Genomic DNA, 57,671 nt, shown 5'->3' on the forward strand with positions numbered 1-57,671 from the left:
CTCGTTCAACTCATGATAGTGCGTAGCAAACAAGGTCTTGGGCGATGCGTGTGAGCCATGCAGGTATTCCACGATACTCCAGGCAATGGAAATACCATCGTAAGTAGACGTACCGCGACCGATCTCATCGAGCAGTATGAGGCTGCGGGAGGAAATATTATTGATGATGCTGGCCGTTTCATTCATCTCTACCATGAAGGTAGATTCGCCGCCGCTCAGGTTATCGCTGGCGCCTACGCGGGTGAATATCTTATCGGTCAGCGGAACGCGCGCGCTGTTGGCTGGCACAAAACTGCCCATATGCGCCATCAGTGTAATGAGCGCTGTTTGGCGGAGTATGGCGCTTTTACCGCTCATATTCGGACCTGTCAATATAATGATCTGGCAGTCCGCCGGATCCAGCAAAATATCATTGGCAATATAAGGCTCGCCAGGCGGCAGGTTGCGCTCAATAACAGGGTGACGGCTCTCCTTTAGTTCAAGTGAAAGCCCTTCATGTACTTCCGGTTTTTTATAATTGAACTGGAGGGCATTCTCTGCAAAACAACAGAGGCAATCGAGCACTGCCAGCACATGACCATTGATCTGTATCGGCGAGATATAAGCTTGCAGCTCAGATACCAATGCATCGTACAATTCCAGTTCAATGGAAAGTATCTTTTCTTCGGCGCCGGTGATCTTCTCTTCGTATTCTTTTAGTTCAGGGGTGATATAACGTTCTGCATTGGCCAGCGTTTGCTTGCGTATCCAATCGCCCGGCACTTTGTTCTTGTGTGAATTCGTTACTTCCAGGTAATAACCGAATACATTGTTGAAGCTGATCTTCAAAGAGCTGATGCCCGTTTTTTCCGCTTCGCGCTGTTGTATATTCACGAGGTATTCTTTGCCGCCGCTGGCAATCTGCCGCAGTTTATCCAACTCTTCGTGTACGCCTTCTTTGATCACGCCGCCTTTATTCGCGGCAACCGGCGGTGTATCGGGCAGTCTTTGCAGAATAATATCTACAATCGCCTCACAGGCATTGAGCATAGAGGCTAATTGTTGCAGGTAATGGTTTGTTGCCGCTGCACACCATGATTTGATGAGCGCCACCTGTTGCAATCCTTTGGCCAGGTGCATCACTTCGCGCGGGTTGATCTTCTTCAAAGGAATCTTGCTCACCAGGCGTTCAATATCGCCACATATTTTAATGGCCTGCACCAGTTCTTTGCGCAATTCCGGTTGTAGGATGAGGAATTCAACAGCGTCTAATCTTTCCTGGATTTTTCCTATGTCTTTCAAAGGGAACAACATCCACCTGCGCAGCAGGCGCGCGCCCATGGGACTCGCCGTTTGATCCAATACTTTCAACAAACTGTTGCCCTGTTCCGTACCGGTATTCAATAATTCCAGGTTGCGGATGGTGAACCGGTCCATCCACAGGAAATCATCTCTTTCAATTCGTTGCACCGCAGTAATATGCTGTAGGTTGGGATGTTCTGTTTCTTTGAGATAATACAGAATGGCGCCGGCGGCAACAATACCGGCCGGCATATTTTCAATGCCGTATCCTTTCAGTGAATGGGTATGGAAATGTTTGAGCAGGCTCTCTGTAGCAAAAGCTTCATCAAAGATCCAGCTCTCCATTGTATACGTATAGAAGCGGGTGCCGTAGTTTTCTTTGAAATGTTTCTGGTAGCTCCGCTGGAAGATCACTTCAGCCGGCCGGAGGCTCTGCAATAGTTTATCGATGTATTCCTGGTTTCCTTCGGCAACAAAAAATTCGCCGGTGGATATATCAAGGAAAGCAGCGCCACTGTTGGCCTGGTCGGTAAAATGAATAGCAGCTAAAAAATTGTTGCTGTTCTGCTCCAGCAGTTTGTCGTTCGTGGCTACGCCGGGCGTAACCATTTCCGTAACGCCGCGCTTGACAATGCCTTTGACCGATTTGGGATCTTCTAACTGGTCGCAGATCGCTACACGGTGGCCGGCTTTTACCAGCTTGTGCAGGTAGGTATCCAGTGCATGATGCGGGAACCCGGCCAGTTCGCTCGAAGCAGCTGCACCATTATTTCTTTTGGTGAGCGTAATGCCCAATACTTTCGAGGCAATGATGGCATCTTCTCCAAACGTCTCGTAAAAATCACCCACCCGGAATAACAATACGGCATCAGGATATCGTTGTTTGATGGCCCTGTGTTGCTGCATCAGCGGGGTATCGGCGGCAGATTTAGACATGGCAACAAATATAGGGGAATCATCCCTATACATTTTATGAACAGCAGGGGTTACCTTTGTGCCATGCGCAAACTGAGTATGGACGAATTGGGGCGAAAAACGGTAGATGAATTCAAGCAGTCGGCCAAGAACCCCATCCTGATCGTACTGGACAATATCCGCAGCATGCACAATGTGGGCAGCGTATTCAGAACGGCCGATGCTTTCCTGGCCGAAGGAATATGTCTTTGCGGATATACACCCCAACCTCCGCACCGCGATATACATAAAACAGCATTGGGCGCTACCGAAACGGTGGACTGGATCTATTTTCCCCATACCATCGATGCCGTACGGCAACTCAAAGCGCAGGGATACCGTATTTATGGTATAGAGCAAACAACGGGAAGCATTTCATTGGAACAATTTTCCATTACAGGAGATAAAACAGCGCTTGTATTTGGTAACGAAGTGGAAGGAGTGGACCAGGAAGTGTTGCAATTATGCGATGGTTGCATTGAAATACCCCAGTTGGGCATGAAACATTCATTGAATATATCAGTAGCGGCGGGCATTGTCCTTTGGGAAATGGTGCGCGCTTCCATTCATCATACGTAATTTTAATCATGGCTACCGTTAAAAACTACCTGAGTTTAGTCAAGTTCTCGCACACCATTTTTGCATTGCCCTTCGCCATGATCGGTTTCTTTCTAGGCGTGCACCAGGCATCGAATGCTTCGCACCTCGCCATCAAATTCCTGCTGGTGCTGGTATGTATGGTTACGGCGCGCAGCGCGGCCATGGCATTCAACCGTTATCTCGACAGGAGCTTCGATGCAAAAAACCCGCGCACTGCCATACGGGAAATACCACAGGGCATCATTTCACCCGATCATGCACTTCGTTTTGTGATCATCAATTGCCTGTTGTTTGTGACCGCGTGCTGGTTGATCAATACGGTTTGTTTATACCTGGCACCCATTGCATTATTTGTTATTTTATTTTACAGTTATACCAAACGGTTCACACCCCTTTGCCACCTGGTATTGGGACTGGGACTTTCATTGGCGCCCATCGGAGCCTACCTGGCCGTCACCGGCTCATTCAGCCTGTTACCCATCCTGTTCTCATTGGCAGTAATTTTTTGGGTAAGCGGGTTCGATATCATTTATGCTTTGCAGGATGTGGACTTCGACCGTTCGCAACACCTCTATTCCATTCCTGCGGCGCTGGGTAAAGCCAGGGCATTACGTGTTTCTGAATTATTGCACCTGCTCAGTGCAGCGTGCGTAATCATGGCAGGCTTCAGCGGTGAATTTCATTGGTTATACTGGATAGGGATATTGGTATTTGCAGGCATGCTCATTTACCAACATTCCATTGTTAAGCCGAACGATCTGCGCCGGATGAATATCGCTTTCATGACCGCCAACGGCATTGCCAGTGTTATCTTCGGTCTCCTGGTAATACTGGATATCTTTCTATTATCTAACAACTAACATCTCAAATGCCACGCATCCTCTGTATAGATTATGGCGGTAAACGAACCGGGATCGCAGTAACCGATCCTTTGAAGATCATTGCAAGCGGATTGACCACCGTGGATACCAAAGAGCTGATCCCATTTCTGAAAAAATACATGCAAACAGAAACAGTGGAGTTGATTTTGATTGGCGAGCCACTGGATTTAAACGACCAGGAAACCCATGCAACCCCACTGGTGCGTGCTGCTATACAAAAGTTAAAAAAAGAGTTTCCCACCATCCCCATACAAACGGTTGACGAGCGCTTTACCTCCAAAATGGCTTCCAGGGCCATGGTTGAAATGGGCATGAAAAAGAAAGACCGGCAGAACAAAAAACTGGTAGACGAAATCGCGGCTACCATCATGTTGCAGGAGTATTTACAGCATTCCGGCACAGGTTTTGAGTTCTGACTTACTCTTTTTTAGTTTTTTGCCGGTATTTTTGCGCTCATTACTCATTAAAACCAAGCAGATCGATGATTCTTCCAATTGTGGCTTATGGCGCTGCGGTGCTAAGGAAAGTGGGAGCGGATATTACGCCTGATTACCCCAGGCTGGAACAATTAATAGCCGATATGTGGGAAACCATGTATGCGAGCAATGGCGTTGGACTGGCGGCTCCGCAGATCAATAAAGATATTCGTTTGTTCGTGATGGACAGCGCGCAGATATTCGAACACCTCGAAGAAGAAGAAAAAAAACAATACAGCGATGCCCCCGGTATCAAAAAGGTATTCATCAACGCGCATATCAAGGAACTCAATGGACATGAATGGGCGTACAACGAAGGATGCCTGAGCATTCCCAATATCAGGGAAGATATCAGCAGGCCGGCAGAAGTGGTGCTGGAGTATATGGATGAACAATTCCAACAACACAAAGAAACCTTTACAGGCCTTTCCGCCCGCATCATTTTACACGAATACGACCATATCGATGGCAGACTTTTTATCGACTACCTGAAACCTTTGAAGAAAAAAATGCTGCACGGCAAGCTGACCGATATCAGCAAGGGAAAAACCAAAGTGGATTATAAAATGATATTCATCAAATGATGAAGTACTGCAGCTTTTTGTTGATATTGGTTTGCTTTCATTCGGCAGCGCAGGATACCTCCATACTGATCGATAAGCAACGGGTTACCCTCGCCGAAGTGGTGGTGCGGAATAATTTCGATTACAAAAAGCTGCTGGCCCAGATCAAGGAAGATACCACATTCTACAAGGCCTTTCGCAACCTGCGCATACTCGGGTTCAGTTCTTACAACGATATCAAGATGCTGGATAAGAAAGGCGCTGTAAAAGCCTCTCTGAACAGCAAAACAAGACAGAACAGGGCCAATGGCTGCCGTACGATGGACGTGCTGGAAGAACAGACAACAGGAGATTTTTACGACAGCAAACGGAATTATAATTACATGACTGCGGAATTGTATGCAGGGCTGTTCTTTACCAAAGGAACCGTTTGCGGAGAGAATAATATTGTAAAAGGACATATCCTGAACACCAGCGGAAAATCGGGGATAGAAAAACACAAAGAGCAGTTGAAAATGCTGTTCTTCAACCCCGGAAAAAAAATACCCGGCATTCCTTTTATCGGCAACAAGCTGGACCTCTACGATGAGAGCGCGCACGAGCTCTACGATTACCGGTTGGATATTGTTGAATACCACGGTACGCTGGCTTATGAATTTTCCATCAAACCAAAAGAAGACCTGGGTTTCTTAAAGAACGACCGCATTGTGGTTGACCAGATGGATACCTGGTTCGACCAGAAAACACTGGAAGTATTGGGACGTAATTATTCCCTGAGCTACAAAGCAGGTGTGTACGATTTCGACGTGAGCATGGAAGTGGAAATGACCAAATTCGAAGGGCTCACAGTTCCAAGTGTATTGCGTTACAAAGGCAACTGGGATGTCATTTTCAAAAAAAGAGAACGCGCCCAGTTCACAGCTACCTTGTTTGACTTCAAAAAGTAAGGGCTGCAATCGCTTGCAACCCTTAACCCCCTGACTATTAAAAACGAAAGCGTTGGTTATAATGAATTGAGGTATTGAAGTATCTCGGTGAGGTTCTTCTGTACCGGTGGATCAATCACGTAATGTGTTACTGTGCCTACATCGTTGATGTTTTTGGTGCCCAGGTAAAGATCCGTTCCAATGCGTGATATAGATACCAGTGTAATCTTGCTTCCGATGGGTATACGCCATGTCGCGAAGGACCTCGAATCAAAATCATCTTTCAGTCTCACTACTGTTTTCTGGTTGGCGAATACAGCGAATACAACGGTATTTCTATTGGTGAAGTTGGGTGGCAGCACAGCAGTGATCTTGGTGCTCGGAAGTGTACTATCTGTGTACCTGCACGCACTGATCCATCGCAGGTTCTTGGAAACCAATTCGTATCCTGTTACAATGGAAGTGTTGGTGCTGTTGGGTTTCGACCAGGTCTTGATCCAGGTAGTATCGAGATCGCGCAACCAGGTATGCATGGTATCAATATTACCCAGTGTAAGATAAGGGATGGTTTCAGCAGCATAGAATACCTGCATGTTGGGTTTGGGATCCTGTGTATCACTGAAGCGTATGGTGATGGTAGCGCCGGGTAAGAGTTTTAATTCATGACCATTTTGCGTTACGCGGATAAAGATACCGCCGCCTGTCTCCAGCAGGTAACCATTGCTGACAGTAGGTTTGAAGAATTTGATGAAATCGCCTTTGGTTTTCAGACGGAAGAATTCAATCCGTACGGGACCAGAACATACATTGCTTCCACCTCCTCCGCCACTGCCACCGCTTCCACCACCGGCATAAGTAAAGGAACTGCCGGGAATTACAATGGAGAGGCTGTCGCCGTAACTCAGTGTATCTGTTTTAGAACAGTCGAAAGAATCAACTGTGAGATTGGGGAACATCAGCTGAGCCAACTCGTTGAGCGTAGCACTGCCGGTTGCATTTTTCATCCAGGCTGTATCGTTCAGCGGATGATTGGGATAAAGGATTAGATTGCTTGACAATTCTTTTTTACAAGCTGTAAAGAACAGGAGCGCAATACATCCGATGGTTATAGTCTTTTTCATAGTTAATGTTATTACTACATCCTAGATACAGGTAGTGTTTCGCGCGTTGCCTGCTATCTTCTATTTAAATTATATCTTAATCCGATGGCCAATCCGCCAACGTGAAATTTCTGATTATAGGCGGCCTGATCGGTGGTGATGTTCGACAAATTATACCTGAAATAAGGTTCGAAAAATAACTGGCTGTTTTCACCCAATCGTTTCATGAAACTGATGCTGGTGTACAATCCCATGCCGATATTACTTTTATATATAGCTGTGCTTGCTTTGTCGATAGGAACGGTGGCGAGTGATTTATCGAGCACCACACCCTGGTACCAGGAAGAGAGATTGAATATCACGCCTGCATTTATACCCACCCTGAAATCATCTTCATCCCTGCCAAACTGGTAACCAATTGTTACTGGTACATCGATGGTACGGAAATGATTGGTTACAGTATTATTGCGGTAACCGATCTGGCGCAACACGCTGGTATCGTTGACTATTACGGTATCGCCCGGCCCCCTAATGATTTGACGTTGTGTAACTACTGTGGTTGTTTTGATTTCGTTTTCACTACGGTAAGCGAATTGTTGATTGATCTGTCCGTATTGCAAACCTGCTTTCAACACAAAGTTATCGCTGAATGGTTTCACCAACCGCACACCTACACTGAAGCCGGGTTGTGAACTTTCGCTGCTGTCTTTACGCTGCATGTATTGCGGGGTAGCCGATACATTCTGCTCGGATTTAAACGCGAGGTCGGGTGAAGCATAGTATTCAACATACCAATCAGGATTCACATATCTTCCGCCATTCGCAGTAGGACAAATCAGCAAATTGGGAACGCGCCTGGTATGAGCGGCTGCATTCATCAATTCAAGATTTTTCAATTCTTTCATATCATACAACAAACTGTTCCTGTCTGAAGAAAGAGGAGCGGCTGCCAGCAGGTTGAAACGGCTGTCTGCTGATGCTGACTGGATGGGAGCTGCTTGTTCTTGTGATGCAGGATGACTATTATAATTGATATCAGCAGCCTGTGCATTTTTGTAAGTAGTACTGCCGGGTGTTATCTGTGCAGATAATGCAAGTTCATTATTGTTGTTCGATTCGTTGTTGGGTGTATGATTATTATTAAGAAGTGTATTATTTTGAACGATAGCGTTTGGATTTTGCGTGGAATTATTATTAGAAGCTGATTCATTGCCAGCAACGGTTTGCTCCTGTGCGTGTTGCTTATCTTGTGTTGTGATTGCAGATGGCTGCTGTGATACCAGTTGTTGGTTCGGTATACCTGAATGATCTGTGCCAGCTGTATTATTATTGAAATACAGGTATCCTCCAACAGCGAAAGCCCCCAGGAGGGCCAGCGCAATCATGTACCTGCCAAGGGTGTTGATCCGGGGCAGGACGAAACCTTTACGGTCGTCTTTTTCATCGGGCTTGATCTTTTCCCAAAGACCCGGCGGCACAGGAGCAGAATGGTCTTTGAGCTTTGCCCTGATGAATTGATCAAATTGGTTATCGCTCATGTTATACAGCAATTTTTTGTAGTTGTAATATTTGTTGTTGCAGCATCTTCCGGGCCTTTACCAATTGGCTGCGGCTGGTGCCGGGTTGTATGTTCAGCATTTCTGCTATTTCTTCATGACTGTATCCTTCCACCACATTCAGGTTAAAAACCATCCGGTAACCTTCTGGCAACTGACCAATCAATTTTAAAAGATCTTCTTCACCCAAATGGCTATAGGTGCTGGGATCCATCTTGGGTGCATCGTTGCTGTGGTCATCGATCTCTTTGAAACGGATCTTCTTTTTTTCCAAATGCCTGATAGCCGTATTCACCACAATACGCCTGATCCAGCCCTCAAATGAACCTTCCGATTTGAACTGTTCGATGTATTTGAATACTTTGATGAAAGCGTCCTGCAGCATGTCTTCGGCTTCCATGGTATCGTTGGCATAACGCAGGCATACGCTCATCATCTTACCGGCATACCTTTCAAACAGTATATGCTGGCAACCGGTATGTTGCTTGATACATCCCTTGATAAGTTCAGATTCTGTCACCTGCAGGTTGGTTTAGGATTGACTTCTTGCTAAAGATACCCGTTGAGGAGGGTTCGTTGCCTGCGAGAAATTAAAAAAAATAAAAAGTTAAAACACGGAATTTTAAAAAAATGTTGATTTCCATCGCTTTACATAGCGGATGATTATTTTATGCTAGTAAAAACTGATCATGTATATAGTCAACCACGCTCGCCAGGCTATTGGTTTCCTGGTAAACGGCCAGCTGCCTGTCGGCCCCGGTACCCTGTTCAAATATGGTGTGGATATGATTGATGGCATGCCGGGAACCCAGGTCATCCACCACATCATCTACAAAATCCATGAGTTCGTAAATGAGGGCGCGGGTATTTACTTCGGTCTCCTTGCCAAAATCGATCAGGGCGCCATCAATGCCATAGCGACTGGCCCTCCATTTATTTTCATTGATCACCGAACGCTGGTACATCATGAAATTGAGGTTCTGGCTGCGCAGCTTGTATATTTTGGCGCAAATGGCCTGGAACAGGGCGGCAATGGAAATGGTCTCATTTACGGTCAGCGGCACATCGCAGATACGGAATTCCACAGTATTGAAGAATGGATGCACGCGCAGGTCCCACCAGATCTTTTTGGCATTGTCGATGCAATTGGTCTTGATGAGCAGGTTCACATAATTCTCGTAAGCTTCAATGCTTTCAAAAAAATCAGGTATGCCCGTACGCGGAAACTTATCGAATACCTTGGTGCGGAAAGATTTATAACCGGTAAGCCTGCCTTCCCAGAAAGGCGAGTTGGTACTGAGTGCGTACACATGCGGCAAAAAATACCGGGCGGTATTGGCAATATGCATGGCCATCCGGCGGTCTTCCATGCCTACATGCACATGCAATCCGAAAATGAGGTTACTGCGGGCTGCTTCCTGCAGCTCATTCACGATCTCGTTGTAACGGGCGTGGTCGGTGATGAGCTGGTGTTCCCAGTGACTGAAAGGATGTGTGCCCGAAGCGCCCACCCATAAACCGAGATCACCTGCAATCTGTGCAATCGTTCCCCGGAGGGTGGCCACGTCTTTGAAAGCTTCGTCGATATTGCGGCAGATATCGGTACCCACTTCCACTACAGCCTGGTGCATTTCGGCCTTCACTTTGTCTTTGATGATTTTCTGACCCTCCAGCACGATCTTTTGTTCATGGCTTTTCAGCTCACGTGTATGCGGATCGAGCACCATGTATTCTTCTTCCACGCCCAGTGTAAAGTGCGAGTAATTCATATCTCCCATCGTCTAAATCAGTTTTTGTTTGGCGCTGCTTCTTTTTACATATTCTCCCCAGGTAAGGTTATCGATGCCGGGTGTTACAGACAGCGCTTTTTCTATGGCATAATTGGCTGCGGTTTCCACCACCCATTCAAAATTATCTGCTCCTACGCTTTTCAGATCGGCATCGGGAGCGGGGTTGCAGAAGTCAATGGCATAAGGAACGCCATCACGCAGCGCCAGTTCCACCGTGTTGAAATCATAACCCAGGTATTGGTTGATGCGCAATACGATCGATTCCATTTCTTTCAGCTTTTCTGCCGAAGGAGCAAAATCGGCCACATAACGCAGGTGGTGCGGGTTACGGGGTTCGTATGGCATGATGCGTACGTATTTACCGCCTATGCAATAGCAGCGATAATATTCTTCGAAAATAATTTCTTCCTGTAACAACATCACGAGCTGACCGGTCTCGCTATGTTTTTCAAAAAAATCATCCATGCTGGTGAGCTTGTAAACATTCTTCCAGCCACCGCCGGCAAAGGGTTTCATATAAGCGGGGAAACCTACATAATGGAAAATGCTTTCCCAGTCGAGCGGGTAAGCCAGGTTGCTGAACGATTGATCAGAAGTATCGGCCGGCAACTCGCGAGAAGGTAGGATAACCGTTTTGGGAACCGGCACATTGATCTGTGTGGCTAAACAATTATTGAAAAATTTTTCATCGGCACTCCACCAGAAGGGATTGTTGATAACGGCTGTTCCACAGAGCGCTGCATTTTTGAGGAAGGCCCGGTAAAAAGGCACGTCCTGGCTGATGCGGTCCACGATCACTGCGTAATCGGTTGCCACACCCTGCATCACTTTGTCTATCCGAACAGGTTCTGCGCTGATGCCTTCCACGTGCTTGGCGTTGATGCGCTCAACAAAAGCCATGGGAAAGCTTCTTTCCTGTCCGAATAGAATGCCGATCTTTTTCATGTTGGAGATTTTGAGGTTGGATTTGCTTTCAAGGTAGGTTTTTTTTGGATTGTTCGATCATTAGCCAGCTTATTTCAAAAAGGCTTATCAGACCATTTTCCCGGCGTCGGGAAAATGGTCTGATAAGCCTCGGCATACAATATACTTGCTTTGAAAAATCAGGTATTTCCCGTAAATCTGTTCGTGACTTCCTGGATATATTTAGATTTGAAAGTTCAACCTGTAAAAATAACGGATGAAACAGGAGATTATATCGCAATTGCATAACGAGTTTGAATCCGCTGCGAACACAACCGAAGACGTAGAGTTTTGGTTTGCGAGGGATATTCAACGATTATTAGGATATTCAAAATGGGACAATTTCATCAAAGTAGTTGATAAAGCAAAAGTGGCTTGTTCTACAGCCAAACATCAATTGCCTGACCATTTTCTTGACGTCAGGAAAATGGTCGACCTCGGTTCGGGAGCCCAAAGAGAAATAGAGGATATCATGCTCACGCGATATGCCTGTTATCTCATTGCTCAGAATGGCGATCCACGCAAAGATGAGATTGCATTTGCGATGAATTATTTTGCAGTACAAACAAGAAAACAGGAACTGCTTGAACAACGTTTGAAAGAATGGGAACGATTACAGGCAAGAGAAAAGTTAACTATTTCAGAAAAGGAGTTGTCTAAGTTGATATTTCAAAAAGGAATTGATAGAACAGGTTTTGCAAAAATTAAAAGCAAAGGAGATCAGGCTTTATTTGGTGGTAAAACCACACTCGATATGAAAACGGCGTTAGGTGTTCCTGATAATAGGCCATTGGCAGATTTCTTACCAACCATCACTATTAAGGCCAAAGACTTTGCCAATGAACTGACAAACGTAAATATCCGGAAAAATGACCTGTCAATGGAGCCCGTTATTACACAAGAGCATGTAAAAAACAATAAAGATGTGAGGGGTTTGTTGCTAAAAAGCGGAATAAAGCCTGAAAAATTGCCAATAGAAAAAGACATCAAGGAAATCAAAAAGAAAGTAAAATCTGAAGATAAAAAAATGCTGAAAGAAACTAAAACATTAAAGAAGAAATAGCTATATGCAAGCAACGAATATTGAATCTAGTCCTTTACAACTTGTATCAACTGAGCAGAAAATCCTGTATTCTGACTATCTGGAACGAGAGGTACAAATAGATGTGTACATTCCTGGTAAGATAGAATCTGCCGAACAATTAAGCCTGTTGTTGATCAATGATGGGCAAGACCTTCATAAAATAGCCTTTGATGAGTTACTAGATAAAATGATCACAGGTAATGAGATATCTCCGTTGGTATGTGTAGGTATCTGTTGTGGACCGGAAAGAAAAATGGAATATGGAACAGCGTATGCAGCTGACTATCAGGGAAGAGGTGCACGTGCAGGGCTTTATACCAAATTTATTTTTGAAGAATTATTACCGTATATACGCAAAACATACCAGGCCCCTTCATTCAGGGATAAATCCTTTGCCGGGTTTTCACTGGGGGCGCTCAGCGCGCTCGATATCGTGTGGAACCATGCCAGCGAGTTCAGCAGGGTAGGCGTGTTCAGCGGCTCATTGTGGTGGCGGCGTAAAGGGTATGAAGAAGGATATGATGATGAAAAAGACCGCCTCATGCACCTGCAGGTACGCAAAGGTGATTTTTATCCATGGTTGCAGTTCTTTATTGAATGTGGTACGGACGATGAAACGGAAGACCGTAACAAGAACGGTGTGATAGATTCCATCGATGATGCACTCGATCTCATTGTTGAATTAAAAGCCAAAGGATATACCGATCAGCACATTCACTATATGGAACTCAAAGAAGGTACACATGACGTGGAAAGTTGGGCAAAAGCCTGGCCTGAGTTCCTCAAATGGGGATGGGCTAAATAAAAAAGCCTCCTGATTAATCAGGAAGCTTTTTTTATACTACAGATAATATTAACGTCTCGGAGATGAAGAACGAGAAGATTGATCATTGAATAAGTACCTGATTCCAATCTGGCCCTGCCATCTTGAGAAGGCACCGAAACTATCCTGGAAACTGTTCACATAAGGTATCTGATTGGCAGCATCCTGGTACAGGAAAGAATAGCGAGGCTTACCTGCATTCGGATCTCCTGCAGGAGCAATGCCTTCAAACTTCAGGAAAGAAGTGCTGTTGAAGGTTTTAGCAATACCCCAGTTCTTGTTCAGGAAATTACCTACGTTGATAATGTCAAAGCTTAAACGCAAAGTATGTTTATTCTTCAGGTAAAAGTCCTGTGTTATGTTCAAATCAAGGTGTTTGAACCAGGGCAATACCACGGCATTCCTTTCCGCTATTTGTCCGCGATGTGAGCTCATATAAGGATCCTGCTGGATGAAGGCATTCAACTGGTTCCACATCTGTGCCGCTGTACGTGTATCAGTGATGGTACCGCCACCAGTATTAACGGGTACCAGTACAATGTCTGACTTGTCTTTCGGAATATAGATCAATGAGCTGTTGCCACCTGTGTTGGCATTGATCAGGTCTCCCTGGTAAGTATAAGAACCTGCACCATTGGGGGCGGCTTCAAATACAAGACCTACTGAAGTAGCAAAGTTTTTTGCATATTCTTTACGATAAGAAGCATAAGCAATCACGCGGTGAGGCTGGTAGAAGTTAGCATAACCAATCTCATCACTGTTGGGATCACCTTTTACAGGCCTGTCGCGCCAGTTACTGGCGGCAATAGATCCACCATCATTGATGGATTTAGATTGGCTGTAAGTATAGGCTACACTGGCGTTGAAGTTGCGCAATGTTTTTTCGAGTCTTGCCGTAACCATATAAGAATAACCTTTATTAGAATTCTTCATGAGTATGGCATTGGAAATATTAGGGTTGGTAACAGAAGCGCCGCCTGCACCATTCCAGATTTTGCTGGAATCGTAACGGATCCTGTTATCAGAGCCTACCAATGGCGTACCGGTAGAAGGCAGGTTTACATTCTGGAAATAAACAGCGTTCACTTCTTTTGAATAATTGTATTCAACAGTAGCTACCAGGTTGCCAGGCAGTTTCTGGTCAACCGCGAAGCTGAGCTTCATGACCTGCGGGTACTTGAAATTGGGATCTGTGAACACCAGGTTGTAAGAAGTATTAGCAGCTCCTGCAGCGGGTCTGTAAGCATTGATATCAGGACTAAATACATAAGGTTTGCCGGTTGCAGGGTTCTTTGAGTTGTTGTATGAACCGAACTGTACACCGTTGTTGCTAGCCTGGTTGCTGATCCACACAAAAGGAGGAGGGCCGCTGAACCAACCAAAACCGCCACGCACCTGTGTTTTATGATCGCCGAATACATCCCAGTTGAATCCAAAGCGAGGTGATACCAACAGATTACTACCAGGCTTCTGGCCTACATCGTAATGGTTGCCATTGCGGAATGCCAGTTGCGAAGCATAAGGGTTCGCATCGAATTTATTCTGGAACACAGGCAGGTCGAAACGGAAACCACCGGTAACAGTTAAGTTGTTTCTGATGCGCCATTTATCCTGGATAAAAGCACCCCATTCTGTAGCGCCGATATTGGCAAAGGGGAAAGAACCGTCTTTTGTCAGGGAATATTGTACTGCATAGCTCTTTGCATTGGCGGTACCATTCATGGCACTGCTATAGAAATCAGAGAGTGTATTGAACTGGTAAGCACCTTCATAGTTGGGTGCAAAACCATTTTTGAAGTTCTTCACATAATTCTGTGTTCCCAATGTGATCTCGTGTTTACCTGCATACATAGTAACAATATCAGAGAACTGGAACACATTTGTGTTGAGCACGTTATTATAAGTAAAGGGTTCATAACCGAAAGCGGTATAGCTCTGTCCCTGGCCGTTCAGGATATCCACAAGAGGAAAGTCGCCGCCGGCAAGGCTTGCGCGGTAATCCCTCAATGCAGTGTAACCTACCTGCAATTTATTAGAGAGTTTATTGCTGAAGCTGGTATTCAGTTCAGCAATTACAATATTGAAGTTGTTGTTGATACGGTAGCCACTGCCGCTGAAAGGCAGACCGGTATTGCTGGGCTGTCTGCCGCCATTCGGAGCCCCACTGTTGCTTGCTGAAATATCTTTATAAGATTTCAGGTAGTTATACTTCAGCGTGAAAGTACTCTTCCTGCTGACATTCCAGTCGAGCCTTACAGTTAACTTATCGCTGTAAGTATCATAATTATAACCCTGGTAGAAGCCCGGATTATAGTTGTATTTCTGCATCAGGAAGTTTTTCAGCGCGTCGAGCGTATCAGCAACTGCCTGAGAAATAACACCTGGGATGGCTGTTTGTCCGGGTTTATTGGCAACATAAGTAGTTGCAGGCTGACTGATTCTTTCCTGTTCACCGCTCACGAAAATGAACAACTTGTTCTTGATGATGGGGGCTCCGATAGAAGCACCTCTTAAATTGTAAGTGAAACTGGGTTTAGTAACAGTATTGGTTCTTACATTATAACCCTGCAAACCCGGGCTTCTGAGATAAGTATAAACAGAAGCTTTTACTTCATTGGTACCACTGCGTGTAACAGAGTTCACACCAGCGCCGGAGAAACCACCTTGTCTTACATCGTAAGGGGCAATGTTTACCTGTATCTGCTCAATGGCATCGAGGCTGATAGGCTGTGAGCTGGTTTGGCCACCCAAAACACCAGACAATCCAAATGCATTGTTGAAATTAGCGCCATCAACAGTAATATTATTATATTGATTGCTGCGTCCTCCAAAACTGAGACCATTGGATGAAGGGGTGAGTTTTGTAAAATCTTGTAAGCTACGGTTGATGGTAGGTAGTTTTTCAATTTGAGCACGGCTCACCACTTCCTGGCTACCAGTTCTGTTGGTATTGAAAACCTTGTCCTGCCTGCCGGTAGCGGTTACCACTACTTCAGTAAGCGTCTTGGTATCGGTCTTCAAACTGAAATCAGCTTTGAATTCCTGACCCAGTACCAAAAACACATTTTCCTGTTTTTGTTCTTTCTGGCCGAGATAGCTCACGGTAATAGTATAAGGGCCTCCTACTTTAAGGTTAGGCAGGTTATACCGGCCGTCTTTACGACTGGTAGTAACATATTTTGTACCTGAAGGGAGGTGCAACGCTGTAATCACGGCGCCGCTGAGTTGACCATTCTCGCTGGTAATAATGCCTTGAATGTCTGAAGTAGTTTCCTGTGCTCTTGCAACCAGTATGCCTGAACATACGGCTATGAGCAGAGCGAACACGGAACGCATGGTTCTTCTCATAAATTGTTAAAGTTTAGTTTGATTTGCAAAAATATCTGCATGGGTACCTATGGAGCTTAATTTTACATTAAATGATTGTTACCGATGATGAAAACTGTTAATAACTTATTATAGACAGTTTATTCGAAAAAGCAACTATTCCAAAGAAAAATGCCCTTCAAATTTTTGAAAGGCATTTTTCTTTGGAAGAAATTTAGAAGATGTATCGCAGTCCCAGTTGTAATCCCCAGGTACTGGCACTGGAAAGTGCATTGGTCCAGGGCTGTGTTACCAGTTGACCGTTCTGTTGCTGCAGGTTGAAAGTAGGCTGTCCTGTGGTAGCATCATAGCCTTTAAAGACCAAAGGATTAGCAGCAGTTAACACCTGCCTTACACCCCATTTGCTGTTGATAAGGTTACCGGCATTCAGGATATCGGCACTGATTTGAATGGTTTGTCTCCTTTTTCCGGCAATGATGAACAGGTCTTGCAGCACCTTAACATCAACGCGGGACAGCCAGGGCAGGTAAGCCTCATTACGACCTGCATAGCTGCCTATGTTCTGGCGCAGGTAAGGTGTATTCTGCACAAACTGTGACCATGCAGCCGCTTGTTCAGCCACTGTACGTGCAGGGTTGGAACCGCTGGCAGCCTGGTTTACAAATAACACATTAGGGGTGATGTACATCAGATCGGTAGAATTATTACCATCATTGTTCAGGTCACCATTATATACATAACTGTAGTTATTCTGCTTGGCCAATTCTCCAAACAATGAAATGGTGGTAGCCGCATGGTTCAGGTATTCAAAACGGTAAGAAAGTGTACCGATGAAACGATGCGGGGTTACATAAGCCGAGTTGGATATTTCCAGGCTGTTTTGTGTACCAACTGTGGGATTGCTGTTCCATACAGAAGTGGCCTGGCTTCCGGGATTGGAAGTGACTTCAGATGCATAGCTGAGCGTATAAGCCAATGAACCGAAGAACCCTTTGGTGGCTGTCCTTGCGATCTGGAAAGTAGCAGATCCGCTGGAACCCATGGTGGTATTTTCGAGCACAATAGCAGAACCGATATTGCTGTAAAGCTTGCGATCGGCGCTGGTTGCATAACGGGGCCTGTTATCGGCGCCGGCCAGTGTTGCATTCGGCGCTTTTTGGTTGGCATTGCGCATCACCACTGCATTGATGTCTTTTGTATACAAGAGATCCATGCTCACCATCCAGCCATCACCCAGCTTCCTGTCGAAGCCCAGGTTGCTCCTCCATACCTGTGGAAATTTGAAATTGGGATCGATCAACACCAGGTTGGCTCCGTTGGGTAAAGTGCCGGGCACACTGGAGAAACTGCTCTTATAAGCATCGGGGTTCGGGTTGAACAGGAAGTTCTGCAGTTGCGCTGCATTGGTAACCGATACACCCGCCTGGTACATAAAACTGTTGGAAGGCATATTGGTAAGATAAACAAATGGAATGCGTCCGGTGAAAACGCCTGTACCACCACGAACCACCAGGTTCTCTTCATCTATCTTGTAACGGAAACCTACGCGGGGCGACCAGTACAGGCTGCTCTTGGGCCACATACCGGTACTGTAATTGGTAGGATTGCCGTTTTTGTCGGGGAATGAGATGGCCGTAACATTGGGGTTCTCCAGGGGTTGCTCGGGATACACCGGTTTGTCGAGTCGCAGACCGAATGTCAGTTTGAAGTTTTCATTCACGTTGATCTCATCCTGCGCATAAAATGCCAACTGGCCTACTTTCAGGTTGGCTGAATAAACAGCAGCCTGACCTGGTACCAGTGAATAGGTATAAGAAAAAGCAGCAGGCGCTTTTCCATTCATAAAATCAGACAATGAATTAAACGCATAATAACTGGAAGCGCCCGGCATGAACATATTACCTACTTTCTGGTATTCATAAGATACACCGGCAGTAAGGGTATGCTTACCCGCATAGTAAGTAAAGTTGTCGATCACACTGTAGATGTTGTTGATCACATCGTTGTTGCGGGTAAAAGGGTCTGTACCGGCAGACATATAGTTCTGTCCGTTGTTGTTGAAAATATCCACAGTCGGAAATGCAGTACCACCAGGTATGGTACGGGTATCCTGCACTTTAGTAAGGGTTGCTAATAACTGGTTGGAAAATTTACCATGGAAATTGGAATTTAACTCCAATGCGCCCGACCTTACCACGTCTTTAAACCCATAATTGGAATTGGCAAAAGCCATGGAGTTAAGGCTGAAACGGTTATTGGGCAAACGGCTGATACTGCCTGTTCCACCTACCACGCTGAAGTTGGGGTTATTGGGAATACTGGATCCGTTCAATGGCTGGTCGTTGGTGTTCACCAGTTCATTATACTTCGCAGTAAGTTTGTGGGTATTGCTGATGTTCCAGTCGATCTTCACCAGCAATTTGTGGTTCTTCACTTTAAAGTTGGGGAAATTATCATAAGCGCCTGGATCGAAATTATATTTGCTTTTCAGGAAACCCGCAAATTTTGAGAGAGAGTCGGTCTGCGTGCTGGAAACATTACCATTGCCTGATCCACCCTTGGGTGAATAGGGAATACCGGGAGCGTTTCTTTCCTCCGATTCATAGTTCACAAAGAAGAACAGTTTGTTCTTGATGATGGCTCCGCCGAGGGTTCCGCCAAAAGTTTTGTTGCTGGAAAGAGCAGGAGTAGAAAGTTTAACAGCGCCTACGTTACGTCCGTTATAATCCTGGTTGCGGTAATAACCGTACAAAGAACCTTTCAGGGTATTGGTACCACTTTTGGTGATGGCATTGATACCGGCGCCGGTGAAGCCCGACTGCCTCACATCGGTAGGAGCGATGCTTACGGATACTTCTTCAATGGCATCCAGGGCGATGGGGTTGGAACCGCCACCGGGCAACGGATCGGTGCTGAGACCGAAGTTGTTGTTGAGGTTGGCGCCATCTACCACTGTATTATTGTAACGGCCGTCGCGACCGGCAAAACTGGTACCGTTGGCCTGTGGAGTAAGCCGTGTAAAATCGCTGATACTCCTGGTGATGGTAGGCAAGCTCGACAATAAACGCTGGTTAACAACCGTAGTTGGTCCGCTTTTATCTACAGCAGCCCTGCGGCGTTGTGTGCTCACCACTACTTCAGTCAGGCTTTTCGATTCGTCGGCGAGCACGGAATTCACTGTATAAGGCTCACCCAGCATAAGGTATATATCCTGGAAATTTTCTTCTTTCAATCCAACATAAGTGATCTTCACGGTATAAGGGCCGCCGATCCTCAAACCCGGAAGGTTGAAACTGCCCCCCCTTGTTGAAATAGTGGTGTATATGGTTCCGGAAGGAACGTGTGTAGCGGTAACGGCTGCTCCCTCGAGCGAAGTACCGCTGCTGCTCTTAACATTGCCCGTGATACTACTGGTGGTAACCTGGGCGTTCACCAGTGCCGGGCATAGCATTAGCAATACAATAGAACATTGTAGGATTCTCTTTTTAAGCATAGGTCGAAATGTTAGTTCTGCACAAAGAAAGCAAAATATCTCTGTGTAATTACAACATAATGTTAACAAAAGGTTGTCCGAAATGAGCATTCTATGCAGTTATTCGCCGGATTGTGTATTTTTTGTTCAATTGTTAAGGTAAATCTGTGCAGCTTTTTGTATAATATTCAATCTGGTTTATATATCTCGAAACTTAGTTTGGGCTTTTACCCTTCAGGAGCCGTAATTTTGCAGTTCAAAAATCAGTTATGCTCGATAGGATCCAGGACGCCATTGATGATATACGGAATGGCAAGATGATTATAGTGGTGGATGATGAAGACAGGGAAAATGAAGGCGATTTTATCATTGCGGCCCGTCATGCTACTCCGGAAGTCATCAATTTCATGAGTAAGGAGGGCAGGGGGCTTATCTGCGCTACCTTAACGGAAGACCGTTGCAAAGAGTTGGGCCTCGACCCGATGGTGAGTTCCAATACTTCTTTACATGAGACGGCTTTTACCGTTTCGGTAGACCTGCTCGGCCATGGCACTACTACCGGTATCTCAGCGCACGACCGGTCCAAGACCATATTGGCCCTGGTTGACCCCGAAACCAAACCTTCCGATCTCGGACGTCCAGGGCATATATTTCCTTTGCGTGCTAAAAATGGTGGGGTATTGCGCCGCGCCGGACATACAGAAGCGGCGGTGGACCTGGCAAGACTGGCCGGACTGGAACCTGCCGGTGTACTGGTGGAAGTGATGAATGAAGACGGCACCATGGCGAGACTGCCCCAACTGTTGGAGATCGCCAAAAAATTCAGCCTGAAGATCATTTCCATCAAAGACCTGATCGATTACCGCCTCAAAACCGACTCCCTGATAGAAGAACTGGTAAGGGTGGACATGCCTACCAGGTATGGTCATTTCAAACTGGTGGCCTTCAAAGAAAAAGCTACCGGCGGTGAGCACCTGGCCCTGATCAAAGGTATTTGGGTGAAGGATGAACCCGTGCTCACGCGTGTGCATAGCAGTTGTTTTACCGGCGATATCCTGGGCAGTTTCCGCTGCGATTGCGGCGAACAATTGCACAAAGCCATGTCGATGGTAGAAAAGGAAGGCAAAGGCATCATATTGTATATGAACCAGGAAGGCCGTGGCATCGGCCTCATCAATAAATTACGCGCTTATAAGTTGCAGGAAGAGGGCTTGGATACTGTAGAAGCCAACCTGGAACTGGGTTTTGATAAAGATGAACGCGACTATGGTGTAGGCGCCCAAATACTCCGTTACTTAGGTATCAGCAAACTCCGCCTCATGAGCAATAACCCACGCAAGCGTGCCGGATTATTGGGCTATGGTCTTGAGATAACAGAAGTAGTGCCCATTGAAGTGCCTGCCAATCCGCACAACGTAAAATACCTTGAGACTAAAAGAGACAAGCTGGGGCATAAAATACTAGGTGAATTATAAATTAATGTCTAATTTCTTGCTCTTCCTTCTCTTTCTCTTTTTCGTAGGCTTTGATGATCGATTTCACCAGTTTGTGACGCACCACGTCTTCTTCATTCAGTTCAATATGGGCAATGCCATCGATGCTTTTGAGTATACGGGTGGCTTTGGCCAGTCCGCTCCGCTGGTTGCGGGGCAGGTCAATCTGGGTAGGGTCGCCCGTGATGATGGCTTTGGCATTGGCGCCGATACGCGTGAGGAACATTTTCAACTGTAAGTCGTTCGTATTCTGCGCCTCATCCAGGATGATGAATGCATTATCAAGGGTGCGGCCGCGCATATAGGCCAGCGGTGCCACTTCAATGGTACGCGTACTCATATAATAACCCAGCTTATCGGCAGGTATCATATCGTCCAGCGCATCATACAAAGGCCGCAGGTAGGGATCAATCTTTTCTTTCAGGTCGCCGGGAAGGAAACCGAGGCTTTCGCCTGCCTCAACCGCAGGGCGAGTGAGGATAATTTTCTTCACGACTTTGTTCTTCAACGCGCGTACGGCGAGTGCTACAGCGGTATAGGTTTTACCTGTACCGGCCGGGCCTATCGCAAAGACAATGTCGTTCCGGTCGGCCGCCTGCACCAGCTTTTTCTGGTTCTGCGTACGGGCGCGGACGGTTTTGCCATTCGGACCGAACACGAGCACATCGTTGGGATGGCTCTCAACGAAATTGTCTACTGTTTCGCCGTCATCACCACCCAGTATCTGTTCGAAATAGTTTTCACTGAGGTGACCATTTCTTTCCAGGTACTGTATGATGAGATCTATTTTCTCCCGGGCAGATTCGATCTGTTCGGGGGCGCCACTTAGTTTCATTTGTGTTCCGCGTGAAAGGATTTTTAAAAGGGGAAATTTCTTTCGCAGCAGGTCCAACTTTCCGTTGTTTACTCCAAAAAATTCAATGGGGTTAACAGTCTCGAGGTTAATGATAGCTTCTGTCAATCTGTTCAGTTTAATGTATGACGGAATAAATTTGATACTTACCCTTGCATCTGTCTCAAATTTAATTGGATATATCTATCAAATCCTAGCATTTGTTATGCACAGGGTGTGGATAGAGATTGTTAATTATAACGCTTTAAGCGCCTCAATTGTTTTAACGGGATCGTCAGATTTAAAAACGGTATTGCCCGCTACCAGTACATCGGCGCCGGCATGCACAATGGCAGCTGCGTTTTGAAGTGTTACGCCGCCGTCGATCTCTATCAGTGTAGGAAGGTTTCTGTCTTTGATCATGTGCCTGAGTGCACGGATCTTATCAATGGTATGCGGAATAAATTGTTGACCACCGAAGCCGGGATTCACACTCATGAGGCAAACCAGGTCAATATCATCCAATACATCTGAGAGGAAATTAACAGGTGTATGCGGGTTCAGGGCTACGCCTGCGCGCATACCCAGGCTTTTGATCTGTTGCAGGTTGCGGTGTAAATGCGGACAAGCTTCGTAATGAACAGTCAATATATCGGCGCCGGCTTTCTTGAAAGCCTCTGCATATTTTTCTGGCTCTTCGATCATCAGGTGCACATCGCATATCTTTTTGGTGGCTTTTCTCACGTGCTCAATGATGGGCAACCCAAAGCTGATATTGGGTACAAAGCGCCCGTCCATCACATCGAGGTGGAACCAGTCGGCCCGGCTTTCATTCAACATTTCACAATCCTGCTGCAGGTTGAGGAAATTGGCACTCAATAAAGAAGGGGCAACGATGGGCATGATGCTTGTTTAAGGATGCGCAAAATTATTGCAATTATTTCAGTTCACTCCCAGCTTTTTTAATGCGGCCGTAGCCTCGGTAATGCCCGGGTCGAGGGCCAGCGCCGTTTGGTAACTTTTGATGGCCTCTGCACGGTCGTTCAGTGTTTCCTGGCATTTGGCCAGCCAGTACCAGGCATCGGCATAATTGACCCTTACAGAAGTGGCTGTTTCAAACACTTTGCGGGCTTCCTCCGTTTTCTGTGCATCGAAATACAGGAATCCTTTCTCCATATAGGCTTCCATATAAGTATAGTCGTTGGCAATACAGCGATTGAACAGGTCAATGGCTTTGGAAGCATTTCGGGTACGGGCATAATACACGCCGCCGATGAAACTGGTATGAGCGGTGTATTCCCTGCCCAATCTCATCGCATCTACCTGCGCACATAAAGCAAGCGCTTTGTTGTTTTTCTGTTCGGCATACAAGTTGGCCATGGCCAGCAATGCATCGGGAGAAGGATAAATGCGGGCGGCAAAATGGTAAGACTGTAAGGCGCCGCTGGTGTCTTTGGCATGTTCCTGCAAAGTGGCTTTGCGAAACCAGAGTCCGAAATTGAGACTGTCTTTCCGAAGCAATGAATCCATCTGCAGCAAAGCAGGCCGGTAATCACCGGCGCTATCAAGTGCATTCACTAACAGCAGGCGAAGGCCTATACTGTCGGGATAGCTGGCAACACTTTGATACAATCGTTTAACCTGGGGTGATGGCTCCTGTATCCTGGATGCTGCTTTAGGAGATTCTTTTGGTTCATGGTTGTTACACGCAGTGGCGATGGTAACCCATAACAGTAGGAAGTGCCAACGTTTCATGTTGCGAAAATACAGATTGTGTATTGGTTAAGTGAATACATGAAAAGATATGCAGTTGAAATAGCGTTACTTTGTGCTCTTTAAAACCAATCATTATGGATACAGGACTTCTGCATTTACACAATTTATTGCGTTGGGTGATCTCGATACTGTTGTTATTGTCTATCTACAAAGCGTATACCGGGTGGAAGGGTAAGAAAACTTTTTCCGCCGGTGACCGCAAAACATGGTTGTTCACGTTGATCAGTGCGCACATCACCTTGCTGATCGGGCTGTACCAGCTTGCAGTAGGGCGATACGGTATTTTCAAAACGAGCCTGCCGGAAGGCGAGTCACTGATGAAAAATCATTTTTTCCGTTTCTATTGGATCGAACACCCGGTAGCGATGATCTTATCGGTGGTATTTATTACGCTTGGTTATGGCATGGCGAAGAAAGCCGTACCCGACGAAGTGAAGTACCGTAAAGCATTTATCTTCTTCCTGCTGGCCCTGCTGCTGATACTGGCTGCTGTTCCCTGGCCCTTCCGCGCCGATATAGGAAGACCCTGGTTCCCGGGCATCAATGCATAAAACAACGTCATCCCGATCTTTTATGCGTCGTCATCCCGAGCGCAGCCGAGGGATCTGCTCGAACGTTCAGCAGGTCCTTCGATTCGCTTCGCTCACTCAGGATGACGCGGTTTAAAGTAAACAAGTGATCATTATATGCGTATCTTTGATGGAGATTGTTTTGCTATGCCATTCCATCGGAATTTCACATATTGGATCGATAAGCGCGTATGGAAATATTATTTCCTTATGCTCTCTCTTCAATTGGCAAAGTGGTGGGAAACGCACAACCATTATTCGTCACCCCGAGCGTAGCCGAGGGGCCTCATCAAATCCTTAACAGCTCCTTCGACTCGCTCCGCTCGCTCAGGATGACGTGCAGATTATTTCTTTACTACAATATTGCACAGACATGCCTCACTATCATAGCTTAGGAACCATTCCTCATAAACGTCATACCCAGTTCCGTAGACCCGACGGGACCCTGTACTCCGAACAATTGTTCTCTACCGAAGGATTCAGTAACGATTATTCGCTGCTGTATCATCACTGGCCGCCAACGCAGATCATTCATACAGATGAACCAGTGCCTGCAATGCCCAGCATAGCGGAAGAAAAAATGCTCAAGCACCGCAGTTTCGAAGGATTTCATATACGGCCCGAAGCAGATTTTTTGACCAGCCGTAAACCCATACTGGTGAACAATGATTGTCATATTGTACTCGCTGCACCGGAGGAAAGTACAAAAGGGTATTTTTATAAGAACGCAGATGCCGATGAACTGATCTTTATTCATGAAGGAAGCGGTACCCTGCTTACACAATACGGACAAATACCTTTTGCTTATGGCGATTACCTGGTGATACCCCGCGGAACCATCTACCAGGTACAATTCAATGACAAGCATAACAGGCTACTGATCGTTGAAAGTTTCAGTCCTATCCGCTATCCTAAAAAATACCTGGGTAAATACGGACAATTACTGGAACATTCACCGTATTGCGAACGGGATATCCGTACCCCTCAACAACTCTTAACGATCGATGAAGCGGGAGACTTCCTCATCAAAACCAAAAAGAAAGGGGTGCTGTATGGGCTTCATTACGCCCATCACCCCTTCGATGTGGTAGGATGGGATGGCTATTGTTATCCTTTTGCATTCAGCATACACGATTTTGAGCCCATCACGGGACGTGTACACCAGCCGCCGCCTGTCCACCTCACTTTCGAGGCCCATAATTTCGTGGTGTGCAGTTTTTGTCCGCGCCTGTACGATTACCATCCCGATGCGGTGCCTGCACCTTATAACCACAGCAATATCGACAGCGATGAAGTGTTGTATTATGTGGCGGGCGATTTCATGAGCCGCAAGCATGTTACCAGGGGGATGATCACTTTGCACCCAGCCGGTATCCCGCATGGCCCGCATCCCGGCGCCGTGGAAAAAAGCATCGGCAAAAAGCAAACCGATGAGCTGGCGGTGATGATCGATACCTTCCATCCGCTTCAGCTGACAGTGGAAGCATTAGAGATTGAGAACCCCGGCTATACCATGAGTTGGGCGGAGTAAAATACAGACCGTCATCCCGAGCGAAGCCGAGGGACCTGCCTGAGTATTGAGCAGGTCCTTCGATTCGCTTCGCTCACTCAGGATGACGTTCTTCGCTCGCTCGGGATGACGATAAGGGGGTAACAAAAAAATCAGACATGATCAAATCAGAAATCAGAAATTTCCCTTAACTTTTGGTTCTAAACAAAAAAGCTAGCCACATGATCAAATTCAGCGACATCAAGATCGGCGACTATGTCCGTGCAGAGTTTGAAGGAAAAACATGGAACGGAGAAGTGGTCGAATTAAACGGAGATGAAAAACAAATTTGTGTTCAAACCGATGTGCAGGATTTTTGGTTTGAACAGGACCAGCTACACCCGATTCCACTGAACGAAGAGGAATTGACGAAACTGCATTTCGAAAAACAAGCCAACGGCGAGGGGTCTGTTAAATACCTCAAAGGTCCCTTTCGCATTGTAACGCCCGTTGCCGGCGATTTTTCGCAGATGGAGATCTGGTATCGCGAAGACCGGAGGCATAACCCCGATATCCACTACGTGCACCAACTGCAAAATCATTATCTGCAGATGACCAAGGTTCACCTGACCAAGGATCCGGTGCATTATTGATCACATATTGAACGTATCAACCAACAAGGGCCTGCTGTTTTGCGGGCTCTTCGTTTTTCCTCACTGCCCACATTACCAGTGCAACTGCAACGATCAGTATCAGGTAACTCCAACCCAGGTTCCTGGTATCATTAGCCGGCATCAGGTACACCATGCCATAACTCAGTACAGACACGATTACGTACATAATACCGCCTGTTAAACCACTGGCGATGCCTGCGTTCCTGGGAAATTTGCCCAGGCAATAAGTGAAATAAACATTGAACGCAAAACCGGCACACACATGCACAAGAAAAGCGAAAGACGCCAACAGGAAAATATGCTCAATAAATGAAGTGCTGAACAACATGACCAGGCAAATGAGTACCTGGATGGCGAGGTTCAAAGACAGCTTTTTCACAAAAGGTTTGTGAATGGTGGACTTACCAATAAAACCACCTATCATCCAGGCAAATCCGATGATTAATGAACAGTAGCCTGCAATAACGGCAGTGAAATGCAAATGGTGTTCGATGATGAAAGGACCGGTCATGTTGTACACCATCACCATTGAATAGGAGATGCCAATAATGAGCAGTCCCAGTGTAAAGCTGGTAGTACGCAACATACTGGTATACACCTGCACAATGCTTTTGAAATGAAAAGGAGAAAAGTGTTTCAGGCTTTCCCTGTTGAAAAAATATTCGAGCAGTGCAAACAATACGGCCCATATTCCCAGGAAATAGAAATTTGATTGCCAGCCGAAATTATTTTGCAGGTAGCCGCCTACAAAAGGTGCAACAATAGGACCGGTAGACCAAATAATGGAGAACAGGCTGAGGTAATGCTTCAGACGGTCACCCGTGAACACATCTACAAAATAGGCCCGTTTGGATACTACAATGGTGGCTGCTGTGATACCATGTACCACGCGCATGAGGTAGATCAGGTAAATATTGTGCGACCGGGCAATGACAAAACTGGCCACAGCGAATACGAGCAGACAAACCACGCCGATCTTGTGCCGGCCAAAACTATCGAGCACACTGCCGATGAACAACTGTGAAATACCGTAGCTGATCAGGAAAATACTCAATGTAAACTGTGTGCGGATCTCTGTAATACCCAGCGATACCGACATACCCGGTAAAGAGGGAAGATAAATATCTGTGGCAAATCCCGCCAGGGGTAATAATGCAAATGCCAGCCATGTGCTGAGCCGTTGATCCTTGCTGTTCGTATCTTTCATCTGTATTTGCTCCGTTATTTTGTTTCGCGGCACAAAATTACCATACAACGGTCAAAGCAGACTTGTGCAATTCAAGCCATTTTTTGCAAAATTCAAGCCGGTACTGTTTTGCTGGCATATAGATTGCAGTTGAGGCTATTGATGAGATATAGACAGGTACGTTTTTTTAATTATATTGAAGACAAAAATCCCATGCGTTTTCGTTCGCTCGCTCTGCTGTTTTTTTTATTATCGGCCATATCAATGGATGGTTACGGACAGGTATTCGGGGGCAATCCTCCGTCTACAAAGTGGCGGCAGATCAACACAGATACAGTGCGTGTGATCTTCCCCAAAGGAGATGAACGCAGGGGCGAAAGGGTGGCGGCTACCGTGCACCAGTTGCAACGGAAATATGCCAATACCATCGGCAATAGTCTTCATAAAGTTAATATTGTTTTGCAGGACGAAACACTGATCTCCAACGGGTATGTGGGATTGGGGCCTTTTCGCAGTGAGTTTTATACCACACCTCCCGTCAACGCGTTTTCGCTGGGGGCTGTTAACTGGACCGATCTGCTGTCTGTTCACGAGTTCAGGCATGTGCAGCAGTATAGTAATTTCAGGAAAGGTTTATCGAAATTCGCATCGATCATTTTAGGCCAGGAAGGACAAGCCATAGCAAACGCGGCGGCCATACCCAACTGGTTTTTTGAAGGAGACGCCGTTTTCAATGAAACGATGCTCACCCGGCAGGGCAGGGGCAGCCTTCCGCTGTTTTTCAGCAATTACCAATCGCTCTTCAATGCCGGTATTCACTATAGCTACATGAAAATGCGCAACGGATCGTACCGGAATTTTGTGCCCGATCATTATGCATTGGGTTATTTGCTGGTGGCTTATGGCAGAAAGCAATACGGCGATGATATCTGGAAAAAAGTGACGGACGATGCGGCCCGTTTCAGCCCATTGTTCTATCCATTCCAGGGAGCTGTGAAAAAATATACCGGCGAAAAATTTCCCGATTTTGTGCGGCATGCAATGGATTATTACCAGCAGCAATGGGCAAGCGCAAAGACTGCCGATCCGCAATGGCTTACAACAGGTAACAATAACCGGGTGGTCAATTACCGCTATCCTTATGCTGCGGACGATGGTTCGCTGATCGTTCTGAAAAACACTTATAGCCGCATCCCCGCTTTTTACAAACTGCTCGGCAATGGTAAAGAAGAAAGAATTGGTGTAAGGGATATCACATCGGATGACTATTTCGGTTACAACAACAACCGCATTGTGTATACGGCCATCAGGCCCGATCTGCGGTGGGGTAACCGGGATCGCAATGTGATCCGCATATTGGATATTGCGTCGGGCCAGGTAAAACAAGTGGCGGGCAAAGGACGATATTTCACGCCTGATATATCGCATAACGGGAAGCTGGTTACAGCAGTTAAGCAGGACAGGGATACTACACGCTTGTTGGTGATCAATGTGGAAGACGGAAGCCGGATGGGTGAACAGAAGCAAAGCAACGAAGTGTACACATATCCGAAATTCTCTGCCGATGATGCATCGGTCTATTGGATCGTGCGCAACGATAAAGGCCAGATGGGTATCCGCAAATGGGAAACGGGTAGTGGAAAAACAGAAACTATTATTCCCTTGAGCAACCGCATCATTGGTTTTTTGCAGGTCAAGGGCGATACCTTATTGTTCAGCACCACGCATGATGGGCGAGATGAACTCTGGGCCTGCATCGACCGTGCCGGTCAGTATAATACTTACCGCATGGCGGCTTACAGCACCGGCATTTACCAGGGAACCCTGGACCAGGGCGGCCAATTGGTGGGGTCAACGTTTACGGCCGGTGGGTACCGGCTGGGAAGGTTCAGTCCGCTTTGGGAAAAAACAACCCCGCGGGATGAATTGCATACTTTGTATGTAGGGGATGCTTATCAGAACAAAGACCACGGTATATTGGATTCGCTGGGCAACGGGTATTATCCTGTACGCCGTTATTCCAAAGGCTTTAATCTGTTGAATTTCCACAGCTGGCGGCCATACTACGATTATCCTGAATATTCATTCACCATCTACGGCGAAAATGTGCTCAATACTTTCCAGTCACAACTTTCGTATACCTACAACAGGAACGAAGGCAGCCACAAAGTGGGCTATGATGGAATTTATGGCGGCTTCTTACTACAGCCCGTATTTGGCGTTAACCAAACATGGCAGCGCAGCGCGCTATGGAACCAGGATACCACGGTTTACTGGAACGAGCTGGGTGCTTACGGCGGCCTTCGCCTGCCCCTGAACCTGACGGCAGGGAAGCAGTACCGGGCACTGGTATTGCAAGGCACGTTCAATACCGACCAGGTTAAGTGGACCGGCGTGGGGCAAAAACTGTTCAGGAATGTGGGTGTGAATTATGTGGAAGGAGTGTTGGCTTACTATGGCCAGGTACAGCAGGCTGCGCAGCATATTTATCCGCATTGGGGACATTCATTCCTGCTGCAATACCGCAACAGTGTAAATGAGTTTACGGCGCACCAGTTCCTGGCGACAGGCTCCCTGTATCTGCCGGGCCTTTTGCGTAATCATAGCCTGGTGGTGAACCTGGCCTATCAGGAAAGGGATACGGCCAGGATGTATTTTTTCAAAAACAATTTTCCTTTTTCCAGGGGCTACCAGGGGATCGATTTTCCCAGGATGTGGAAATTGGGCGTGAATTACCATTTTCCGTTGTTGTATCCCGACTGGGGAGTGGGTCAAGTTGTTTATTTCCTGCGGGTGAGGGCCAATGCCTTTTTCGATTATACGGTAGGCAAGAGCCTGCGTACGGGGCTGGAAAGGCCGTTCCGGACAGCAGGGGGTGAATTGTATTTCGATACCAAATGGTGGAACCAGGAGCCGGTAACCTTTGGGGTGCGGTACAGCCGTTTACTGGATCGGGAGTTCTACGGGGTTACTAATCAAGGGGTTTGGGAGTTTATTTTACCTGTTAGATTGTTCAAATAACTTATTTTTGCCCTGTTTTGCCCCTGGATAAGAAATTTTTACATTAAATTTTCATATTTCGGTTGCTCTTTAGTATCTTTGCAGCCCCAAAAATTGTATGTCGAAACAACCGTTGATTAAACAAGATGGAGTGATTCTGGAAGCCCTGAGCAATGCTATGTTCCGGGTGAAGTTGGAAAATGGACATGAAATACTGGCCACCATCTCTGGGAAAATGAGAATGCACTATATCAGGATATTACCTGGTGATAAAGTGGGAGTGGAGATGAGTCCGTATGATTTGAGCAGGGGAAGGATCATATTCAGGTACAAATAAGGTACTTATAATAGTTTAAAAACACAGCAATGAAAGTCAGAGCTTCAATCAAAAAACGTAGCGCGGATTGCAAGATCGTGAAGAGAAAGGGGAAGTTATACGTGATCAACAAAAAGAACCCACGTTATAAACAGCGTCAGGGTTAATTTAATTTTTTTAAAACTAAAATCAAGATATGGCTCGTATTGCCGGTATTGACTTACCAAAGAATAAAAGAGGCGAAATTGGTCTGACCTATATTTTTGGTATTGGTCGCTCAACTGCTCAGTATATTTTAACCAAAGCTGGTATTGACTTTGACAAAAAAGTAAGCCAGTGGAATGATGATGAGCAGGCTGCCATCCGTAACATCATCAACAATGAGTTCAAGGTGGAAGGCGCTTTGCGTAGTGAAGTGTCTATGAGCATCAAGCGTTTGTTGGATATCGCCTGCTACCGTGGCCTGCGTCACCGTAAGGGACTGCCGGTTCGTGGCCAGCGTACCAAAACCAACAGCCGTACCAGGAAAGGTAAGCGTAAGACAGTGGCTGGTAAGAAGAAAGCTGCCAAGAAATAAATAAGGTGAGTCGTGAGCAGGGAATACCCTGTTCACGATTGCTTATATAAAATCCGGTTCAGCTTGGATCTCCCGATGAGTCGGGAAGGAGAGTGAAACGGTTCCCGAGCAGATCGGGATTTTTCATTGTTAAACGAGTCCTGCTGAAAACGGGATGACTACCTCAAAAAGAGAACATGGCAAAACCACAAAAAGCGCAGAACAGTGCAAAAGCTGCTGCCAAGAAAAGGATCGTAAAAGTAGATGCAGCCGGTGAAGTGCGCATTTCCGCTACTTTCAACAACATCATCATCAGCTTTACCAACAAAGCCGGACAGGTGATCAGTTGGAGCAGCGCCGGTAAAATGGGCTTCAGGGGTTCTAAAAAGAACACACCTTATGCTGCTCAGATGGCTGCTGCAGATGCAGCCAAAGTAGCCCTGGAAGCTGGTGTAAAACGCGTAGAAGTATTCGTGAAAGGCCCCGGTGCCGGTCGCGAAGGCGCTATCCGTTCTATTTCACAATCAGGTGTTGAAGTAATTTCTATCAAAGACGTTACTCCTTTACCGCACAATGGCTGCCGTCCGCCCAAACAACGTAGGGTATAATAATTAGCCGTCACCCTGAGTGAGCGAAGCGAATCGAAGGGCCTCATGAAGGTTTCAGCAGGTTCCTCGACTCGCTTTACTCGCTCGGAATGACGGTTTTAAATAAAAGGACTTTCTATTGATTTTAGATTTTTACTGATAGGAAGTCGTCATTAAAAAATCACAAAAAAGAACAAATGGCACGTTACACTGGTCCCAAGACCAAAATTTCAAGAATCTTCGGTGAGCCCATCCTGGGTAATGGCAAATGGCTGGGTAAGAACAGCAACCCTCCCGGTCAGCATGGAGCCGCCCGCAAGCGTAAAACTTTAGGCGAATACGCCCTGCAGTTGAGAGAGAAACAAAAAGCCAAGTACACTTATGGTGTACTGGAGCGCCAGTTCCGTAAAACCTTTGAAGAGGCACAACGCCTGAAAGGTGTTACCGGTGAGAACCTGATCAAACTGCTGGAAGCGCGTCTCGACAATACCATTTTCCGCATGGGCCTGACTGCCAGCCGCCCCGAAGCAAGACAACTGGTGAGCCATAAGCACATCACTGTGAATGGCGAAGTAATGAATGTACCTTCTTACCAGTGCCAGCCGGGTGATATCATCGCTTACAAACCCAAGAGCGCCGATAATTCAGCTGTTACCAGCAAGAACCGCGGTAAGAACCCTAAGTTCAGCTGGCTGGATTGGAATGAAGCCGAGAAAAAAGGCACTTTCATTACCTATCCCGAGCGTGAAAGTGTTCCTGAGACCATCAAGGAACAACTGATCGTCGAGTTGTATTCTAAATAATCCGTAAAAAAAACAAGTTTTAATATGGCCATATTAAGCTTTCAGAAGCCTGACAAGATCGTTTTACAAAAAGCAACTGATTTTGAAGGACAATTTGAATTCCGCCCCCTGGAGCCAGGCTTCGGTCTGACCATCGGTAATGCCTTACGCAGGGTATTGCTGAGCTCTCTGGAAGGTTATGCTATCGTAGGTATCAAGATCGAAGGTGTAGACCACGAGTTTGCTACCGTGAAGGGTATCACAGAAGACGTTACTGAGATCATCCTGAACCTGAAGCAGGTGCGTTTCAAAAAGCATGTAGAGCATGATGTTGCCAACGAAAAGATCGCCATTTCTATCAAAGGCCGTACAGAATTCACTGCGGGCATGATCGGCGAACTTTCACAGAATTTCCAGGTAATGAATCCCGAGCTGGTGATCTGTACCATGGATACTACTTCTAAAATGGACATTGAACTGACCATCGCCAAAGGCCGTGGTTATATTCCTGCCGAAGAAAATAAGATCAAGGAAGCTCCTTTCGGATACATCGCCATCGATTCTATCCACACACCCATCAAGAATGTGAAATACAGCATTGAGAACTATCGTGTGGAGCAAAGGACCGACTATGAGAAACTGGTTCTGGACGTAGCTACCGATGGTACCATCCATCCGGAAGAAGCGGTGAAGCAGGCTTCACGCATCCTCATCCAGCACCTGATGATCATCACCGATGAGAACATCACTTTCGATAACAAAGAAGACAAGAAAGAAGATGTGGTGGATGAACATGTACTGCAACTGCGCAAGGTATTGAAGACCCCGCTGGAAGACCTCGATCTTTCTGTGCGTGCCTTTAACTGCCTGAAAGCTGCCAAGATCAACAGCTTAAGCGAACTGGTACAGTATGAGCAGGAAGACCTGATGAAGTTCAGGAACTTCGGCCAGAAATCGCTCTCTGAAATCGAGCAGGTGCTGACTGAACGCGGTCTGAGCTTCGGTATGGACCTGAACAAATTAGGATTGGATAATTTAGATAATTAATTTTTCAACATCTTGTAATTCCTGACACGGTACAAGATCAAAACAACAAGTCATGCGTCACGGAGACAAAATCAACAACCTGGGCCGTAAAAAAGCACACAGGGAATCGTTGCTGGCCAACCTGGCCAGCCAGCTGATCACGCACAAGCGTATCGTTACCACCCTTGCTAAAGCCAGGGCTTTGAGAACATACGTAGAGCCCCTGATCACCAAGACCAAGAAAAGTGAAGATACTGCTACCATCATGCACCAGCACAGGGTAGTGTTCAGCTACCTGCAGGATAAAGCAGCTGTGAAAGAATTGTTCACAGTGGTAGGTCCCAAAGTAGCCGGCCGTCCCGGTGGTTATACCCGCATCATCAAATTGGGCATTCGCCCGGGCGATAATGCAGAGAAAGCCATGATCGAACTGGTAGACTTCAACGAGATCTACGGTAAGCATGTTGCGAAAGCAGCAGAGCCTGCCAAGAAAACACGCCGTAGCCGCGCCAAGAAAGCGGAGACCGCTACTGAAGCAGAAGTGGTTGCCGAAACACCGGCAGCTGAAAATCCTTCAACAGAAGAAAAAACGGCAGAATAGTTTGATCCCAATTCATTCACATAAAGGCAAGACTTTTTATAAGTCTTGCCTTTTTTGCAAACAGGAAAATCATTATTTCGTTTCTTTGCAAAACAAATTATAAACAAAGCAGCAAGATGCCCCAATCTACCTTACCCGCGATTTTAGTATTAGCAGACGGACTCGTTTTTCATGGACAAGCATTTGGAAAAATTGGTACCACTACCGGGGAAATATGTTTCAATACCGGCATGACAGGATACCAGGAAGTATTTACTGATCCCAGTTATACCGGACAGGTGCTCATCATGAACAATGTGCACATCGGCAATTATGGGGTGAAAGATTCGGATGTGGAGAGTGACAGCATTAAGATACGCGGACTGATCGCGCGCAACCTGGAAGAGCAGTTCAGCCGTATGCAGGCCAGTGGAGATGTGAATGCTTATCTCCAGGCGAATAATATTGTGGCTATCGAGCACATCGATACAAGGGCCCTGGTAGCACATATCCGCACAAAAGGCGCTATGAACTGCATCATCTCTTCCGAGATACTGGATGTTGATCAACTGAAAGCTGAATTGGCCAAAGTGCCTGATATGGACGGACTGGAATTGTCCAGCACCATCAGCACTACCAAAGAATATGAACTGGGCGATACCAACAGCTCCCTGAAAGTGGCTGTGCTCGACCTGGGGGTGAAGAAACACATACTGGATTGCCTCGTACAACGCGGCGCACACGTGCGTGTGCATCCGGCCAAAACACCGTTGAGCCGGATGAAAGAATTCAACCCGAACGGATACTTTATTTCCAATGGCCCCGGCGATCCTGCTGCCATGGATTATGCGATCACCACTGTAAAAGATATACTCAACGAAGACATACCTGTGTTCGGTATCTGTCTTGGTCACCAGTTACTGGCGCTGGCCAATGGCATTCGCACTTTCAAAATGCACCACGGGCACAGGGGATTGAACCATCCCGTTAAGAATCTCATCACAGGCACCTGTGAGATTACCACACAGAATCACGGCTTTGGTGTAGACCCCGAAGCGGTGCGCAAACATCCCGATGTGGAAGTAACGCATGTGAACCTCAATGATGAATCGATCGAAGGGATCAGGCTCAAACACAAACCGGCGTTCAGCGTGCAATACCATCCGGAAAGTACACCGGGTCCGCACGACAGCCGTTATCTCTTTGATCAGTTTGTAGCAATGATGCGATAATCTTTATTCCTTGTTGGTATAGTACGTCATCCCGAGCGTAGCCGAGGGATCTGTCTGAACGATCGGACAGATCCTTCGACTCGCTTCGCTCGCTCAGTATGACGATAATTACTGTATTTTCGGCGTATGAAAATCGCCATCATCAACGGACCAAACCTGAATTTGCTCGGCAAACGGGAAAAGGATATATATGGGAACCAGTCCTTCACCGATTACCTGAAGGAGTTGCAGCATATATTCCCCAATGTTACGTTGCATTATTTTCAAAGCAATATCGAAGGCGAGCTGGTAGATGAGCTGCAAAAGGCTGGTTATGCCGATTTTGCCGGTATTGTGTTGAACCCCGCGGCGTACACCCATACTTCAGTAGCCATTGGGGACGCCATTGCTGCTATCAACGTGCCGGTGGTGGAAGTGCATATCAGTAATGTGCATGCAAGGGAAGAGTTCAGAAAGCTATCGCATGTATCGGGCAAATCGGCCGGTAGTATTTTCGGATTGGGACTGAAAGGGTATGAGTTGGCCATCCATTGGCTCATACAACACGCACAAACAAAGTAAGGTACGGTATTTGCTTTTTGCTGCATCATGCGTCAACAATATGCGAATAAGGTTTTTTGGCTGATCATCATCAGCATGATCGTGAAACTCGTTGCGGCTTCTTTGCTGGAACTGGGTAATGATGAAGTGTATTACTGGACTTATTCGTTACAACCCGATTGGAATCATTTCGATCATCCGCCGATGGTGGGTTGGTTGATACGCCTTACTACTTTCAACGAGCTTTGGGTGAATGAGACCACAATGCGGCTGGGTGCTATTCTTTGCGCTGCCGTTGCTACCTGGATCATTTTTAAATTAGGTAAACTCCTGTCGAGCGAAAAACTGGGCTGGTATGCTGCGCTGGTATACACCTGCTCTGTGTACACCGGTTTTATTGCTGGCTTCTTTATCCTGCCCGATTCACCGCAAATGCTATTCTGGACCGGGGCATTGTACGTGATGGCAGAAATGTTCCTCAAAAACAGTGAGCGAAAACCTGGCAGATGGTTGTTGCTGGGTTTACTGATCGGACTGGCCACATTGTGTAAAGTACATGCTTTGTTCTTGTGGGTAGGCTTCGGACTGTTCCTTTTGTTCACGAACAGCAAATGGTTGTTCAACTGGCGCTTCTATATGGGGGTATTGGTTACAGCAGTATGTATTTCGCCCATCGTTTACTGGAACATCAAAAATCATTTCATTACTTATCGTTACCATTCGGAACGTGTTACCCATACCTCTATACAATGGGATATGTTGGGAAGAGAGATAGGAGGGGAATTTGCGTATCAAAACCCGGTGATCTTTTTGCTGATCCTGGTGTCGGTGATAGCGCTCATCACCCGGAGAATATGGTTCTCTTTTTCGGGTAACAAGATCCGCACCTGGCTGTTTTGCATGAGCCTGCCCATGCTCCTGTTGTTCTGGGGCATCTCCTTGTTCAATCCTACTTTGCCGCACTGGGCCGGACCGGCTTATATTCCTCTTTTCCTGGTGGCCGCGCTCTTCCTGGAGAAAAAAGCCAGGCATGTTTATCCGCCTTTTATTACAGTGGCCATGACTTTGGTGGCGATCGTATTGGTAGCAGGTATTGGATTGATCCGTTATTCACCTGTGAATTTTGGCAGTCATGAAAAGGAGAATTATGGAGAGTACTGTCCAACATTGGATATGTCGGGCTGGCAGCATTTCAGCAATGATTTCAGCCGGTTGGTAGCAGAAGATTCCAGTACCGGCAAAATGAAAGCCCAGGCTCCCATACTGGTAGATAAGTGGTTCCCCGGTGGACACCTCGAATTTTATACGGCGCGCACTACGGGCATGACGCTATTAGGAGTGGGCAGCCTGCAGGACATCCATAAGTTCGCCTGGCTCAATAAAGAACGAAGGTGGTTGCAGTTGGGTGATGATGCGTATTGTATTGTTCCCTCCAATCTTCCCATGAATGTTGCCGCGAAATACGGCCGCTATTTTACTTCGATAGCCCCTCCAACTGTTATTAACCAGGTCCGGGGTGGGAAGATCGTGCGTTATTTTTATGTGTACCGACTGAAATCATGCAAGCAGGTACCGCCGGTACCGCTCTGAATAAAGGCCACATTAAAGAATAGATGATACAATTTTCTATTTATCGCTCGACACACTTGAATCGGGCGGCTGCTTGAATTCGATGTCTTTCTCTTTTCTTCCGAACAGGGTTTCAAAATCTCTCCGGTAAGAAATGCTGGCGCCCTGCCGGTTGCGGCGGCCCAGGCTGGATCCGGCAATATCCAGGCTGTTCTTGCTGAAAATGATCATTCGCAGTTTGCGATCTTTCGATAACACGATCTCTATGTTGAGATCAGGCAGCCACTGGAAGTTACCATTCTGTACCGCAGAAGTATTACCCAGGTTGAAATCCAGGTCGCCACCGAAAGTAACGACTACATTATCATTAAAGAAACTTTTGCCGAATTTGAAGTTGATGCGCGAGCGGTCAAGGCGGTTGCTGTTGGCCACCAGTCCATCGTTGTTCAGATCGAGACTGGAGCTGCTGTACAATGATGTACCCAGGTCGAAGCGCAGGCTTTTATCTCCGGTAAGCTTATACAGGATATTCGAGAAAACTTTGTTCACCTCTTTGGTCAATACCTGTGAAAGGGTATTCACGCCCACTGTAGTAAGCGAATAGGGGTTGGTAGCGTTACTGCCTCCTGTCTGTCCTATCGGCGAAAAAGAATTGAATGCGATCAGGAATGCTACTTGCTTCAGCATTTCATTCTGGTCTTTTTCTATCCTGGCCACATAATTGGAAAAATCATTGTCTATTTTAGCCGGACTTCCCGCGGGGAAGTCAAAACGGAAAGTAATCTCCGGTTTCAGCAACTGTTTACGTAACTCTACGATCACATACACATCTCCGCGGTAAGCTTTGATGGTTCCGGTGAAGTTATTGGTACCGATGAGATCGCTGAGGCTAACACCCTGGGCGGTGTACTGCGCATCGATATTCATATTGGCTTTGAAAGGATCACCATTCCATTCAATATAATTGCCCGCTTCGGGAAGCATTTCAAAGGGTTTGCGAACCAATCCCTGCATGTTGAAATCATAGTTTCCTCTCTCAATGTAGTAGCGCCCGCGAATGGAAAGGGGCTCTGTAGAACCTGCCCTGATCTTTAGTGTTCCATGACCGGTAGCTTTGATCACTTCACCCGCCAGATCATCCAGTATAACGTCGATCTGTGTACGGTTGTCGGCAGTAATATCCAGATCAACCAATAAATTGAAATTTGAGTTGTTATCAGCTTTGGCCATTTCGGTACCATACTGCTTGAATACAATAAAGTCGGCATTGCCACTTTCTTTGCTTACCGAGTTAGGTATGAAGATATGTGAGCTGTCTTTTGTTTCCCCAATGATGGTCATCCTGGCAGCACTTTCGGGCCCTTTCAAGCTGAGCTTGGCCGAACCGATGGCTTTACCGTAGAATTGCTGGTTGTCTTTCAGCCGTGTATTGAGCAGCAGCAATTTATTGGTATTGAGATCAAAATCAAACCCCAGGTCCTTGAAACCACGTTCATACAATTTGCCTTTCACTGTACCGGTATTCTTGTATACATCCGCAATCTTGAATTCACCGAAATTGATGCCGTCTTCCTCAAATTTGATATCAGCCGAATCGATTGTATAATATACCTGTGTATAGTTCACTTTCATGCCTGCATTCTTCAGCTTGATATGTCCCAGCAAATTGGGAGCATTGGGATTGCCGTTGATATTGAGCGTGCCGGTTGCTTTCCCTTTGATATCTGTGAACAGGTCGCTAAGGAATTGATGAAGAATATCGATTTTGGAGTCATTCAGCTTGAGATCTACATTGAGTGGCTGGCCAACGGAGTCCTTCAGGTTATACATTCCTGCAAAAGAAAAATTATAACCATCGTTTGGCGAAACAGCATCCATGGAAATTTTACCGGTTTTGCTGTCATAACCTGCTTTGAGATTCACGGTGCCAACAGAGTCGTCGTTGAGCCGGAACTGTTCAGCTTTCAATGTTGCATCGGCTCTGAACTGGCCAAAGAAATCACTCAATACGATATTGCCGTTGGTAACGCCCTCGAGGTGTGGCTGCTTCATGAATAAGGAAGTAAGATCACCCAATACAACATTTTTCAGTGATACCACAAGATTGTTGGTATTGCCCCCATCTTCTTCCTCTGTTTTGACGGCTATTTCCTGGAAGCCCTGCACAAACTTTACATTTTGCGCGCTTACAAAATGCGTACGTACTACCAGCTCTCCTTCTTTTTCAATACTCCATTTCTTTTCATTCAGTACAAAAGAAGAAGGCCTGAACAACACCCGCACACCATCGTCCAGCGTAAATACATCTGCATTCAGGCTTGCATCATTCAGGGTAATATCGGCGCTGGTTTTAACGGATACTATGGAATGGTCGCCTTTGGATACAACATCGAGATGGGTATTCGGGAACCGCAGGCTGTCGCCAATTTGCGTACTGCTGATTTCTCCCTTTAAAGAAAGGGTATCCATATTACCCACCCCTTTCAAGTCAATGCCTGTAATACTATAATTATCATATTTACCAAAAGGCACCAGGCTGGTGATGTGGAGTTCATTCTTGCGTGTATCTACTGTTCCTTCGAGGCTGGCATCATTGAAGCCGCTCAGGTGCTTATTGAAAATATGCAGGTAAGGTTCAATATAATTGGTATGCAGACTTATATTGAACTGTTGGTTTTGTGGTGTGTATCGCGGCTGCTTGACATAACTTGGGAAATAGTGACTGAGAAAGACCTGGAAACTGGCCGGGAGGTCCAGGATGGAGAATTTGCCGGAGATAGAGGCGGCAAAATCATTGCTGTTCAATTGCAGATACTTGACGGTGTCAAGATAATAGGAAGTAAGGTTTACTGAGTCGAAGTTGAGTTTGGTATCCGGACTACGGATCTCTGCGTTCAGGAATTTGGCAGTACCCAGGAAGTTATCGATGTTGGTACCGGTGAAGTTCACGTCCAGCAGACCTGTCAGTTCCATATTTTCTTTCATGAAATGCAACGCGTACAGGTTCGAATTCACCAGGTCGCCCAGTATGTTGAAACTGGGCTGGGGTTTTGTGAGGTCGATCTGCACATCACTGGTGAAGTTGAGGTTGGGGTCATTGATCTTTACTTCACCACTGAAATATTTTTTTTGGAAAGTACCGTTGGTGACAATATTGGTATAGGTATAGTCATTAAACTCAATGGAACTGATACTTCCGTCGAGCGTGGTTTTCAGCTTGTCTACGTTGAAGCTGCTGCCCGTGATCTTTCCTTTGAAATCGGCGAGTCCCAACTGGTCGTTGTTGAGAAATTTACCGATGTTGAATCGCGATGTTTCTATGTTACCGGTATAAGAAGGCTCTCCTTTGCGCGGCAACTGCATGCTGATATTCGTTTTCACACCACCCAGTTGAGAACTCAATATGCCATCGGTAGTAAAATTGCGGATGGTGCCATTGAAATTTCCCCTGTAAATAATGGTACCCAATGCAGCCAGGTTGGGTTCTGTTACTGTTTTCAGCACAGGCAGGAATGTGGTCAGGTCGTACTGGTTGCTCTGCAACGTACCATTGCTCCAGTGGATGCGGGTGGTATTGATATCGGGCAATCCCTTCATGCTCAGGTTGCCCGAAAGGGTAGTGGTAGCGCCCACTTTGGTAACCAGGTTGGTAATATTGAAAGCGCTCACGGTTCCCAGGAAATGACCATTCAGTTGCGCCACCCTGTTCCATGATTTTAATTCGGGTGCGAAATAAGCGATGTCTTCCGTATTCACTTTCGAATCGTGGAACCTGGCTTCCATGGTCACATTGGTAATATAATCACCAAAGTCGCGATTGAAATCAGCGAATTTCATTGCATAGTAATTTCCCAGCCGGCTTTTACCTGTTTGCAGATCGAGGGAAGCGAATTCCATGATCTGCGGGGTAAAGCGGAATGCGGCTTTGAGTTTTTTGAGTTCAAAGCCTGAGCGGTCTCTTACTGTGAGGTCTACATTGGCACGTAAAGTGTCTTTGACGAAAGCAATATGTTTAAAGGTTCCGTTGAGCCTGCTAAGATGTATATGGGAACCATCGAAACCTGCGGTAGGTGTTCGTTTATTTCCATCGATATTCAAACCGCCGTTGCTGAGCCGCAGGTTCGCCACTTTCACCAGCACATTGCCGGCATTGAGGTACATGCCAGTATCGGGTGTAGCAGGATTATGGGGTTTGAGTGAATCGGGCCGCAGGGGCGGCAGGTTCAGTATGGAAAAGAAGGGCTTGTCGATCGACACGTCGTTGATCAGGAAAATGCTTTTATTGAGGTCTATTTTGTCTGCATCGAGCACCAGGCTTCCTACCCGCGCTTCCATCCGCTCGCCACGCCAGAGGTCATTCTTGATGAGCCGGAGATTTTTCAGGTCAACCTTTTTAAGGTTCAACGCCAGTCCGCCACCTTCTTTCTTTTTAGCGGGTGAAGGTGAGGCCAATGAATCGATGATGAACTGGTAATTCCAGTTCGAATCGCTGCGTTGCAATTTAACAACGGCATCTTCCAGTCCAACGTATTTCAATACGGCAGTATCTTTCAAAAAGAACCAATCGGTAATACGCACTTTCAGTTGACCTGCATACAGGATGGTGTCTTTGTGCAGGTCACGCACCAGCATGGTATCCATGTTGAGGCGGTTGAAAAAGGAAAAGCTTACTTTTTTAATGCTCACTTCTGTTCCCAATGTTTTCGACAAACGTTTGGTAGCCATACCTACCAGCCAGTTTTGTATCACGCTGGTCTGGAGAGCAATCCACACACCCAAGATAAAGGCAATCAGGAAGAGGATGGTCCGGCGTAGTATTTTAAAGAATCGCTTCAGAAAGGTCCGTTTGTTTTGTAAAAATAGGCAATAGGTATTGGCAGGCAAATTCAATACCAAACACTCAGGGCTGCTTTGTTTCGCCTTTTTTAACACTTTCAAGGTATTGTTGACTATGACCTTTGGGGATACTGAGAGAGGACCAGCCTTCATTACGCACCATTTTACCCAGGTAAACGATCTGCCCTACATGGTAGGAATAATGCGCCAGTTGCCGCAGGATGGCGTCATATGCATCGATGCTTTCGGAGCGGATAGTTATTTTCCTGAGGAGGTCTTCAGGTTGAAGGCGCTCCAAAGTTTGCAGCAGGCAGTTCCAGCCATCATTCCATAAAGCATTAACTGCTTCCCTGGTATGCTGTTTTGTTTCGAACTCGGCATCCCGCTGGCGCCAGCTTTTCTCTCCATCTTCCGTAAGAAAATTCGTCCACCTGCTGAGCATATTCCCATGCAGGTGTTGGATGATCATGGCAATGCTGTTGCTTTCTGTTGTAGGAAGATAATGCAATTCTGCCTCCGATAATTGAGCCAGTGTTTTTTCTCCCAGCTCTTTATAGTTGCGGAAACGCTTGATGCTGTCTTTTAAAAATCCTTCTGCTAATTTTTGACTTTTCACTTTTGATTTTTTAGTTAACCCAAATTGCTAGAAAAGTAATGAGTATTAAAGGATTTTTTTTAAGCTACCACACTTAAAAACGAATCAAAATGCTCATGAAGGATAAAATTATGAGGATTTACTGTATTGTAGATGGTATTTTAAAGGGTGTAGGGCATTTGGAAGATAGCTAGCACTGAGTGAGTGGCAGTGAAATGATAACGACGGCGTTCATATCAGTGCTGTATTTGAAGTCATTTGGATAAGGGGCAAGGAGTTTATCAAAATGGGGAGCCTTTACCAGCAGAAAGCAAGATTCAGGCTTTTACTACGAATAAGCTTTTAAATTGGTTAATAACTTTTATTATTTAATGTTATTTTAATATAAAATAATTGCAATCTTCAAAATACATTAATAAATTAGATTAATTGTTTTTCGCTTGATTCACCCCCCCCCCTCAAGCGGCGCTAAGTTTCAATTTGGATTTATCAGTTTGATGTCAACTCTTCCGCTGAATCTTCAAAGTAGGAAGTTATTGGCTTATTAACAGCGTTTGAATAAATGCAATAGTTTTTTATTGCAATTGATAAATGATTGTTTAACTAAAATTCGCAATATGAAAAAGAGTATCTTAATCCTGTCTGTTCTTGGCTACATCGCATTTATCTCATGCAACAAAACCGAAATTTCTTCACTTCAAAAATCCAACAATTCCGAGGTATTGAAGAAAACAAAAAATTATATAATTCCTGGCCCATGCCCTTATAGCTGCTCGGACCAAAGATGTATGAATTACGAATCTGGATATTGTGGTTACATACCGGTAATTAATAACCCCAACAATCCATATAATTATGTTGGTCCAAATCACAATAACGGTATGGATTATTCTATTCCCAAAATTAACCCCAGCAGCCCAACTCTCGAATCTGATATCCTCAACACTACAAAGGCCTATGTACAAACTTTAGGGTATAATCCTAATGATTTTCAGAGTACATATGACCAGGGCGTAGCAAATGGGTATTTCCCTTTTTACAAAACTCCAGATTTAGATTCCCTTGGTATTATCATGACATTGTAAGCTTCCCCTGAATGTTACCCATGTGAGGTTAGAGTTAACGACCAAAAGCTTGTTAACTTTAAACTTTGAAACACATGAAAAAAGGAAGATTTACCGAAGCGCAGATTGTATCTGCAATGAAGAAACAGGAATCAGGAATTGCTGTTAAAGAGATTGCCCGAGAGATGGGTATCAGCGAAGCAACGTTTTACAATTGGAAGGCTAAGTATGGAGGCATGGAAGTGAGTGATGTTGTAAAAATGAAGCAGATGGAAGCTGAGATCAGTGAGTACAAGAAGATCGTGGCGGAGTTAAGCCTGGAGAACCGGGCAATGAAGAACCTGATCGCAAAAAAGTTTTAACGCCTGAAGCGAAACGGGAAACTGTTCATCATCTGATGGAAGAAGAGCAGTTAAGTAACCGTAAGGCGTGCGAACTGGCAGGTATATCCCGCAACACCTACCGGTATCAACCAAAACCTAAGGATGACAGTGAAGTTCAGGATGCACTGACGGTTTTAACAACCAAACATGTTGCCATTGGATTTTGGCAGTGTTGCTATCGTCTTTGGAATAAAGGGCATGAATGGAATCATAAACGGATCTATCGGGTATACACAGATATGAAGCTGAATATCCGTCGCAGAGGCAAGAAACGGCTCCCAGAGCGGATAAAGCAACCCTTAAACGTTCCAACAGCACCTAACCAGGTATGGAGCATTGATTTTATGACCGACACGCTCGTAGATGGCAGAAGGTTCCGATTGTTCAATGTGATGGATGATTTTAACCGTGAATCGCTGGCGATAGAGGTTGACACCTCACTTCCGGCACTCAGGGTGATCAGGGTACTGGAAAGACTGATTGTTCAGCGAGGCAAGCCTGCCAATATCCGTTGCGACAATGGCCCAGAGTTTATCAGCCACAAACTGGAAGAGTGGTGCAATGATGAGCAAAGACAGATTACGATACAATTTATTCAACCGGGGAAACCCACACAAAATGCATACATAGAAAGGAAGAATGGAAGCATCAGAAGAGAAGTATTGAATGCTTACCTGTTTTATCGTTTGTCAGAAGTGAGAGAACAGACCGAAGAGTGGAGGATCGACTATAACACTGAACGACCACACAAATCGTTAGGTTATCTCTCACCGATCAGGTATGCGCAAATGATGGAAGAACGAAAAAACCTTATCTTAGAAAACTCTAACTAAGCGTGGGTAAAAATAAAGGGGAGCCGACACTATGTGTGAAGGCATGCCAAGAAAATATTTGATTTTACAATCTGGTATTGTTTATCCTGACTTTTACTTTGATAATATTGCTCATTAACTGCTTACTTAGATTAATTAGTACCCCGCTACGGAGTCATCCCCTCGTATATCTGCCACTGCTTCCCTTTTTCCTCCGTTGACAATCCTCACTGCTTCGGTGCGGCCGATGCTTGGGCGCTCCTGGATATGGTACCCCATAGCTTCGAGTTCCTGCCTGGTGGTGGCAATAAACTCTTTCTCTACATATACTTCATCGGGTAACCACTGGTGATGGAATTTTGGTTTGTTGATGGCATCGGAAAGGGTCATATTGAAATCCACCAGGTTCACCAGGGCCTGGTATACAGAAGTAGGGATAGTGGTTCCGCCCGGGGTTCCGATGGTGAGGTAAGGCTTATTGTCTTTCATCATCAGCGTAGGAGTCATGGAGCTCAGCATGCGTTTGCCGGGCGCAATGGCATTGGCTTCGCCGCCCACGGCGCCGTACATATTGGGCACACCGGGCTTGACGCTGAAATCATCCATTTCATTGTTGAGGAGAAATCCTGCGCCACCTACTACTGTTTTGCAACCGTAACCTCCATTGAGGGTAGTGGTAACCGATACCAGGTTACCATCGGCGTCAATCACACTGAGGTGCGTGGTCTCTTCGCTTTCTTTGATGATGCCGGGTTTTACATGCACACTCTGGCCGGCTTTTTCAGGCTGATAATCGGCCATTCGTTGTGTGAGATAAGCATCGCTTGTTAAAGTACTCACCGGTACTTTCCAAAAATCGGGATCGCCCATGTGTTCGGCCCTGTCGGCATAAGCCCTGCGTTCTGCTTCTATCATCAACTGCACCGATTTAGCCGATTGAAAGCCCATGTTCTTCACGGAATATTTTTCAATCATCTTCAGCATCTGCGCCAGCAAAATACCACCGCTGCTGGGTGGCGCAAAACTGATGATACGGTGTCCGCGGTATTCAAACTTCAGTGGCTCCCTCAATTTGGCAGTATAGTTTTTCAGGTCTTCGAGTTGAATGATGCCATTGCCCCGTTGCATTTCTTCTACGATCAGTTGCGCGGTCTCCCCTTCATAAAAACCTTTGGCGCCGTTTTTTTGTATGCGCCTGAGTGTAGCCGCCAGCTCTTTCTGCACCAGCGTGTCCCCGGCCTTCCATTTCACAGGCTTTACAAAAACTGTAGGCTTTGTATTGTATTTGATAAAAGATTCGCGCGAATTATTCAGGTTATTGGCTTCTCTTTCCGTGATCACAAAGCCTTTCTCTGCCAGGTCGATCGCCGGTTGGATCAGTTGTCTGAATGGCAGGCGTGCATAAGTGAGCGACGCAAATAAACCAGCGATGGTACCCGGGATACCCGAGGCAAGGTGTCCGTTTTGTGAAAGTGATACCTGTGCATTTCCATTTTTATCGAGGTACATATCCCTGCTGGCTCTGGAAGGGGCCGCTTCGCGGTAGTCGAGTCCAATGAGTTCTCCATTAGTTCTTCTCGCCAGTAAAAAACCACCACCGCCAATATTACCTGCACCCGGATATACCACGGCCAGCGCCAGCTGCGTGGCAATGGCCGCATCAAATGCATTGCCGCCCCGTTTCAGCATCGCGGCGCCTACCTGGCTGGCCAAAGGATGGGCGCTGGATACCGCTCCGTGGCTATAAACAGCATTTTTTACGATGGTGTACTTGTAAGGGTTTACCGCTTTAGAAGGACCTACGATAGAAGGAACGGGTTGGGCGGATAGTCCGCACAACAGCATTGCGGCGATAAAGGTTAGATTGGCTTTTTTCACGATAGGAAATTAAGAACTATTTGACAATCCGGCAACAGGCATTGGATGAATGGTTTGATCTGATACTGAATTCTTTGTTACATTTATCCATAATTACGCTTCGCTTATGATAAGATACATCGCTGCATGTTTATTGACACTTCTTTCGCTTACGCTTCGGGCGCAAAGTTTGCAAAGTCCCGAACAATTCCTGGGTTATAAGATAGGAACGCATTATACCCCGCACTATAAGATCGTCAATTATTTTAAAGCGGTTGCACAGGCCAGTCCGGCTGCTGTGAAAATACAGACATACGGACAAACCAATGAAGGCCGTGAGCTGATGCTGGCATTTATTGGAACGCCTGAAAATATCCGGCAACTGGATGCCATACGCATCAACAACCTGCGAATGGCAGGCATTGATCAATCAGGAACAGTCAATACCGCTATGCCTGCGATCGTATGGCTGAGTTACAATGTGCATGGCAATGAACCTTCTTCTTCCGAGGCGGCCATGCTCACCCTGTATGCGTTGGTTGATCCCTCCAACAAACAAACCAAAGAATGGCTGCGCAATACGTTGGTAGTGATCGACCCTTGCATCAACCCCGATGGCCGCGACCGCTATGTGAACTGGTTCAACTCGGTAGTGGGGGCGCATTTCAATGCAGACCCGCAATCGCGCGAACATGCAGAGCCATGGCCCGGAGGAAGGAGCAATCATTATAATTTCGATCTCAACCGCGACTGGGCCTGGCAAACACAGGTAGAGACCCAGCAGCGCGTAAAACAATACAATGCATGGTTGCCCCAGGTGCATGTTGATTTTCATGAACAGGGATACAACCAGCCTTATTATTTTGCGCCTGCCGCCGAACCTTTTCATGATGTGATTACACAGTGGCAGCGCGACTTTCAGGTGATGATCGGTAAAAACAATGCCGGTTATTTCGATCAGAACGGATGGTTGTTCTTTACCAAAGAGCGATTCGATCTGTTGTATCCTTCTTATGGAGATACGTATCCTATTTACAATGGAGCCATCGGCATGACCTTTGAACAAGGCGGGCACAGCAGGGGCGGACTGGCTGTTGTGAATGCCAGCGGTGATACGCTTACGCTGGTAGACCGTGCTATGCACCATTATACAACGGGACTGTCTACAATAGAAACTGCCTCGCGTAACAAAGACAGGTTATTGGAAGAGTACCAGAAATTTTATGCAGATAGCCGCAATGGCAAGGTTGGTGAATACAAGACCTATGTGCTCACTTCAAAGGATGAACATAAGCTGGAGGCTGTTGCTGCATTGTTGAAGAAAAATGGAATTGAGTTTGGCGGACTGAGCAATACTTCTTTCAGAGGATTTCATTACCTGAACGGTAAGGAAGAGGCATTTCAGAACCAGGGGCATTACCTGGCCATCAGCGCGTTCCAACCCCATGCCGTAATGGCGAAGGTTTTACTGGAGCCCAGGACAACTGTAGTAGACTCCAATACTTATGATATCACTGCATGGAGCATTCCTTATGCTTATGGTGTAGACGCATATGCGACGAAAGAAAAGCTCGAAGTGAAATCTTCGGAAAGGGTAGTAATTGCTGATGTTGCCGGGATGAGTGCGGCTTATGGTGCTTTGATACCGTATACTTCGTTCAACGCTGCTCAAGTGCTGGCACATCTTTTACAAAACGATATCAAAGTACGGTTCTCTGAGAAAGCCTTTGATTATAAAGGGAAACATTATGAACCCGGCACATTGATTGTGTTGAAAACAAGTAATCCTGCCAACTGGAACAAAGTAGTGGATGAGGCTTGCAGGGAATATCGTATTACACCCGATGAGGTAACCACTGGTTTTATGGATAAGGGCGCCGATTTTGGTTCGCCTGAGATCAAGATCATCAATGCTGCTCCCAAAGTGGCATTGTTAACCGGTGAACAGGTTTCCTCATTGGGCGCAGGCGAAGTATGGCATTTCTTTGAGCGGATGTTGAATTATCCTATCACACTATTGAATGCAAATGAATTCAACAGGCTCAGCTTGCGCAATTACAATGTGCTGATCATCCCGGATGGCTTTTACAGAAGCCTGAATGATAAAGGCGCCATGGATAAACTGAAAGAGTTTGTAAGAAACGGGGGTAAAGTCATTGCTATAGAAAATGCGGTATCTATATTGGCAGGAGCGGACTGGGGCATTAAACTGAAGGAGGACAAGCCGGCCGACGATTCCGCGCATATCAAAAAATATGGAGACCGTTTGCGCGAATCATTGAGCAACAGCATACCTGGCGCTATTTATAAACTGGAGCTGGACAACAGCCATCCATTGGGTTTTGGGTATCCCGACTATTATTTTACCATCAGGCAGGATAACAACCTGTTTGAGTTTATGAAAGATGGCTGGAATGTAGGTGTTCTTAAGAAAGATGCTTATGTGACAGGTTTTGCAGGAGTTAAGGTGAAAAATAAAATGAAAGATGGTCTGGTATTTGGCGTGCAGGATATGGGTAATGGAACCGTGGTATACCTGGCCGACGATCCTTTGTTCAGGAATTTCTGGGAAGCAGGAAAATTACTGTTCACGAATGCAGTGTTCCTGGTAGGACAATAAATTGATACATGATGAGTAAACGCTGGTTGATTTTGCTGGCAGGATGGTGTACTGCTATCATCGCGGGCGCACAGACGCCCGCTACGTATAACAGTGCAGATATTTACCTGCAATTGAAAAAGTTGAAAGTGCTGGGCACTGTATTGTATGTAGCGGCGCATCCCGATGATGAGAACAATTCTTTATTACCCTATCTCGCTAAAGAGAAATTGTATCGCACGGCTTACTTGAGTCTAACTCGTGGTGAAGGCGGACAAAACCTGATTGGTAGCGAGCAGGGAGTGGAGCTGGGCCTGATCCGTACGCAAGAACTATTGGCGGCCCGGCGAATAGATGGTGCGGAGCAATATTTTTCCAGGGCTTATGAGTTTGGTTTCAGTAAGCATGCCGAAGAAGCCCTGCGTTTGTGGGATAGTGATAAAGTATTGGGAGATATTGTGTGGACGATCCGTAAACTGCAACCCGATGTGATCATCACGCGTTTTCCAGGTGATGCGAGGGCCGGTCACGGTCACCATGCGGCATCTTCCATACTGGCCAACCAGGCATTTAAAGCAGCGGCGGACAGTGCACGTTTTCCTGAACAGTTCAAACTAGATCCTGCGCTCAAACCCTGGCAGGCCAAACGCATAGTTTGGAATACCTACAATTTTGGCAATATCAATACAACTGCCGGCGATCAATTGCAAATGGAAGTGGGTGCTTATGATCCTTTGCTGGGTGTGAGCGCCGGCGACCTGGGCGGAGAAGCGCGCAGCATGCATAAAAGCCAGGGAGAGGGCCGGCCATGGCGTAAAGGAAAACTGTATGAATATTTTGCTACAACCGGTGGCGAAGCGCCGCAACATGAATTGATGGATGGAGTAGTGACTGATTGGACGAGGGTCAGCGGTGGCGACAAGATACAAACGCAAATTGATGCTATCATCGCACATTATCAGTTCACTTCGCCGGAAACATCTGTGCCTGCATTGGTGGCATTGTACAAGCAAATGCTGAAAATACTGCGACCGAATAGCGATGTCATCATTAGGCAGAAGATAGATGAAGTAAAAGAATTGATCCTGCATTGTGCCGGACTTTACATGGAAGCCACTACACAGCAAGAAACAGTATTGTCGAGCGATACGGTTGTAGTGAACTGCTTTGTGAATAAGAGAAATAATGCCAATGCTTTGATCTATGGTATTTGGGTAAATAATAATGTACAGGATACGGTGTTGCAACAATCCCTGGAAACCAACCAGAATTATAATTACCCGATAAAAATAACGCCGGGTAATATGGTTGCATTGTCCACTCAACCTTACTGGTTGCTAAAACAGCGACAGAAAGAAGGCATGTTTGAAGTGCCTGACGAACGCCTGATTGGTAAAGCCTGGAATGACGCGGCATTCAACGCCGTATTCAAACTGGAAATAGAAGGCGTTTCTTTCTTTGTAACTGTTCCCGTGCAATACAAATACACCGATCCAACAAAAGGTGAGCTGTATCAGCCATTCGTAATGGCACCACACATGGAACTGTATTTGAGTCCCGATGTGGCTTTGCTAAATGTAAAAGACCAGCATGGCAAACAACTGGCCGATTCCATGGTGCATGTTGTGTACAGGCCCAATTTTTCGGCCAAGGCAGTACCCGCTACTTTATATGTGATGCAGAACAAAGTGCATACCATTTTTCAGGACCAGCTATCTGATCTTGAAAAGGGGAAACGATATGTAGTGGATGTTCCGGTAAAGCAGGTATACGATACCACTAAAGGACGATATATAGAAGGCGCTGTAGAGATACAGCTTGGTAATAAAAAAATGACTTTCTCTGATTTTTTCAAATCGATTGAATACCCGCATATTCCCAATATGCATTACTTCTTCAGGGACCATGTGAAGTTTGTGAATGAAGAAGTGAAAATAACGGGTAAAAAAATCGGCTATATACCTGGTTCAGGAGATGCCATTCCGGATGCATTGATACAAATGGGGTTTGAAGTGAAGCAATTGAGTGATGCAGATATCACCGGCGAGAACCTGAAACAATTCGACGCGATCATTACCGGTGTGCGTGCTTATAACCTGCACGAATACCTTTCTAATAAATATGATGTGCTGATGCATTATGTTGAACAGGGTGGCAACTTGATTGTGCAATACGTACGTAATATGCAGACAGGAAATAACAGGGCCCGGATTGCTCCTTATGCTTTCACCGTGAACACCGGTTCAAGGGTAACCGAAGAAGAAGCGCCTGTTCATTTCTTACTGCCGGAACATCCTGTTTTAAATTACCCGAATAAAATTACAAAAGCGGATTTCGAAGGTTGGATACAGGAAAGGAGCACTTACCAGGCCGATCAGCACGACGAACATTATGAAGCGCCGTTAGGCATGCATGATCAGGGTGAAAAAGAGTCGAATGGCAGCCTGATCACAGCTAAATATGGCAAGGGTAATTTTGCTTATGTGAGCCTGGTGCTGTTCAGGCAACTGCCGGCAGGTGTACCTGGTGCTTACAGGCTGCTGGCAAATTTAATAGCTTTGCCTAAAAACAAATAAACATGCATCCGCGGAGAAGAATAGGTGTTGTTACTATATTGTTGATCGGACTGGCATTGGGATATGCCATTAAAAATGTGAAGGTCGGGCTGATCATTGGGTTGGGACTCGGATTGCTGGCGGGTGGCTTGCTGAGCAGTAAAAGATGAACCATTGAAAGATCAAAATAAAATACCGCTCTTTTCAACCTGGCGCCGCTGGTACATTTTTGTGCTGGCCGTGCTGGTATTACTGATTATTTTTTTCGGGTGGTTCACTAAATATTTTTCATGAGCAGACTCGATTGGGTTGTACTAACGGTTACCTTACTGGTGATTATTGTGTATGGCTTGTATAAGAGCCGTACCACTAAGAACCTGGAAGGATATTTTTTGAATAACCGTACCATGCCCTGGTACCTGGTGCTGCTGAGCATTATGGGTACACAGGCCAGTGCCATTACTTTCCTTTCTGCACCCGGACAAGCATTTACCGATGGTATGCGGTTCGTGCAATATTATTTCGGATTGCCCATTGCCATGGTAGTGTTGTGTGTGACGTTTGTGCCTTTGTTCAACCGGCTCAAACTGTTTACGGCCTACGAGTTCCTGGAGAAGCGCTTCGACCTGAAAACGCGATTGTTCACTTCTTTCCTGTTCCTGCTTTCGCGCGGGTTATCAACGGGCATCAGCATTTATGCGCCTTCCATCATCCTTTCCTCTTTGATGGGCTGGGATATTTTCTGGACCAATATTGTTATGGGTGGCGTACTCATCGTTTACACGGTTACAGGTGGAGCCAAGGCGGTAGCCTATACACAGCAATTGCAATTGCTCATTATTTTTTCGGGCATGTTTGTGGCAGGTTATCTCATTGTGCATAACCTGCCCGAAGGGGTGGGGTTAAAAGAAGCGCTCAAAGTAAGCGGTGCATCGGGAAAGCTGAATGTAATCACTACGGGTGTTGCCGGTAATGGGTTCGACTGGAAAGACAAGTACAATATCATCAGCGGCGTGATAGGCGGTTTTTTCCTGGCGCTTTCTTATTTCGGTACCGATCAATCCCAGGTGGGGCGCTACCTCACCGCTAAGAATACTACTGAAAGCAGGCTGGGGCTGCTCATGAACGGGTTGGTAAAAGTGCCTATGCAGTTCCTGATCTTATTGCTGGGCGCTTTGTTGTTTACTTTTTACCAATTCCATCCTTCGCCTGTTTTTTTTAACCAGGCTGTGGAAGACCGTGCCCTGGAAACACCTTACCGCGATTCATTGATGCAGTTGAAAGACCAGTACGAGAGCAAGCAGGTGGTACAGCAGCAATGGAGTGCAGCCTATGCTGCAGGCGGACAGGATTTTTACAAAGACAGCTTGCATACCGGTACCCAAAAAATGGAGAACATACGGCAGCAATACCGCGATGTGGTGAAAAAAGCAGTGCCGGGCGCAGACACCAACGATACCAACTATATTTTCCTGCGGTTTGTGGTGGACTTCCTGCCCAAAGGATTGGTGGGGCTGTTGATTGCCATTATTTTCCTGGCGGCCTGGGGCTCTATCGCTGCCGCGCTGAATGCACTGGCTTCCTGTACGATGGTTGATTTTCATTTGCGTTTAAAAGGAGAACAATACAATCGCGATAACCGGTTGCAAAGTGAAAAAGAATATCGCCTATCCAAATGGTACACGCTGTTATGGGGCATATTCTGTGTGATTACGGCCGAGTTCGCTACGGGCATGGGAAGCCTGATAGAGGCGGTAAATGTGCTGGGCTCTTTATTTTATGGTGTGATATTGGGCATATTCCTGGTGGCATTTTACATGAAAAAGATACAGGGACCGGCAGTGTTCCTGGCAGCCATTGTGGGAGAGTTGCTGGTGATCGTTTTCTTCCTGCTCGACCGTTACAATATCATCGGTCTTGGGTTCCTGTGGCTGAACGTGCTGGGCACGCTGGCTGTGGTGGCGTTGGCTTACCTGTTCAGTCTTTTGACTAAAAGATAATACAGCCGATCATGTGGGGTTGGCATAACAATTGGTAACTTCATGGGATGAAGCAATCGTACCAAATGGTAGACTGGGCCAGGGGGGCTAATGTATATGAAGTGAACATAAGGCAGTACACACCCGAAGGCAGTTTTGCAGCATTTGGACAACACCTTCCGCGGCTGCGCGATATGGGCGTGGAAATAGTATGGTTGATGCCCGTTACACCCATCAGCCTGAAAGAAAGGCAGGGTGCGTTGGGCAGTTATTATGCATGCAGCAGTTATACAGCTGTTAATCCTGAATTCGGTACGTTGGATGATCTGAAAAACCTGGTGATGCAGGCGCATCAATTGGGTATGAAGCTTATCATCGATTGGGTGGCCAATCATACCGGATGGGATCATCATTGGACTGCCGAACACCCGGAATGGTATGTAAAGGATGGCAAAGGCAATTTTACCGAAAGAAACGGTTGGCACGATGTGATTGACCTGGATTATACTTCGAGTGCCATGCGGTCCGCCATGATCGATGCCATGAAATATTGGATACAGACCTGCGATATTGATGGTTTCCGTTGCGATATGGCCCACCTGGTTCCGCTTGATTTCTGGATAGAAGCAAAGCAGCAATGCGAATCGTTGAAACATTTGTATTGGCTGGGCGAATGTGAGCAGCCGGCTTATCACGTAGTGTTCAATACCAGTTATGCCTGGTCTTGGATGCATGCTTCGGAAAAGTTACAAAAGCAGCCGGATGGGTTGAATGAAGTGATGAATGTACTGCACAGTTATTCGCAATATCCGGCAGGAGCTACTAAACTTTTCTTTACCAGCAACCACGATGAAAACAGCTGGAATGGAACAGAATATGAAAAGTACGGACCAACTGCGCAGGCATGGGCTGTGTTCAGTTGCACCTGGCCCGATGGCATGCCGTTGATCTACAGCGGACAGGAGAGTCCCAGTAAGAAACGGTTGCAATTCTTCGACAAGGACCTCATCGAATGGCGCCACCCCTTGCAGATGGAATCGTTTTACAATGTGCTGTTGTCTTTCCGCAAAGAGAATCCGGCCATCAGGGAAGGGGAGACGTTTATCCTTCCGTCGGAACACAACAACCAGTTGATGTCTTACCTGCGCAGAAAAGGAAACGATGTAGTATTGATACTGCTCAACGTATCGTACGATAATAAGCTGAAAATAGAAGTAACACACGATTGGCTGAAAGGCCGCTTCAGGAACCTGTTTTCACAAATGATCTTCAACTTCGATGGCCGGGAAGATTTTGAGATCCAGGCCGGGGAATATATGATATATGAAAGCGTCAATTGATTCTTTCCCTAATTTAGCGTCAAAACTCATCAAACAATGAAATTATTCTCCCGCTTTGCTACAGGATTGTTGTTGATCCTGGCTGCGATTACAGGTTTTGCATCAAATGGCAGAAAAGCTGCTGCCAGGTCTTATTACCAGATCAAAGTATACCGGATGAAGAGCCAGGAACAAATGGCGATGGTGAATGCTTATCTCAAAGATGCATTCATTCCCGCCTTACACCGTTATGGCATTGCCAAAGTGGGAGCTTTTACTTTTGTTGGAAACGATACGGCTGCTGAAAAGAGTTTGTATGTTTTTATTCCTTTGCGTTCTCCTGCTCAGTTGGTGGAGATAGACGAGAAGCTTAGCAAAGATGCCGCCTACCAAAAAGACGGAGCAGCTTACCTGAATGCAGCGTTCAATGCACCGGCTTATACACGGATGGAATCGATATTGCTGTATGCTTTCAACGATATGCCCGGCTACCAGGCGCCTGACCTGAAAGGTGAACAGGCTGAACGCATCTATGAACTTCGCAGCTATGAATCGGCCACAGAGCAACTCCATAAAGGTAAAGTGCGCATGTTCAATGAAGGTGGGGAGATCCCTTTATTCAAGCGCCTGGGCTTCAATGCTGTATTTTATGCGCAGGTAATATCTGGCAGCCACATGCCCAATCTCATGTACATGACCAGTTTCGATAACCGCGCTGAAAGAGATGCACACTGGAAAACTTTCGGTGCCGATCCTGAATGGAAGCGATTGTCGGCATTGCCGGAGTACAAGAATACGGTATCGAAAATCGATATTGTATTCCTGCATCCTACGGCTTATTCGGAATTATAAGTGTATTGGCAGGTCCCTCGGCTCGCTTTGCTCGCTCGGGATGACGATCAAAAAAATTATGATCTACAGGTAGGCTAGGGCTTGATAATGGCCCAGCCTTCTGCTTCACGGATGATCAGCTCGCCATTGGCGCTGGGTACGATGCCGATGAAATCATATAATTGATCGCGGCTGATCTTTCTTTCCTTCAATGTATTGCCGCATTGTGCCACAATCACGCCCTTAGCTACCAGGGCTTTCAGCTCGTTCTCGTATTTGCTGCCCTTCATATAAGCTTCGGTACCGCCGGCAAAAGCCACCAGTTCAATTTGCAGTTTTCCTTGCAGGCGCGGGTCTTGCAATACGTTGTTGATGTTGCGCAAGGCTTTCTCAATCACTTTAGGTTCATTACTGTCCAACTGATAAATGGCACGGTAAGATTTTTTCGTAGCGCTGGCTCCGCTGAACGAATAATTTTTTTCAAGAACAGCATCTTTCGATTGGGCCATTGTCATGGTGCCAATGAGCAGTGATCCGAACAATACTAAAAACGATTTTATCATGTCTTTTTTATGAAGGCTGTAATATACGGCCGTTTCTCATTACTGCCGTGGTTTATTCCATCAATAAACAGTAATTTAGAGGGTATCCAACTTAATACCATACTATGAATTCCCGACGCGATTTCCTGCAAAAGCTTACGGGTTCCGCCCTTGCTTTTTCACTCCTGCCACGATATGCCCATAGCGGTATACTGCATACCCATACTTATGAAGGCCCTGTGTTGAGGGTAGCATTGATGGGACTGGGTAGCTATGCCACAAGGGTAGCAGAGGCC

At 46.2% G+C, this 57,671-nt stretch carries 47 protein-coding genes (2 of these 47 cut by a window edge); 31 read left to right on the forward strand and 16 right to left on the reverse strand.

Annotation, left to right across the window (positions count from 1 at the left end; translation table 11 throughout):
• On the reverse strand, positions 1-2,217 hold the 5' portion of the coding sequence (gene mutS, locus SEDOR53_RS0110185; RefSeq protein WP_026769630.1) for a DNA mismatch repair protein MutS. The gene continues 393 nt to the left of window position 1, outside the view; only the first 2,217 of its 2,610 coding nucleotides appear in the window; its start codon is at positions 2,215-2,217; the stop codon falls past the left edge of the window.
• A 63-nt stretch (positions 2,218-2,280) separates the two neighbouring features.
• Here mutS and SEDOR53_RS0110190 point away from each other — a divergent pair, with 63 nt between their 5' ends.
• The 5 genes from SEDOR53_RS0110190 to SEDOR53_RS0110210 all read left to right on the forward strand — a co-directional run bounded on the left by SEDOR53_RS0110190 (position 2,281) and on the right by SEDOR53_RS0110210 (position 5,702).
• Positions 2,281-2,814 carry an RNA methyltransferase gene (locus tag SEDOR53_RS0110190; protein WP_026769631.1) on the forward strand — a complete coding sequence of 178 codons (534 nt, stop codon included), beginning with the start codon at positions 2,281-2,283 and terminating at the stop codon, positions 2,812-2,814.
• Between the two features lie 8 nt (positions 2,815-2,822).
• Positions 2,823-3,695 (forward strand): UbiA-like polyprenyltransferase, encoded by an 873-nt coding sequence (locus tag SEDOR53_RS0110195; RefSeq protein WP_037361014.1) that lies wholly within the window; start codon positions 2,823-2,825, stop codon positions 3,693-3,695.
• Between the two features lie 8 nt (positions 3,696-3,703).
• Positions 3,704-4,132, forward strand: coding sequence for a Holliday junction resolvase RuvX (gene ruvX, locus SEDOR53_RS0110200; protein WP_026769633.1), 429 nt, complete (start codon positions 3,704-3,706; stop codon positions 4,130-4,132).
• A gap of 65 nt (positions 4,133-4,197) precedes the next feature.
• Positions 4,198-4,776, forward strand: coding sequence for a peptide deformylase (gene def / locus SEDOR53_RS0110205; RefSeq protein ID WP_026769634.1), 579 nt, complete (start codon positions 4,198-4,200; stop codon positions 4,774-4,776).
• Entirely contained in the window at positions 4,773-5,702 is a 930-nt protein-coding gene (locus tag SEDOR53_RS0110210; RefSeq protein ID WP_026769635.1) for a hypothetical protein, read from the forward strand. Before def ends, SEDOR53_RS0110210 begins: the two co-directional genes overlap by 4 nt.
• 56 nt (positions 5,703-5,758) lie before the next feature.
• Here the strand turns inward: SEDOR53_RS0110210 and SEDOR53_RS0110215 are convergent, their stop codons facing one another.
• From SEDOR53_RS0110215 to SEDOR53_RS0110235, 5 genes are all read right to left on the reverse strand, one after another.
• A complete protein-coding gene (locus tag SEDOR53_RS0110215) occupies positions 5,759-6,802 on the reverse strand; it encodes a hypothetical protein (RefSeq protein WP_026769636.1) in 1,044 nt (347 codons plus the stop codon).
• Between the two features lie 53 nt (positions 6,803-6,855).
• Positions 6,856-8,319 carry an outer membrane beta-barrel protein gene (locus SEDOR53_RS0110220; protein WP_026769637.1) on the reverse strand — a complete coding sequence of 488 codons (1,464 nt, stop codon included), beginning with the start codon at positions 8,317-8,319 and terminating at the stop codon, positions 6,856-6,858.
• Between the two features lies 1 nt (position 8,320).
• Positions 8,321-8,857 (reverse strand): RNA polymerase sigma factor, encoded by a 537-nt coding sequence (locus SEDOR53_RS0110225; protein WP_026769638.1) that lies wholly within the window; start codon positions 8,855-8,857, stop codon positions 8,321-8,323.
• Positions 8,858-9,005: 148 nt separating this feature from the next.
• Entirely contained in the window at positions 9,006-10,115 is a 1,110-nt protein-coding gene (locus tag SEDOR53_RS0110230; protein WP_037361019.1) for a carboxylate-amine ligase, read from the reverse strand.
• 3 nt (positions 10,116-10,118) lie between these two features.
• Positions 10,119-11,072 (reverse strand): RimK family alpha-L-glutamate ligase, encoded by a 954-nt coding sequence (locus SEDOR53_RS0110235; RefSeq protein WP_026769640.1) that lies wholly within the window; start codon positions 11,070-11,072, stop codon positions 10,119-10,121.
• Positions 11,073-11,307: 235 nt separating this feature from the next.
• Between SEDOR53_RS0110235 and dinD the strand changes: the two genes are divergently transcribed.
• Both dinD and SEDOR53_RS0110245 read left to right on the forward strand, forming a co-directional pair.
• Positions 11,308-12,153 (forward strand): DNA damage-inducible protein D, encoded by an 846-nt coding sequence (dinD, locus tag SEDOR53_RS0110240; RefSeq protein ID WP_026769641.1) that lies wholly within the window; start codon positions 11,308-11,310, stop codon positions 12,151-12,153.
• Between the two features lie 4 nt (positions 12,154-12,157).
• Positions 12,158-12,979 carry an esterase family protein gene (locus SEDOR53_RS0110245; protein ID WP_051416595.1) on the forward strand — a complete coding sequence of 274 codons (822 nt, stop codon included), beginning with the start codon at positions 12,158-12,160 and terminating at the stop codon, positions 12,977-12,979.
• A 48-nt stretch (positions 12,980-13,027) separates the two neighbouring features.
• Here the strand turns inward: SEDOR53_RS0110245 and SEDOR53_RS17715 are convergent, their stop codons facing one another.
• Together SEDOR53_RS17715 and SEDOR53_RS0110255 are read right to left on the reverse strand one after the other, a co-directional pair.
• Positions 13,028-16,345 carry a carboxypeptidase regulatory-like domain-containing protein gene (locus SEDOR53_RS17715; RefSeq protein WP_051416596.1) on the reverse strand — a complete coding sequence of 1,106 codons (3,318 nt, stop codon included), beginning with the start codon at positions 16,343-16,345 and terminating at the stop codon, positions 13,028-13,030.
• A gap of 193 nt (positions 16,346-16,538) precedes the next feature.
• Complete coding sequence (locus SEDOR53_RS0110255; protein ID WP_037361023.1) at positions 16,539-19,817, reverse strand: TonB-dependent receptor domain-containing protein; 3,279 nt, start codon at positions 19,815-19,817, stop codon at positions 16,539-16,541.
• A 248-nt stretch (positions 19,818-20,065) separates the two neighbouring features.
• Here SEDOR53_RS0110255 and SEDOR53_RS0110260 point away from each other — a divergent pair, with 248 nt between their 5' ends.
• The gene (locus SEDOR53_RS0110260; RefSeq protein WP_026769644.1) at positions 20,066-21,271 is read left to right on the forward strand and encodes a bifunctional 3,4-dihydroxy-2-butanone-4-phosphate synthase/GTP cyclohydrolase II; all 1,206 of its coding nucleotides are present in this window, start codon (positions 20,066-20,068) and stop codon (positions 21,269-21,271) included.
• Between the two features lies 1 nt (position 21,272).
• On the opposite strand, the gene SEDOR53_RS0110265 is transcribed toward SEDOR53_RS0110260, so the two are convergent.
• The 3 genes from SEDOR53_RS0110265 to SEDOR53_RS0110275 form a co-directional block, all read right to left on the reverse strand.
• Entirely contained in the window at positions 21,273-22,250 is a 978-nt protein-coding gene (locus SEDOR53_RS0110265; RefSeq protein ID WP_026769645.1) for a PhoH family protein, read from the reverse strand.
• A gap of 126 nt (positions 22,251-22,376) precedes the next feature.
• Complete coding sequence (gene rpe / locus SEDOR53_RS0110270) at positions 22,377-23,024, reverse strand: ribulose-phosphate 3-epimerase (protein WP_026769646.1); 648 nt, start codon at positions 23,022-23,024, stop codon at positions 22,377-22,379.
• A 39-nt stretch (positions 23,025-23,063) separates the two neighbouring features.
• Complete coding sequence (locus SEDOR53_RS0110275) at positions 23,064-23,876, reverse strand: lipopolysaccharide assembly protein LapB (RefSeq protein WP_026769647.1); 813 nt, start codon at positions 23,874-23,876, stop codon at positions 23,064-23,066.
• 95 nt (positions 23,877-23,971) lie between these two features.
• On the opposite strand from SEDOR53_RS0110275, the gene SEDOR53_RS0110280 reads away from it, so the two are divergent.
• From SEDOR53_RS0110280 to SEDOR53_RS0110290, 3 genes are all read left to right on the forward strand, one after another.
• Entirely contained in the window at positions 23,972-24,448 is a 477-nt protein-coding gene (locus tag SEDOR53_RS0110280) for a hypothetical protein (RefSeq protein ID WP_026769648.1), read from the forward strand.
• Between the two features lie 391 nt (positions 24,449-24,839).
• Complete coding sequence (locus SEDOR53_RS0110285; RefSeq protein ID WP_026769649.1) at positions 24,840-25,997, forward strand: homogentisate 1,2-dioxygenase; 1,158 nt, start codon at positions 24,840-24,842, stop codon at positions 25,995-25,997.
• Positions 25,998-26,197: 200 nt separating this feature from the next.
• Complete coding sequence (locus tag SEDOR53_RS0110290; RefSeq protein WP_026769650.1) at positions 26,198-26,608, forward strand: hypothetical protein; 411 nt, start codon at positions 26,198-26,200, stop codon at positions 26,606-26,608.
• 16 nt (positions 26,609-26,624) lie between these two features.
• Here the strand turns inward: SEDOR53_RS0110290 and SEDOR53_RS0110295 are convergent, their stop codons facing one another.
• A complete protein-coding gene (locus SEDOR53_RS0110295; protein WP_026769651.1) occupies positions 26,625-27,836 on the reverse strand; it encodes an MFS transporter in 1,212 nt (403 codons plus the stop codon).
• Between the two features lie 141 nt (positions 27,837-27,977).
• Here SEDOR53_RS0110295 and SEDOR53_RS0110300 point away from each other — a divergent pair, with 141 nt between their 5' ends.
• The 11 genes from SEDOR53_RS0110300 to SEDOR53_RS0110345 all read left to right on the forward strand — a co-directional run bounded on the left by SEDOR53_RS0110300 (position 27,978) and on the right by SEDOR53_RS0110345 (position 38,024).
• Positions 27,978-30,836 (forward strand): hypothetical protein, encoded by a 2,859-nt coding sequence (locus SEDOR53_RS0110300; protein WP_026769652.1) that lies wholly within the window; start codon positions 27,978-27,980, stop codon positions 30,834-30,836.
• A gap of 97 nt (positions 30,837-30,933) precedes the next feature.
• Entirely contained in the window at positions 30,934-31,152 is a 219-nt protein-coding gene (gene infA, locus SEDOR53_RS0110305; protein WP_026752042.1) for a translation initiation factor IF-1, read from the forward strand.
• Between the two features lie 29 nt (positions 31,153-31,181).
• On the forward strand, positions 31,182-31,298 hold the full coding sequence (gene ykgO, locus SEDOR53_RS17720) for a type B 50S ribosomal protein L36 (protein WP_026774906.1): 117 nt from the start codon (positions 31,182-31,184) through the stop codon (positions 31,296-31,298).
• 29 nt (positions 31,299-31,327) lie between these two features.
• Entirely contained in the window at positions 31,328-31,708 is a 381-nt protein-coding gene (gene rpsM, locus SEDOR53_RS0110310; RefSeq protein ID WP_026769653.1) for a 30S ribosomal protein S13, read from the forward strand.
• Positions 31,709-31,884: 176 nt separating this feature from the next.
• On the forward strand, positions 31,885-32,295 hold the full coding sequence (rpsK, locus tag SEDOR53_RS0110315) for a 30S ribosomal protein S11 (RefSeq protein ID WP_037361032.1): 411 nt from the start codon (positions 31,885-31,887) through the stop codon (positions 32,293-32,295).
• 176 nt (positions 32,296-32,471) lie between these two features.
• A complete protein-coding gene (rpsD, locus tag SEDOR53_RS0110320; RefSeq protein WP_026769655.1) occupies positions 32,472-33,077 on the forward strand; it encodes a 30S ribosomal protein S4 in 606 nt (201 codons plus the stop codon).
• A 24-nt stretch (positions 33,078-33,101) separates the two neighbouring features.
• The gene (locus SEDOR53_RS0110325) at positions 33,102-34,103 is read left to right on the forward strand and encodes a DNA-directed RNA polymerase subunit alpha (protein WP_026769656.1); all 1,002 of its coding nucleotides are present in this window, start codon (positions 33,102-33,104) and stop codon (positions 34,101-34,103) included.
• A 52-nt stretch (positions 34,104-34,155) separates the two neighbouring features.
• Complete coding sequence (gene rplQ, locus SEDOR53_RS0110330; RefSeq protein WP_026769657.1) at positions 34,156-34,683, forward strand: 50S ribosomal protein L17; 528 nt, start codon at positions 34,156-34,158, stop codon at positions 34,681-34,683.
• Positions 34,684-34,799: 116 nt separating this feature from the next.
• Positions 34,800-35,894: a glutamine-hydrolyzing carbamoyl-phosphate synthase small subunit gene (carA, locus tag SEDOR53_RS0110335; protein WP_026769658.1), complete on the forward strand. Its 1,095-nt coding sequence runs from the start codon at positions 34,800-34,802 to the stop codon at positions 35,892-35,894.
• A 126-nt stretch (positions 35,895-36,020) separates the two neighbouring features.
• Positions 36,021-36,455: a type II 3-dehydroquinate dehydratase gene (gene aroQ, locus SEDOR53_RS0110340; RefSeq protein WP_026769659.1), complete on the forward strand. Its 435-nt coding sequence runs from the start codon at positions 36,021-36,023 to the stop codon at positions 36,453-36,455.
• Positions 36,456-36,482: 27 nt separating this feature from the next.
• Complete coding sequence (locus tag SEDOR53_RS0110345) at positions 36,483-38,024, forward strand: glycosyltransferase family 39 protein (RefSeq protein ID WP_026769660.1); 1,542 nt, start codon at positions 36,483-36,485, stop codon at positions 38,022-38,024.
• Positions 38,025-38,060: 36 nt separating this feature from the next.
• Here the strand turns inward: SEDOR53_RS0110345 and SEDOR53_RS0110350 are convergent, their stop codons facing one another.
• Both SEDOR53_RS0110350 and SEDOR53_RS0110355 read right to left on the reverse strand, forming a co-directional pair.
• Positions 38,061-42,776 carry a translocation/assembly module TamB domain-containing protein gene (locus tag SEDOR53_RS0110350; RefSeq protein WP_198018891.1) on the reverse strand — a complete coding sequence of 1,572 codons (4,716 nt, stop codon included), beginning with the start codon at positions 42,774-42,776 and terminating at the stop codon, positions 38,061-38,063.
• A gap of 127 nt (positions 42,777-42,903) precedes the next feature.
• Positions 42,904-43,455, reverse strand: coding sequence for a DUF1572 family protein (locus SEDOR53_RS0110355; protein WP_026769662.1), 552 nt, complete (start codon positions 43,453-43,455; stop codon positions 42,904-42,906).
• A 596-nt stretch (positions 43,456-44,051) separates the two neighbouring features.
• Between SEDOR53_RS0110355 and SEDOR53_RS0110360 the strand changes: the two genes are divergently transcribed.
• Both SEDOR53_RS0110360 and SEDOR53_RS17725 read left to right on the forward strand, forming a co-directional pair.
• On the forward strand, positions 44,052-44,519 hold the full coding sequence (locus SEDOR53_RS0110360) for a hypothetical protein (RefSeq protein ID WP_026769663.1): 468 nt from the start codon (positions 44,052-44,054) through the stop codon (positions 44,517-44,519).
• Between the two features lie 74 nt (positions 44,520-44,593).
• Positions 44,594-45,714 (forward strand): IS3 family transposase gene (locus tag SEDOR53_RS17725; protein ID WP_369751278.1). Its coding sequence is split into 2 segments (ribosomal slippage): positions 44,594-44,855 and positions 44,855-45,714, totalling 1,122 coding nucleotides; the frame shifts between segments, so codons are not numbered across the junction.
• A 135-nt stretch (positions 45,715-45,849) separates the two neighbouring features.
• On the opposite strand, the gene ggt is transcribed toward SEDOR53_RS17725, so the two are convergent.
• A complete protein-coding gene (ggt, locus tag SEDOR53_RS0110375) occupies positions 45,850-47,571 on the reverse strand; it encodes a gamma-glutamyltransferase (RefSeq protein ID WP_232214759.1) in 1,722 nt (573 codons plus the stop codon).
• Positions 47,572-47,677: 106 nt separating this feature from the next.
• On the opposite strand from ggt, the gene SEDOR53_RS0110380 reads away from it, so the two are divergent.
• The 6 genes from SEDOR53_RS0110380 (at position 47,678) to SEDOR53_RS0110410 (ending at position 56,854) form a co-directional block, all read left to right on the forward strand.
• The gene (locus tag SEDOR53_RS0110380) at positions 47,678-50,170 is read left to right on the forward strand and encodes a M14 family metallopeptidase (protein WP_026769665.1); all 2,493 of its coding nucleotides are present in this window, start codon (positions 47,678-47,680) and stop codon (positions 50,168-50,170) included.
• Positions 50,171-50,178: 8 nt separating this feature from the next.
• On the forward strand, positions 50,179-52,725 hold the full coding sequence (locus tag SEDOR53_RS0110385) for a PIG-L family deacetylase (protein ID WP_026769666.1): 2,547 nt from the start codon (positions 50,179-50,181) through the stop codon (positions 52,723-52,725).
• A 2-nt stretch (positions 52,726-52,727) separates the two neighbouring features.
• Positions 52,728-52,874 (forward strand): hypothetical protein, encoded by a 147-nt coding sequence (locus SEDOR53_RS19090; RefSeq protein WP_157576771.1) that lies wholly within the window; start codon positions 52,728-52,730, stop codon positions 52,872-52,874.
• A 120-nt stretch (positions 52,875-52,994) separates the two neighbouring features.
• Positions 52,995-54,704 carry a sodium:solute symporter gene (locus SEDOR53_RS0110400; protein WP_026769667.1) on the forward strand — a complete coding sequence of 570 codons (1,710 nt, stop codon included), beginning with the start codon at positions 52,995-52,997 and terminating at the stop codon, positions 54,702-54,704.
• 47 nt (positions 54,705-54,751) lie between these two features.
• Positions 54,752-56,023 carry an alpha-amylase family glycosyl hydrolase gene (locus SEDOR53_RS0110405; RefSeq protein WP_026769668.1) on the forward strand — a complete coding sequence of 424 codons (1,272 nt, stop codon included), beginning with the start codon at positions 54,752-54,754 and terminating at the stop codon, positions 56,021-56,023.
• A gap of 36 nt (positions 56,024-56,059) precedes the next feature.
• Positions 56,060-56,854 (forward strand): NIPSNAP family protein, encoded by a 795-nt coding sequence (locus tag SEDOR53_RS0110410; protein WP_026769669.1) that lies wholly within the window; start codon positions 56,060-56,062, stop codon positions 56,852-56,854.
• A gap of 74 nt (positions 56,855-56,928) precedes the next feature.
• Here SEDOR53_RS0110410 and SEDOR53_RS0110415 read toward each other — a convergent pair whose 3' ends face one another.
• Positions 56,929-57,396 (reverse strand): DsrE family protein, encoded by a 468-nt coding sequence (locus SEDOR53_RS0110415; RefSeq protein WP_037361041.1) that lies wholly within the window; start codon positions 57,394-57,396, stop codon positions 56,929-56,931.
• Positions 57,397-57,500: 104 nt separating this feature from the next.
• Between SEDOR53_RS0110415 and SEDOR53_RS0110420 the strand changes: the two genes are divergently transcribed.
• A protein-coding gene (locus SEDOR53_RS0110420; protein ID WP_026769671.1) for a Gfo/Idh/MocA family protein crosses the window boundary here: on the forward strand, positions 57,501-57,671 show its 5' end (the start). Its footprint extends 945 nt past the window's final position; the window shows 171 of its 1,116 coding nt (coding positions 1-171); it begins with the start codon at positions 57,501-57,503; its stop codon lies off the right edge, out of view.

It is taken from the genome of Asinibacterium sp. OR53 (genome assembly GCF_000515315.1).
Taxonomy (GTDB): Bacteria; Bacteroidota; Bacteroidia; order Chitinophagales; family Chitinophagaceae; genus Sediminibacterium.

Excerpts from the sequence above, each read along its gene's own strand:
- SEDOR53_RS0110190 (WP_026769631.1), top strand. The coding sequence starts at position 2,281 with ATGCGCAAACTGAGTATGGACGAATTGGGGCGAAAAACGGTAGATGAA.
- SEDOR53_RS0110195 (WP_037361014.1), top strand. The coding sequence starts at position 2,823 with ATGGCTACCGTTAAAAACTACCTGAGTTTAGTCAAGTTCTCGCACACC.
- ruvX (WP_026769633.1), top strand. The coding sequence starts at position 3,704 with ATGCCACGCATCCTCTGTATAGATTATGGCGGTAAACGAACCGGGATC.
- def (WP_026769634.1), top strand. The coding sequence starts at position 4,198 with ATGATTCTTCCAATTGTGGCTTATGGCGCTGCGGTGCTAAGGAAAGTG.
- SEDOR53_RS0110210 (WP_026769635.1), top strand. The coding sequence starts at position 4,773 with ATGATGAAGTACTGCAGCTTTTTGTTGATATTGGTTTGCTTTCATTCG.
- SEDOR53_RS0110215 (WP_026769636.1), bottom strand. The coding sequence starts at position 6,802 with ATGAAAAAGACTATAACCATCGGATGTATTGCGCTCCTGTTCTTTACA.
- SEDOR53_RS0110220 (WP_026769637.1), bottom strand. The coding sequence starts at position 8,319 with ATGAGCGATAACCAATTTGATCAATTCATCAGGGCAAAGCTCAAAGAC.
- SEDOR53_RS0110230 (WP_037361019.1), bottom strand. The coding sequence starts at position 10,115 with ATGGGAGATATGAATTACTCGCACTTTACACTGGGCGTGGAAGAAGAA.
- SEDOR53_RS0110235 (WP_026769640.1), bottom strand. The coding sequence starts at position 11,072 with ATGAAAAAGATCGGCATTCTATTCGGACAGGAAAGAAGCTTTCCCATG.
- dinD (WP_026769641.1), top strand. The coding sequence starts at position 11,308 with ATGAAACAGGAGATTATATCGCAATTGCATAACGAGTTTGAATCCGCT.
- SEDOR53_RS0110245 (WP_051416595.1), top strand. The coding sequence starts at position 12,158 with ATGCAAGCAACGAATATTGAATCTAGTCCTTTACAACTTGTATCAACT.
- SEDOR53_RS17715 (WP_051416596.1), bottom strand. The coding sequence starts at position 16,345 with ATGAGAAGAACCATGCGTTCCGTGTTCGCTCTGCTCATAGCCGTATGT.
- SEDOR53_RS0110255 (WP_037361023.1), bottom strand. The coding sequence starts at position 19,817 with ATGCTTAAAAAGAGAATCCTACAATGTTCTATTGTATTGCTAATGCTA.
- SEDOR53_RS0110260 (WP_026769644.1), top strand. The coding sequence starts at position 20,066 with ATGCTCGATAGGATCCAGGACGCCATTGATGATATACGGAATGGCAAG.
- rpe (WP_026769646.1), bottom strand. The coding sequence starts at position 23,024 with ATGCCCATCGTTGCCCCTTCTTTATTGAGTGCCAATTTCCTCAACCTG.
- SEDOR53_RS0110275 (WP_026769647.1), bottom strand. The coding sequence starts at position 23,876 with ATGAAACGTTGGCACTTCCTACTGTTATGGGTTACCATCGCCACTGCG.
- SEDOR53_RS0110280 (WP_026769648.1), top strand. The coding sequence starts at position 23,972 with ATGGATACAGGACTTCTGCATTTACACAATTTATTGCGTTGGGTGATC.
- SEDOR53_RS0110285 (WP_026769649.1), top strand. The coding sequence starts at position 24,840 with ATGCCTCACTATCATAGCTTAGGAACCATTCCTCATAAACGTCATACC.
- SEDOR53_RS0110290 (WP_026769650.1), top strand. The coding sequence starts at position 26,198 with ATGATCAAATTCAGCGACATCAAGATCGGCGACTATGTCCGTGCAGAG.
- SEDOR53_RS0110295 (WP_026769651.1), bottom strand. The coding sequence starts at position 27,836 with ATGAAAGATACGAACAGCAAGGATCAACGGCTCAGCACATGGCTGGCA.
- SEDOR53_RS0110300 (WP_026769652.1), top strand. The coding sequence starts at position 27,978 with ATGAGATATAGACAGGTACGTTTTTTTAATTATATTGAAGACAAAAAT.
- infA (WP_026752042.1), top strand. The coding sequence starts at position 30,934 with ATGTCGAAACAACCGTTGATTAAACAAGATGGAGTGATTCTGGAAGCC.
- ykgO (WP_026774906.1), top strand. The coding sequence starts at position 31,182 with ATGAAAGTCAGAGCTTCAATCAAAAAACGTAGCGCGGATTGCAAGATC.
- rpsM (WP_026769653.1), top strand. The coding sequence starts at position 31,328 with ATGGCTCGTATTGCCGGTATTGACTTACCAAAGAATAAAAGAGGCGAA.
- rpsK (WP_037361032.1), top strand. The coding sequence starts at position 31,885 with ATGGCAAAACCACAAAAAGCGCAGAACAGTGCAAAAGCTGCTGCCAAG.
- rpsD (WP_026769655.1), top strand. The coding sequence starts at position 32,472 with ATGGCACGTTACACTGGTCCCAAGACCAAAATTTCAAGAATCTTCGGT.
- SEDOR53_RS0110325 (WP_026769656.1), top strand. The coding sequence starts at position 33,102 with ATGGCCATATTAAGCTTTCAGAAGCCTGACAAGATCGTTTTACAAAAA.
- rplQ (WP_026769657.1), top strand. The coding sequence starts at position 34,156 with ATGCGTCACGGAGACAAAATCAACAACCTGGGCCGTAAAAAAGCACAC.
- carA (WP_026769658.1), top strand. The coding sequence starts at position 34,800 with ATGCCCCAATCTACCTTACCCGCGATTTTAGTATTAGCAGACGGACTC.
- aroQ (WP_026769659.1), top strand. The coding sequence starts at position 36,021 with ATGAAAATCGCCATCATCAACGGACCAAACCTGAATTTGCTCGGCAAA.
- SEDOR53_RS0110345 (WP_026769660.1), top strand. The coding sequence starts at position 36,483 with ATGCGTCAACAATATGCGAATAAGGTTTTTTGGCTGATCATCATCAGC.
- SEDOR53_RS0110360 (WP_026769663.1), top strand. The coding sequence starts at position 44,052 with ATGAAAAAGAGTATCTTAATCCTGTCTGTTCTTGGCTACATCGCATTT.
- SEDOR53_RS0110380 (WP_026769665.1), top strand. The coding sequence starts at position 47,678 with ATGATAAGATACATCGCTGCATGTTTATTGACACTTCTTTCGCTTACG.
- SEDOR53_RS0110385 (WP_026769666.1), top strand. The coding sequence starts at position 50,179 with ATGATGAGTAAACGCTGGTTGATTTTGCTGGCAGGATGGTGTACTGCT.
- SEDOR53_RS19090 (WP_157576771.1), top strand. The coding sequence starts at position 52,728 with ATGCATCCGCGGAGAAGAATAGGTGTTGTTACTATATTGTTGATCGGA.
- SEDOR53_RS0110400 (WP_026769667.1), top strand. The coding sequence starts at position 52,995 with ATGAGCAGACTCGATTGGGTTGTACTAACGGTTACCTTACTGGTGATT.
- SEDOR53_RS0110405 (WP_026769668.1), top strand. The coding sequence starts at position 54,752 with ATGAAGCAATCGTACCAAATGGTAGACTGGGCCAGGGGGGCTAATGTA.
- SEDOR53_RS0110410 (WP_026769669.1), top strand. The coding sequence starts at position 56,060 with ATGAAATTATTCTCCCGCTTTGCTACAGGATTGTTGTTGATCCTGGCT.
- SEDOR53_RS0110415 (WP_037361041.1), bottom strand. The coding sequence starts at position 57,396 with ATGATAAAATCGTTTTTAGTATTGTTCGGATCACTGCTCATTGGCACC.